This window comes from Pseudomonas sp. AL10, assembly GCF_029960685.1.
GTDB classification, from domain to species: Bacteria; Pseudomonadota; Gammaproteobacteria; order Pseudomonadales; family Pseudomonadaceae; genus Aquipseudomonas; species Aquipseudomonas lactis.
In genome coordinates, this window is record NZ_JASBQZ010000006.1 from 168,936 (window position 1) to 226,275 (window position 57,340).

The following is a 57,340-nucleotide window of genomic DNA, read 5'->3' on the forward strand; positions in this document are numbered from 1 at the left end:
CGGTGAAGCACCGTATCGGCATCAATGGTCGGGACAGTTATGCCCAGTTGTGTGATTTCGTCGGCACAGTGAAGGACGCCGGTTGCACCAGTTTTACCGTGCATGCGCGGATTGCGATTCTGGAGGGGTTGTCGCCCAAGGAGAACCGGGACATTCCGCCGTTGCGTTATGACGTGGCGGCGCAGTTGAAGCGGGACTTTCCAGAGTTAGAGATTAATCTCAACGGTGGGATCAAGACGTTGGAGCAGTGCCAGGAGCATTTGCAGACGTTTGATGGGGTGATGTTGGGGCGGGAGGCTTATCACAATCCGTATTTGCTGGCGGAGGTGGATCAGCAGCTGTTTGGCAGCACCGCGCCTGTGATCACCCGCGCTGAGGCGTTGGCGCAGTTGCGTCCGTATATAGCCGAGCACTTGGCGACAGGCGGCGCGATGCATCACATTACGCGCCATGTTCTGGGGCTGGGGACCGGTTTTCCGGGGGCGCGTAAGTTTCGGCAGTTGTTGTCGGTGGATATTCATAAGGCGAGTGATCCGTTGGCGTTGTTGGATCAGGCGGGGGCTTTGTTGGAGGGGCGGTGACGGGTTGGGTGTCAGTGGGGGTATTTGGGGCTGACAGGCTGCTTTCGCGAGCAAGCCCGCTCCCACAGTTTTGAGCGATGTGTGTCAGGTGAATATCATTGGCTGGGCTGGCGTCATCGCAGGCAAGCCAGCTCCCACAGTTTGACCGATGAGGGCTAGGTGAATCTCAGTGGCTGGGCTGGCGTCATGCAGGCAAGTTGGCTCCCACAGTTTGATCGGAGGGCATCGAGCAGTTGGGGGGAACCTGTCGGCGATTCTGGCCTCCTAGTTAGCACCACGGCCGGTAATTCAAACGGCTGTTTCCAGGTTATTGCCCTCGCAAACGACCTAACGCATTTGCGCCCTTGAGCGCCTGCCAGCGCTCGGGTAATGTCATCAGACCCACAGGACAGAGCACGCCCATGACTTCCAAGCTGGAACAACTCAAGCAATTCACCACCGTCGTAGCCGATACCGGCGATTTTTCCACGCTCGCCAAGCTCAAGCCGCAAGACGCGACCACCAACCCTTCCCTGCTGCTCAAGGCTGCGTCGATTCCTGGCTATGCCAAGCTGCTGGATGAGTGTGTGCAGGATTGCAACGGCGATGTGGGCCTGGCCAGTGACCGCTTTGCGGTGGCGGTGGGTCAAGAGATTCTCAAAGTAGTGCCGGGCCGTATTTCCACTGAGGTGGATGCGCGCCTGTCGTTCGACGAGGCCGCTATTCTCAAGCGTGCGCACCGTCTGATCGACCTGTACGACAAAGCCGGGGTCAGCCGCGACCGCGTGCTGATCAAGATCGCCTCCACCTGGGAAGGCATCCGCGCCGCCGAAAAGCTGGAAAAAGAAGGCATCCAGACCAACCTGACGCTGCTGTTCTCGTTTGCCCAGGCCGTGGCTTGTGCTGAAGCGGGTGTGTTTCTGATTTCGCCGTTTGTGGGCCGTATCTACGATTGGTACAAGAAGGCCAACGGCAACGACTACACCGGCTCTGAAGACCCGGGCGTGCAGTCGGTGACGCGCATCTACAACTACTACAAGGCTAACGGCTACAAGACCGTGGTGATGGGTGCGAGCTTCCGTAACCTCAGCCAGATCGAGGAACTGGCCGGTTGTGATCGCCTGACCATCAGCCCGGACCTGTTGGAGAAGCTGGCAGCCGATGAAGGCAAGCTGGAGCGCAAATTGGCGCCAGGCCATGCCGGTGAGGCCCGTGTGCATATGACTGAAGCGCAGTTCCGTTGGGAGTCCAACGAGGACGCGATGGCGACTGAGAAGCTGGCGGAGGGGATTCGTCAGTTTGCTCGGGACCAGGAGAAGCTGGAGGCGTTGTTGTCGGCCAAGCTGTAAGGGCAGATAGCAGCAGAAAGGGCGGCACCTGTGAGGGTGCCGCCCTTTTTTGCCTCGCTGTCACCGCCGTCCAGTGTGGGAGCTGGCTGCCTGCGATAGCGGTGGGCCAGCCAACACTTCATCGACTGACAGTGCGCAATCGCAGGCAAGCCAGCTCCCACATTGGACTGTGTGTGTTTGAGCAGGGAGGCCGTCAGTGCCGCTCTAGGGCGTTGACGAGGTCGTGGAAGGCTTCGCGGTTGGACTCGTTCAAGCCCATCAGGATCTTGTGCGCTTCCAGCACCTTGACCCGCACGACCTCCTCGGACTGGTCCTGGGACGGCAGGTCGGTAAGGCATTCCGGGCAGGGGATCGGGCGGTCAACGATGTTGAACACCTGGTCAAAGCCCATGGACTGCAACAGACGGGTGATGTCTTCGTGGGTGGTGACCACGGTCGGCAACAGGCCGACCTTCTGCCGCGACAGAATGGACAACTTGGCCAACAGGCCCAGGGTGGTGCTATCGATGCTGCGCGTTTCGGTCAGGTCGATCACGATCGCCGAGAAGTTCAGCGCTGTGAAGATCCGCTCGATCGTCGCATCCAGGGCCGAACACAAGGTCAGGCGCACTTCACCGACAAACTTCAGGACGAAGGTCCCGTCTTGCTCGGCGAATTGGATTCTTCCGGTACTCATCAAAGATTCCTGCTCAACACCAATAGGGCGATATCATCCGGCATCTCCCCTAGCGTGGCCAATCCAAAAACCTGCCGCAGGCCATCCAGGCTGCCGCCCGCCGACTTGACCTTTTGGGGCAAGGCGGCTTCTTTCTCTTTGAGTGTAGGCTCTGGAAGAAGGTCCAGGATGCCGTCGGACATCAGCGTCAGGCTGAAGGTCGGCGGCAGTTCCAGGATGTGGTCTTCGTAGGTGGCTTCGTTAAACAAGCCTACGGGCAGGCCACGCCCTTCCAGGTAACGCACACTGTCAGGAGTGTACAAAACAGGCATCGGCAGGTGACCGCCAATGCTGTAGGTCAAAAGACCGGTTTCTTCGTCGATCACGCCGCCGACCATCGTCACGTGCTTGCCCAGCTTGCAGCTGATCAGGCCCCGGTTGATGTGGCCCAGCACCTCGGAGGGGGTGAACTCCGGCAAGGTGCCATTGCGCTTGGACTCAAACAACAGCCGTGTGGTCATGAACTTCAACAACACGGTCACAAAAGCTGAAGACGCGCCATGGCCGGACACGTCGGCCAGGTAGAACGCCACGCGCCGCTCATCGACGCGGAAGTAGTCGACAAAATCACCCGACAGGTACAACGACGGGATGATCTGGTGGGCGAACTTGAATTCGTCGGTGGTCCAGGGGCTGACCGGCAGCATGTTCATCTGCACCTGGCGACCGGCGTTCTGGTCTTCCTGCAGCAGGTTCAGGCTGGCTTCGAGTTCGCGGTTGGCGGTCTCGAGCTTTTCACGGTAGCGCTGGTTTTCCAGGAGCAGGCGTGCACGGTCCAGGGCGCGGCGCACCGAGTGCTCCAGCACAGCCAGGTCTTCCAGGGGCTTGATCAGGTAATCGGCGGCGCCCAGGCGCAAGGCTTCAACGGCATCGTTCATGACACCGGCACCGGACACGACAATCACCGGCGTTTGCGGGGCAAGCTCGGTCACCTGGCGAATCAGCTCAAGGCCGCCCATCTGGGGCATGCGCAGGTCGCAGATCACAAGGTCGGGCTTGTCGCGCTCGAATACCTGGAGACCCTGTTGGCCATTACTGGCCTGCAGGACGCTGAAGCCACTGTCTTCCAAGTAGGCCGCGAGGCTCGCGCGCACTACTTCGTCGTCATCGATTATCAGCAGCGTGGCACTGGTTTTTTGCATGTGGGCAAACGGCGCCAGAATTAGGTTGGCGTAGGCGGCTCGGCAATGGCCGGGCTCACGTACTGGATTCGCTTTCTAGCCTCTCTGTCCTACAAAGCATTGGGATTTGGCCCATGCACAACGGTAAAGCAGAGGTGCCCTTCTAAGGCGCAGACGGTACTCCCATCCGTGAGGGGTTTCAAGCTCATGCCGATGGTCGCCGGGCGTCTTTACACCGCAAATCACCGGGAGTTATAAGAACCCTCACAACCACAACGCAAAGTAAGGATGGATGCTGTGAGCGAACACGAGCGCGACTACGCCGAAAAACGCGATTTCATCCGCATGCGAATAGATGCCGATGTGTCTTTGATCCATGCCGGGCAGGAGATCGCCGGTACCTGCGTGGACCTCTCCAGTTCCGGCATGCAAGTGCAGGCACCTCGCCAGTTCACGGTGGGTGACCTGCTGACCGTGCGCATTGATTCAGAACACGCTGCGCTCAGGGGTCTTGAAGCGGATACCGAGGTGGTGTGGACCAAGGCAGTAGGCGATGACCAGCATCTGGGCCTCAAGATTCTGAAAATGCGCTAACGCAACATCCAGCCCCTGCGCAAGGGTGACGCGGAGCGTCACAGGAGGCGTTCCCACGCGGAGCGTGGGGAACGATCAGTGCGCACAAAAAAGGCGACCCTATGAAGGTCGCCTTTTTCATTTCAAAACGTCACAGCTTAAAAGTCGTCAACGACCTTGCCGTCCTTGACCTTGAACTCGCGGTTCTGCAGGTAAGCGTTACGAATGAAGGTGTACTTGTCGCCACTGATCAGCTTCTCGCTGTCGAGCAGGCTGGCGCGCACGTCGACGACGTTGAGGCCGAAGGTGCTGTTACGCCAGCCGATGTCGTTCATGTAGCGGTACGGTTGGGTGTAGCTGTCGACGTATTTGGACGGCGCATCACGCAAGGTGCTTGGGCCCAGCAACGGGATCATCACGTATGGGCCGCTGCCCACGCCCCAGTAGCCGAGGGTCTGGCCGAAATCTTCATCGCTGCGCTGCAGCCCCATTTTGGTGCCGACGTCGATAAAGCCCAGTACGCCAAACGTGGTGTTGACCAACAGGCGGGCGGTGTCGACGCCTGCATTGTGCGGCTTGAGTTGCAGCACGTTGTTGGCCAGGTTGCCGACATCACCGATGTTGCGGAAGAAGTTGTGAACGCCGTCCTGCACAAATTGCGGGGTGACGAACTGATAGCCCTGGGCGAGGGGCTTGAGGGCGTAGGTGTCAACGGTGTCGTTGAAGGTGAAGATGGGGCGGTTGACGCTTTCCCATGGGTCATCTTCCGAGGCCGCTTGGGCAGCGAACGGTGCCAACAGGATGGTGGCACACACCGATAGCTGAGCGAAGTACTGGCTCCAGCGCATAGCTTTTGCTCCTTGAATGGTCTGTCATGGGCGCTATGCCCTGAATAAGGCCGTCAGTATATGACGGAAGTGCCGATTTAGGCAGCTACCTAGAATCGTCTTACGTAAAATGCACAAAATTCCTACAAATATCGACAGTGTCATCCCCTTGTCATGCCGCCCCGATAGCGTGGCAGCTATTTCAGGGACGTTCAGATGCCACACGCCGAGATTGCCGTCGCCGCAGCCCCCTCATTGACCGCCGTGTTATTTAGCCTGAGTGGCTGCCTGGTGGATTTTGGTTCCCTGGCGCGCACCGACTCACCGTGCGCGGATGCCGAGGCCACGCCGGGCGCATTGAAAATCCTGCGCAGCCTCAAAGAACAAGGCGTGCCCTGCGCCTGGCTGGACGAACTGCCTCCCGCCGTGACCACGCCACTGTGCGCCGGCCTGCCTGGCTGGCTCAAGGCCGCCTCACCCTCCTCCATTCGCTGGCCCGCGCCCCACGCCTGCTGGCAAGCCCTGATGGAGTTGAACATCGAACGCCTGGAAGGCTGCGTACTGGTCAGCGGCGAGCCGCGCCTGCTGCAATCGGGCCTGAATGCCGGTTTGTGGACCATCGGCCTGGCCTCCTGCGGTTCGCTCTGCGGCCTGTCGCCCCAGCAATGGCAGGCGCTGACCGAGCAGCAACGCGAACACAAGCGCGGCAAGGCCACGGTGGCGCTCTATGGCCTGGGTGTGCATTCGGTGATCGACCACCTCGGCGAACTCGGCACCTGCCTGGCCGACATCCGCCTGCGCCAGCTCAAGGGCGAGAAGCCCTGATCGAGATCATGCACAGTTGGCCGCAGTGGATTAATCTACAGGTCAGCCCGTAGACCTTTCACGGCGTGCCGCGGTCTATGCCAGTGCCTATCGATAAAAGGAAAGAACGTCATGCCTGATCGCAAAAAACTGGAAGAACAGGTCGAGATCCTGCGCGGGCAGTTGGAACAGGACCCACCGCTGCCAGTAGAGAAACGTGAAGCGCTGGAGGCGCTGATTGCCAAGTTCGAAATGCAACTTGAATTGGAACCGGCGACACAGACACCCAGTATTTCCGACGATGTGAATCAAGCGGCCATAGAGTTTGATGCTGAACATCCAGTCATTTCTGGGACCTTGCGCAATATTATGATCACCCTGGGCAATATCGGCATCTAACCCAATCCCAAGCCAAACACACAACCAAATGTGGGAGCTGGCTTGCCTGCGATAGCGGTGTATCAGTCACTTGATGAATGACTGAAAGATCGCAATCGCAGGCAAGCCAGCTCCCACAGTTTTTTGTATGAAGGTTTACTGGCGCGCCAGCCGCACGTTCAGGAACTGGGTGTTCTCAGTGCTGCGGTACGGGTTGATATCCAACCCACCCCGGCGCACATACCGCGCATACACCGTCAACTTCTCCGGCTTGAGCAAGCGCTGCAAGTCCAGGAAGATCCGCTCCACACACTGCTCATGAAAATCCGAGTGCTGGCGAAAGCTGACGATATATTCCAGCAGGCTGGCATGATCCAGCGCCGCACCGCGATATTCCACCACCACACTGCCCCAGTCAGGCTGGCTGGTCACCGGGCAGTTGGATTTGAGCAGGTGGCTGTGCACGCTCTCCTCCACCACGCGCGAATCATCGCAACGCAGCAGTTCCGGGCGCGGGTGTTCGTAGCTGCTGACGTTGATATCCAGGTCGTCAATGCACACGCCCGGGAGCGCCATCACGCCTTCGGCCTCAATATCGGCCAGGCTGCGAATGCGCACGCTCACGGGCTTGCCGGCAGCAGCGCTGAGGTCGGTGCGCAGGGTGGCTTCAAGGCTTTGCGTGTCGGCAAACGCGGTCTGGTTCAACGAGTTGAGGTACAGCTTGAACGACTTGGACTCGATGATGTTTGGCGAGTCGGCCGGAATGCTGAATTCACCGATGGCTACCACCGGCTTGCCCGAGGGCAACAGCCAGGACAGTTCGAAGCAGTTCCAGAAATCCACGCCCTTGTACGGCAGGGTCTCGGCGCTCAGGCCCAGCTCGGCCCACTTGGCGGCGCGTGGAATCGGGAACAACAACGAAGGCGTGTAAGTGCTGATGTATTCACTGGACTTGCCCAGCGGCGAATGTTCGGCTGCGGGATGCATGGCGGAAACCTGGCTAAATAAACCGCGCCAGTCTACCAGCCTTTGCCCCCGCCCTTAACAAACGCCTCACTCAACGGTCAGTTTGCCGACCATGCCTGCCTGGTAATGCCCAGGCAGGTTGCAGGCGAACTCAAGGCCCGTGGCCTGCTTGAACGTCCAGGTCAGCTCGGCCGTCTTGCCCGGCTCCACCAGCACACTGTTGGGATCGTCGTGCTTCATGCCGCCCATGTCGCCGTGGCCCATGGCGCTGTGATCCATCTTGCCCATGCCGGTGGCGGTGAGCATGCCACTGGCTTGCATCTGCAACATCTCTTTCTGGTGGGCGGCATGCATGGCCGCGTCACCCAGGTTGAACTCATGCAGCAACTGGCCTTTGTTGACTAGCACGAAGCGCACGGTTTCACCGGCCTTGACGTCCAGGGACTTGGGCTCAAAGGCAATGTCCCGCAGCGTGACTTCAACGGTGCGCGTGGCTTTATCCGCCGGGGCCGGCTGTCCGAACGCGTAGGTGTGAGTCGCATCCGCCAGTGCATTGAAACTCAACGCCAACAGGCAGCCCGCCAATAACTGGGGTGTACGCAACGCCATCTTTCACTCTCCAAAATAGGTATCCAGCTTGGGCAACACTTTAAGATGGCCTCGCTGCCAGTCAGCTGACTGCTAGATTACAACTTTGTCAGCTTGCGCCCATACCCCGGAGCCCAGGGTATAAAGGCCGGCGTCCACCTTGACCAAGAGCCCTACATGAAACTGCTGATCGTCGAAGACCAACCCAAAACCGGTCATTACCTGCGTCAGGGCCTGGCCGAAGCGGGCTTTACCACCGAACTGGTGGCCGACGGCACCAGTGGCCAGCACCTGGCGCTGACGGGCGACTATGACTTGTTGATCCTCGATGTGATGCTGCCCGGCCGCGATGGCTGGCAAATCCTGCAGGCGGTGCGCAGTGCCGGCCTGGACATGCCGGTGCTGTTCCTTACCGCCCGCGATGCCGTCGAAGACCGGGTACACGGCCTGGAGTTGGGCGCCGACGATTACCTGGTCAAACCCTTTGCCTTTTCCGAACTGCTGGCGCGGGTGCGCACCTTGTTGCGCCGTGGCAGCAGCACGCCGCAGGAGACCACGCTGCAACTGGCCGACCTGAGCCTGGACTTGATCCGCCGCCGCGTCGAGCGCAGCGGCCAGCGCATCGACCTCACCGCCAAGGAGTTCGCCCTGCTGGAGCTGCTGCTACGCCGCCAGGGCGAAGTGCTGCCCAAGACGCTGATCGCCTCCCAGGTGTGGGACATGAATTTCGACAGCGACACCAACATCATCGAAGTCGCCATTCGCCGCCTGCGCCTGAAAGTCGATGACAATTTCCCCAACAAACTGATCCACACCGTACGCGGCATGGGTTACGTGCTGGAGGAACGGTTCACGTGATCAAGCGCCTGTCCCTGACCAGCCGCCTGGCGCTGCTGTTTGCCGCCTGCACGGCGGTGGTCTCGTTGATCGCCGGGGTGTTGTTCAACCGGGCCAGCGAGGCGCACTTCATGGAGCTGGACCAGCAACAGCTCGAAAGCAAACTGGTGGCCCTGCGCAGCACCTTGCAGGGTGTCACCTCACGGGAAGACCTCGCCCAGCGCACCCCTCAACTGCGTGCCGAACTCGATCACCAGCCCGACCTCACCTTGCGCATCACCGGGGCGGGTCAACGTTGGCTGGACGGCGCGCCACACCTTCCCTTGCCCCAAGCACCCGGCCTGCACAGCCTGCAATACGCAGGCACCGACTACCGCGTCTTCATCGCGCCCTTGACGCCCAGCCAACTGGATTCGCCACAGCTGACCCTGATCCTCGACATCACTCACCACCAGCACTTTCTACAACGCATGCAACGCTTGATCTGGCTGACCGTGAGCCTCTCGGCCCTGGCCACCGCCCTGCTCGGCGCCTGGGCTGCACGCAGCGGGTTGCGGCCACTGCGGCGCATGGGTGAAGTGGCCGCCAGCGTCTCCGCCCACTCCCTCACACAACGCTTACCACAAGAGCAAATGCCGGTGGAACTCGCGGAACTGGCCCAGGCCGTCAACGCCATGCTGGCGCGCCTGGACGACGCCTTTCAGCGCCTGTCCGCCTTCAGCGCGGATATCGCCCACGAACTGCGCACACCGCTGTCCAACCTGCTGACCCAGACCCAAGTCATCCTCACCCAACCGCGCCCGCTGGAGGATTACCGCGAGGCGCTGCACAGCAACCTCGAAGAGCTGCAATGGATGGCGCAACTGGTCAACGACATGCTGTACCTGGCCAAAGCTGACCACGGCTTGCTGATGCCCAGCCGTGAAGCGCTGGATTTGGGCGATGAGGTCGACGCACTGTTGGAGTTCTTTACCCTGCTGGCGGAGGACGCACAGGTGAGGCTGGTGCGCGAAGGCAGCGCCCAGACGATGGGCGATCGCGGTATGTTGCGCCGGGCCTTGTCGAATCTGCTGGATAACGCGCTGCGGTTTACCCCACCAGGCGGTGAAGTGCGGGTGCGGCTCGAGAGTGGCGTGACACTGACGGTTGAGAACAGCGGGGAAGGTATTCCTGCGCCGTTATTGCCGCGGCTGTTTGACCGGTTCTACCGAGCCGACCCGTCGAGGCGTGCAGGTAGCAGTGAACATGCGGGCCTGGGGTTGGCGATTACCCAGTCGATTGTGCGAGCGCATGGCGGGAAGATTTATTGTGAGTCGCAGGCGGGCTGGACAAGGTTTGTGATCGAGTTGCCCAAGGGCGACTGCTGATCGTTCCCACGCTCCGCGTGGGAATGCAGTCCAGGACGCTCTGCGTCCTAACAGCGGACGCGGAGCGTCCGGTGAGGCATTCCCACGCAGAGCGTGGGAACGATCAGGTTACGAATACCTGAGCGCATGCGCCGGCTCAATCTTCGCCGCCCGATACGCCGGGTAAATCGTCGCCAAGAAGCTCAACACAAACCCCGCCGAGCAAATCAGCAACACATCCCCACCTTGCAGCTCCGACGGCAGGTTGCTGACAAAGTACACATCCGAACTGAAGATATGCTGCCCGCTCACCCGCTCCAGCCAGCCCACCAGTTCACTCACGTTCAGCGCCGCAATCACCCCCAGCACGCCGCCGATCAAGGTGCCGACCACGCCAATCACAGTACCCTGCACCATGAAGATCGCCATGATCTGCCGAGGCGTGGCGCCGATGGTGCGCAGGATGGCGATGTCCGCGCCCTTGTCGTTCACCACCATGATCAAGGTAGCGATGATGTTGAACGCGGCCACGGCGACGATCATCAGCAACAGCAGGCCGATCATGGTCTTTTCCATTTTCATCGCGCTGAACAGGCTGCCCTGGGTGTGGGTCCAGTCATCCGGCTTGTAAGCCGCGCCCAGACTGGCGGCGATATCTGCCGAGACTTTGGGCGCTGCGTACAGGTCCTTCACCGCCAGGCGCACGCTTTGCACCTGATTGGGCTGCCAATGCTGGATTTCAGCGGCGTCGGCCATGTGGATCAGGGCCATGGAGCCATCCAACTCGGCGCCGACTTTGAAGATACCCACCACATTCAGGCGCTGCATGCGCGGGGTGATGCCGCCCGGCGCGCTGCTGAGTTCCGGCACGATCAGGGTCAGCTTGTCGCCCACGCTCAGGCGAAAGCGGCGTGCGGTGATATCACCGACCACCACCCCGAACTCGCCGGGTTTGAGGTCGTCGAGTTTGCCGCGCACGATGTGCTGGGCCACGATCGACACCTTGCCTTCCTGGGCCGGGTCGACGCCGCTGATTTCGATCGGCTGCATCGCGCCCTTATAGGAAAACATGCCGTCCATCTGGGTGAAGGGCACGGCGGCGGTGACTTGCGGATTCTTCATCGCGGCGGCGGCCACTGGCTGCCAATCATCAATCGGCTTTACGCCGACGATGGTCGCGTGAGGCACCATGCCGAGGATGCGCGAGCTCATTTCACGCTGAAAGCCGTTCATCACCGAAAGCACTACGATCATCGCCAGTACGCCCAGGGCGAGGCCGATCATCGAGGTCATCGAGATAAACGAGACAAAACGGTTGCGGCGCTTGGCGCGGGTATAGCGCGTGCCGATAAAAATCGATAACGGTCTGAACATTCGCGGGCACCGTTGGAAAAATGAAAAAGCCCGGCCTCAAAAAACCGGGCTTGCAACAGGTCAGATAGCGACCAGATGACCTTCCTGCAAATGCAGTACGCGGTCCATCTGCCGGGCCATGCTCATGTCATGAGTGACCACCAGGAACGCGGTGCGCATCTGGGTGCTCAACTCCAGCATCAAGTCCTTGATGCCCTGGGCGGTGTGGGAGTCGAGGTTACCGGTCGGCTCGTCGAGCATCACCAGGCCGGGGTTGTTCACCAGGGCACGGGCAATCGCCACGCGCTGGCGCTCACCACCGGACAACTCTGCTGGCTTGTGCTCCAGGCGGTGGCCCAGGCCGACGCGTTCGAGCAAGGCCGTGGCACGCTGGCGCGCTTCAGGAATCGCAGTCTTGCCGATCAACAGCGGCATGCACACGTTTTCCAGGGCGGTGAATTCCGGCAGCAAGTGGTGGAACTGGTACACAAAGCCCAACGAGCGGTTGCGCAGTTGGCCACGGGCCTTTTCATTCAAGGCCGACAGTTCTTCACCGGCCAGCCAGACGCTGCCCTGGGAAGGCGTATCGAGGCCGCCCAACAGGTTGAGCAAGGTACTTTTGCCGGAGCCGGAACTGCCGACGATCGCCACGCGCTCGCCAGGGTGCAGCTCAAGCTGCAGGTTGGACAGCACCACTACCGATTCCGGGCCTTCCTCGTAGGATTTGCCCAGGTTGCGGCAGCTCAGAATTGCTTTTTCACTCATGCCCGATTCACTCATAACGTAATGCCTGTGCTGGCTGGGTACGTGCCGCGCGCCAGGCTGGATACAGGGTGGCAAGGAAGCTCAGGACCAACGCGGCGCCGCCCACCATCAGCACGTCCTGGGTTTGCACCTGGGACGGCAAGTAATCGATGAAGTAGACGTCGGCGTTGAGAAACTTGTGGCCGATCACTTTTTCAAGCAGGGCGATGGCGGCGCTGACGTTCAGCGCGGCCAGAATGCCCACCGCCGTGCCGATCAGGGTGCCGACCACGCCGATCACGGTGCCCTGCACCATGAAGATCGCCATGATCTGCCCCGGCGTAGCGCCCAGGGTGCGCAGGATGGCGATGTCGCCCTTCTTGTCGTTCACCACCATCACCAGCGTGGAGATGATGTTGAAGGCCGCCACGGCGACGATCAGCAGCAACAACAGGCCGATCATGGCTTTTTCCATGCGGATGGCCTGGTACAGGTTGCCGTGGGTGCGGGTCCAGTCGCGGGCGTAATACTCGGTCTCACCCAGGTGCTGGGCAATTTCCCAGGCGCCGCGCGGGGCGTCGAACAGGTCGTTGAATTTCAGGCGCAGGCCCTGCACCTGGTCGGGCTGCCAGCGGTGCAGGCGGGCCAGGTCGGTGAGGTTGGTCAGGCCGATGTAACCGTCGATCTCGCCAGCGCCGACGTGGAAGGTGCCCACCACGGTAAAGCGCTTCATGCGCGGGAACATACCGGCCGGGGTCACGGTGACTTCCGGGGCGACGAAGGTCAGCTTGTCGCCAACCCCCACGCCCAGCTTGGCCGCGGCCTTGTCACCGATGACGATGCCGAAGCTGCCCGGCGCCAGTGCGTCGAGCTTACCTTGCAGCATGAACTTGTCGATGATCGAGACGTTGTGCTCCTGGGCCGGGTCGATGCCATTGAGCAGGATCTTCTGCACTTTGCCGTCGTTGGTCAGCAACCCCTGCATCTGGGTAAACGGCGCGACCGCCACCACCTTGGGGTTCTGCTGGACCTTGGCGGCCAGGCTTTGCCAGTCATTGATCGGCGCATCGCCTTCAATGGTCGCGTGGGGCACCATGCCCAGCACGCGGGTGCGCATCTCATGATCGAAGCCGTTCATCACCGACAGCACCACGATCATCACGACCACGCCCAGGGCGAGACCGATCATCGAGGTCAAGGAAATGAACGACACAAAATGATTGCGACGCTTTGCACGGGTATAACGCGTGCCGATAAATACGAAGAGAGGTCTGAACATGTCGGGGCTTGTTCGGAGGAAAAGAAGACGTCCCGGTGGCGGGGTCTGGTCAGCAGCTTTACACTCAGACCATTACCGTTACCTGGGGTTCGCCATGTCGACATTAGATGAAGAAGAGCGCCGCGAATACTACCGTATCGACGACATGATCGCACTTCAAATCAAACCCCTGTCTGGCCCCGACGCGGCGAGCAAGGAAGTGTTGCTGGATGATTCGCCGCTGTTCAATCTGCTCAGCGAGCTGCACTTGAGCGAATTCGAAGCCCAGCACCTGCTGCGCCAGATCAACGAGAAAGACCGCAGCCTGGCGGCCTTCCTCAAAGTGCAGAACAAACGCCTGGACCTGCTCAGCCAGGTCATGGCTCGCGGTTTGCTGAACGAGGTAGGTGCGCCGCAACCGGTGATCCTCTCCGAAGGCGGCATCGACTTCCAGCACCCCACGCCGCTGGCCGCCGACACTCACCTAGCGGTCAAGCTGGTGCTGATGCCCCAGGCGCTCGGCCTGTTGCTACGCGCGCGGGTGACCCATTGCGACCCCAAGGGCGACGGCTTTGATGTGGGCACGGAATTCGAGTCCATGACCGATGCCCAACGCCAACTGCTGGCGCGCTATATCCTGCAGAAACAGGCCCAGGAACGCCGCCTGGCGCGAGAACAAAGCGAAGACCTCTGAATACGTATTCACGACGCCAGCCATCCTGGCGCAAAGGAGCAACTGTGACCCTGATTTACGGCCACCGCGGTGCCAAAGGCGAAGCACCGGAAAACACCCTGACCAGCTTTCAGGAATGCCTCAAGCACGGCGTACGCCGCTGCGAGCTGGACTTGCACCTGTCCATGGACGGCGAGTTGATGGTCATCCACGACCCGACCCTCAAGCGCACCACCGACCGGCGCGGCAAAGTCGTCGAGTATTCGGCGGCCGACCTGGTGAAAATGGACGCGCGCAAAGGCGGCCCAGGCTGGGTCAGCCCCTGCCCGATCCCGCGCCTGGAGGCGTTGTTCGAACAGTGCGACTTCGATCACTGGCAACTGGAAGTCAAAAGCGCCTCGCGTACCCGCGCCGCGACCACCGTGCTGGCGATTCGCGAAATGGCCGTGCGCTTTGGCTTGATGGACAAGGTCACGGTGACGTCAAGCTCGCGGGAAGTGCTCAAGGCCGCCGTGGAACTCACCCCAGACCTGTCACGCGGCCTGGTCGCCGAATACGCCTGGCTCGACCCGCTGAAGGTCGCGCAGAACTACGGCTGTGAGTACTTGGCATTGAACTGGACGCTGTGCACCCCCGAGCGGCTGGAAAAAGCCCAGCGCCAGGGCTTGCATGTGTCCGTGTGGACAGTCAACGAACCTGCGCTGATGCGCAGGCTCGCCGACTTCGGCGTAGATAGCCTGATTACAGACTTTCCCGGTTTGGCCACTGCCACCCTCGAGAATTACTGAAATCGGTCTCCCCGGCCGGCTCAGGCCACCGGCCGGAGCCGCTCAAAAAAGCCGGTTGAGGCCGTCGTAGGCCGCTACCCGATAGGCCTCGGCCATGGTCGGGTAGTTGAAGGTGGTGTTGACGAAATACTTGAGGGTATTTTGCTCACCCGGCTGATTCATGATCGCCTGGCCAATGTGCACGATCTCCGAGGCCTGGTAGCCGAAGCAATGCACGCCGAGCACTTCCAGGGTTTCGCGGTGGAACAGGATTTTCAGCATGCCTTGCGGCTCACCGGCGATCTGCGCACGCGCCATGCTCTTGAAGAACGCCTTGCCGACTTCGTAAGGCACCTTGGCCTTGGTCAGTTCGTGCTCGTTCTTGCCGATCGAGCTGATCTCGGGAATCGTGTAGATCCCGGTCGGCACGTCGTTTACGTAGCGCCAGCTGCCATTGTCGACAATGCTGCCAGCGGCCGAGCGGCCCTGGTCATGGGCGGCACTGGCCAGGCTTGGCCAGCCGATCACGTCACCGGCGCCGTAGATGTTCGGCACGCAGGTGCGGTAGTTCTCATCCACTTCGATCTGGCCACGGCTGTTGACCTTGACCCCGATGTTTTCCATGCCCAGCTTGTCGGTGTTGCCGGTACGGCCGTTGCACCACAGCAAGGCGTCGGCCTTGATCTTCTTGCCGGACTTGAGGTGCAGGATCACCCCGTTGTCCAGGCCTTCGACCCGCTCGTACTCTTCGTTATGGCGCACGGTGATGTTGTTGTTGCTGAAGTGGTAGCTCAACGCCTGGGAGATTTCCGAGTCGAGGAAGCTGAGCAACTGGTCACGGTTGTCCACCAGCTCCACCAGTACACCCAGGCCGCTGAAGATCGAGGCGTATTCACAACCGATCACGCCGGCGCCGTAGATGATCAGTTTGCGCGGGGTGTGGCCCAGGCTCAGGATGGTGTCGCTATCGTAGATACGCGGGTGGTGGAAATCGATGTCCGCCGGGCGATACGGGCGCGAACCGGTGGCGATGATGATGTGCTTGGCCACCAGCTTCTCGACCACGCCATTGGCGCAGACCACTTCGACGGTTTGCTCGTCGGCGAAACTGCCGGTGCCGAAGAACAGGTCGACGCGGTTACGGGCGTAGTAGCCGGTGCGCGAGGCGACTTGCTTGGAGATGACTTTTTCAGCGCTTTTCAATACGTCCGGGAACGAGAACCAGCGCGGCTCACCAATGGCCCGGAACATCGGGTTGGTGTTGAACTGCATGATCTGCCGTACCGAGTGACGCAACGCCTTGGACGGGATGGTACCCAGGTGGGTGCAGTTACCGCCGACCTGGCGACGGCTATCGACCATCGCCACCTTGCGCCCTGCTTTGGCAGCGTTCATCGCCGCACCTTCTCCAGCTGGGCCGGAACCCAGTACCACCACGTCGTAGTTGTAGACAGCCATGCGTACTCCTCAGAACAGGCCAGGCGTACGGTTGGACGCCGGGCTAAATCATGCCGCGGCCAGCGTGCATGAAGGACAATTTGGCTCAAGTGTGTGTGAACCGGGGCACAGTCTATAGAAGCCCGAGCGCCGCGAACATTAACCCTTGGTCGCGTCGTAGGCCAGTGTTGCCATACTACAGGACGCAAACCAGCGCCGAATTCAGGATGAGCCATTATGCGACAACTATTTTTCTGTTTGATGCTGATGGTGTCGCTCACGGCGCACGCCAACGATGCGCAGCGGCTCAAGCAGGCAAGCTTCCCCGCACAGGTCGAGGGGCTGGCCCTGAAAAACCAGGCGGTATTCAACTATCTGTGGGCGGATGTATATGCGGCGGCGCTGTATGCCCCGGCTGAACTGCCGGCAAAGCAGGCCTGGGACCAGCAGGAGGCTGTGCGCCTGGCGCTGTATTACTTTCGCGACATCGACCGCAATGATGTGATCAAGGCGGCCACCGTCACCCTGGAACGCCAGCAGGCCAATGCCGGGTTGAACTCGGAGATAGCCAAGCTGCACGCGCGCTTTCGGGATATTCGCAGCGGCGATCGCTATGCGCTGGATTTTTGTCCGGGGCGCGGGTTGAATCTGGAGATTAATGGGCAGGTGGTGTACAGCAGCCCGGACGCTGAATTAGCGAAGGCCTACCTGGGTATCTGGCTGGCGCCCAAAGGGCTGTCGGACAGTTTGCGCAACACGCTACTCAAGTGATGGAGGTGTTGACCCTTCCATCGTCATCGCGGGCAAGCCCGCTCCCACAGGTAAATGCATTTCAATTGTGGGAGCTGGCTTGCCTGCGATAAGGCCCTCCCAGACACCACAAAACCCACAGGCATAAAAAAGCCCCGAACCAGTCGGGGCTTTTTCATTCAGCGCAAAGGCTTAGCGCGGAAACGCAGGCGGGTTGACCCCAGCCATGTCTTCCATCACGCGAACCACCTGGCAGCTGTAGCCGAACTCGTTGTCGTACCACACGTACAGCACAACACGGTTGTCCTGGGTGATGGTCGCTTCGGCGTCCACCACACCAGCATGGCGCGAGCCCACGAAGTCGGTGGAGACCACTTCCTGGGAATTGACGAAGTCGATCTGCTTGTGCAGGTCGGAGTGCAGCGCCATGTAGCGCAGGTACTCGTTCATCTCTTCACGGGTGGCGGCTTTCTCAAGGTTCAGGTTGAGAATGGCCATCGACACGTTCGGCGTCGGTACACGGATGGCGTTACCGGTCAGCTTGCCAGCCAGCTCAGGCAGGGCCTTGGCAGCAGCGGTAGCAGCACCGGTCTCGGTGATCACCATGTTCAACGCGGCGCTACGGCCACGGCGATCGCCTTTGTGGAAGTTGTCGATCAGGTTCTGGTCGTTGGTGTACGAGTGAACGGTTTCAACGTGGCCGTTGATGATGCCGAACTTGTCGTTCACGGCCTTGAGCACCGGCACGATGGCGTTGGTGGTGCAGGACGCGGCGGACACAATCTTGTCGTCAGCGGTGATTTCAGCATGGTTGATGCCGTGCACGATGTTCTTGAGCTTGCCCTTGCCAGGCGCGGTCAGCACAACGCGGTCAACACCCGGGCACGCCAGGTGCTGGCCCAGGCCCTCGGCATCACGCCATACGCCGGTGTTGTCCACCAGCAGCGCGTCTTTGATGCCGTACTGGGTGTAATCCACCTCGGTCGGGCTCTTCGCGTAGATCACCTGGATCAGGTTACCGTTGGCGGTGATGGTGTTGTTTTCTTCGTCAATGGTGATGGTGCCATTGAACGAGCCGTGTACCGAGTCGCGACGCAGCAGGCTGGCGCGCTTGGTCAGGTCGTTCTCGGCGCCTTTGCGCACCACGATGGCACGCAGGCGCAGACCGTCGCCGCCACCGGTTTTCTCGATCAGGATGCGCGCCAGCAGGCGGCCGATACGGCCAAAGCCGTACAACACCACGTCGGTGCCTTTGCGGGCGGCAGCGTTTTGCTGGCCAACCACATCGGCCATTTCTTCACGCACGAACTGCTCGGCGGTGCGGCCAGCGCCTTCTTTGCGGAATTTGTACGCCAACTTGCCCAGGTCTACCGAAGCCGCGCCGAGCTTGAGCTCGCTCATGGCTTTGAGCAGTGGGAATGTTTCGTGGACGGAGAGTTCGCTGTCGTCGGCGGAGCGATGGCGCGCAAAGCGGTGGGCTTTGAGAATCGCGATGACAGACTGGTTGATCAGGCTGCGGCCATAGATCGAGCTCACCACATTGTTATTGCGGTACAGCTGACCGATAAGCGGAATCATCGCTTCAGCGAGTGCTTCACGGTCGATCCATTCACCAAGACACTGGTCGGGCTTCTGAGTCACGGGAACCTTCCACATGTAGGGGCAGAAAAAAGGGGCTACATTATGTCGCCCGACTGAGCGTTGAGCAATGCGCCAAGGGCAACAAAAAGCCCTTGCAAAAAAATACCACCGCGCTACAGCCCAGGAAACACGCGGGTTCCAGAAGGCCACTAGTTTGGCGAGCAGGCCGACTTGTCCGTAACCCTCCTAAACATTCGCGCATTTTGGCACTACATATTGAGTCAAAACCCGCCATTGTTTGTCTTAGCCACTACATTTCCTACAAACCGTAATAGGCACAGTCAGCAACTGACAGGCGGCACCTGGGGCCGTTACAATTACCGACTTTGTCGCAACGCTTGGAGCTCAACCTTCCGTGCCCGTTCTGCGTCTACCGCTACTCCCTGCCGCGGCAGGTAAACAGCACTGGGGCAACCTGCCCGGTGCCGCCCTGAGCCTGGCCATTGCCGAGGCTGCCAGCGCAGCCAAGCGCTTTACCCTGCTGCTCACCGCCGACAGCCAAAGTGCCGAACGGTTGGAGCAGGAGCTGAGCTTCTTCGCCCCGGATTTGCCGGTGCTGCATTTTCCCGACTGGGAAACCCTGCCTTACGATCTGTTCTCGCCGCACCAGGACATCATCTCCCAGCGTATCGCCAGCCTGTACCGCTTGCCGGAACTGGCCCATGGCGTGCTGGTGGTGCCGATCACCACTGCCCTGCATCGCCTGGCGCCGACCAAGTTCCTGCTCGGCAGCAGCCTGGTGCTGGACGTCGGCCAGAAGCTCGATGTGGAGCAGATGCGCACGCGCCTGGAAGCCAGCGGCTACCGCTGCGTCGACACCGTGTACGAACACGGTGAGTTCGCGGTGCGCGGCTCCTTGATCGACCTGTTCCCGATGGGCAGCAAGTTGCCGTACCGCATCGACCTGTTCGATGACGAGATCGAGACGCTGCGCACCTTCGATCCAGAGAACCAGCGCTCCATCGACAAGGTCGACTCGATCAAGCTGCTGCCGGCGCGGGAGTTCCCGCTGCAAAAAGACGCGGTCACGCGCTTCAAGGCGCGCTTTCGCGAACGCTTCGACGTGGATTTCCGTCGCTGCCCGATCTTCCAGGACTTGAGCAGCGGCATCACGCCTGCCGGTATCGAGTACTACCTGCCGTTGTTCTTCGACGAAACTTCCACCCTCTTCGACTACCTGCCCCAGGACACCCAGGTGTTCTCGCTGCCGGGTATCGAACAGGCGGCGGAAAACTTCTGGAACGACGTGCGCAACCGCTATGAAGAACGCCGCGTCGATCCGTCCCGGCCTTTATTGCCGCCCGCTGAACTTTTTCTGCCGGTGGAAGACTGCTTCGCGCGCCTGAAAAACTGGCCACGTGTGGTCGCCAGCCAGCAGGACGTGGACGCCGGTAGTGGCCGCGAGCGTTTCCCGGCGAGCGCGCTGCCCGATTTGGCGATCCAGGCCAAGGCCACGCAACCGCTGGAAGCGTTGTCCAACTTCCTCGGCGACTTCCCCGGCCGCGTACTGTTCACCGCCGAATCCGCCGGGCGCCGCGAAGTGCTGCTGGAGCTGTTGGAACGCCTGAAGCTGCGGCCAAAAACCGTCGACAGCTGGCCGGATTTTGTCGCCAGCAAAGAGCGCCTGGCGATCACCATCGCGCCGCTGGACGAAGGGCTGCGGCTGGATGACCCGGCGCTGGCCTTGATCGCCGAAAGCCCGCTGTTCGGCCAGCGCGTGATGCAGCGCCGACGCCGGGAAAAACGCGCCGACGCCAACAACGACGCAGTGATCAAAAACCTCACCGAGCTGCGCGAAGGCGCGCCGGTGGTGCATATCGACCATGGCGTGGGCCGCTACCTGGGCCTGCAGACCCTGGAGATCGACAACCAGGCCGCCGAATTCCTCACCCTGGAATACGCCGAGGGCGCCAAGCTCTACGTGCCGGTGGCCAACCTGCACCTGATCGCCCGCTACACCGGCAGCGACGACGCCTTGGCGCCGTTGCATCGCCTGGGCTCCGAGACCTGGCAGAAAGCCAAGCGCAAGGCCGCCGAACAGGTGCGCGACGTGGCCGCCGAACTGCTCGACATCTATGCCCGTCGCGCCGCCCGCGAAGGCTATGCGTTCGCCGACCCGAAAGCCGACTACGCCACTTTCAGCGCCGGTTTTGCCTTCGAAGAAACCCCCGACCAGCAAACCACCATCGAAGCGGTGCGCGCCGACATGCTCGCGCCCAAGCCGATGGACCGCCTGGTGTGTGGCGACGTGGGCTTTGGCAAGACTGAAGTGGCCATGCGTGCAGCCTTTATTGCAGTACACGGCGGTCGCCAGGTGGCGATCCTGGTCCCCACCACCCTGCTCGCCCAGCAGCACTACAACAGCTTCCGCGACCGCTTTGCCGACTGGCCGGTGACCGTGGAGGTAATGAGCCGCTTCAAGTCCGCCAAGGAAGTGAATGCCGCCGTCGCCGACTTGGCCGAGGGCAAGATCGACATCGTCATCGGTACTCACAAGCTGCTGTCGGACGATGTGAAGATCAAGAACCTGGGCCTGGTGATCATCGACGAAGAACACCGCTTTGGCGTGCGCCAGAAAGAACAGCTCAAGGCCCTGCGCAGTGAAGTCGACATCCTCACCCTCACCGCCACGCCAATTCCGCGCACGCTGAACATGGCGGTGTCGGGCATGCGCGACCTGTCGATCATCGCCACGCCACCGGCGCGTCGTTTGTCGGTGCGCACCTTCGTGATGGAGCAGAACAAGAGCACGGTCAAGGAAGCCCTGCTGCGCGAACTGCTGCGCGGCGGCCAGGTGTATTACCTGCACAACGATGTGAAAACCATCGAGAAATGCGCCGCCGACCTCGCCGAACTGGTGCCGGAGGCCCGCATCGCCATCGGCCATGGGCAAATGCGCGAGCGCGAACTCGAACAGGTAATGAGCGACTTCTATCACAAGCGTTTCAACGTGCTGATCGCCTCGACCATCATCGAGACCGGCATCGACGTGCCGAGTGCCAACACCATCATCATCGAGCGTGCCGACAAGTTCGGCCTGGCGCAGTTGCACCAACTGCGCGGCCGCGTCGGGCGTAGTCACCACCAGGCTTATGCGTACCTGCTGACACCACCGCGCCAGCAGATCACTTCCGATGCGGAAAAACGCCTGGAAGCGATCGCCAATACCCAGGACCTCGGCGCGGGCTTTGTACTGGCCACCAACGACCTGGAAATCCGGGGTGCCGGCGAGTTGCTCGGCGATGGCCAGAGTGGGCAGATCCAGGCGGTGGGTTTCACGCTGTATATGGAGATGCTCGAACGCGCGGTGAAAGCCATCCGCAAAGGCGAGCAACCGAACCTCGACCAACCCTTGGGCGGCGGCCCGGAGATCAACCTGCGCTTGCCGGCATTGATTCCCGAAGACTACCTGCCGGATGTGCATGCACGGTTGATCCTGTACAAGCGCATTGCCTCGGCGGCCGACGAAGAAGGCCTCAAGGACTTGCAGGTAGAGATGATCGACCGCTTCGGCCTGCTGCCGGAGCCGACCAAGAACCTGGTGCGCCTCACCCTGCTCAAGTTGCAGGCCGAGCAGTTGGGCATCAAGAAAGTCGACGCCGGGCCGCAAGGCGGGCGTATCGAGTTCGAAGCGCAGACGCCGGTCGACCCGTTGGTGCTGATCAAGCTGATCCAGGGCCAGCCCAACCGCTACAAGTTCGAAGGGGCTACGCTGTTCAAGTTCATGGTGCCGATGGAACGTGCCGAAGAACGCTTCAACACCTTGGAGGCGCTGTTTGAACGCCTCATTCCGAAATCCGTTTAAGGACGCCCCCATGCGCGTGTTCCGCATTTTGAGCCTGTTGTTGGTGGTACTCGCACCTTCGGCCTTTGCCGACAGCCTGTATCAGGTGGAAATGATCCTGGTGCGCCAGAATGCGGAACCGGTGATCAACAGCCGCGCCGCCCCGGAAAACTGGGATGCGGGCGCGCCGCGCCTGGGTGAGCGAATGAGCCCGCCGCGCCTGGGTAATATCGTCGACAAGCTGCGCGCCGACGCCAACTACACGGTGCTCGCCCACAAAGCCTGGGAACAGAACCTGGGCGAGCAACCGGTGAAGGTGGCGATCACCGATGGCCAGGAGCAATTCGGCCAGTTCCCTATCGAAGGCGTGTTGAGCCTGCAACTGGGGCGCTTTACCGATATCGACGCGGATTTCTGGATCAACCAGTTCGACGGCAACGGCAGCGTGATTAACAGCGAACACTTGAGCCAGAAAGACGTGCGCACCAAGAACAACCAGCTCAACTACCTGGACGGCGGCCACCTGGCGCTGCTGATCAAGATCACCTCGCTGACCGCCAAGCCACCCAGCGCACCACCGCCCGACCTTCAGGACTGATTGCGCGCCATGCCCCTGACGTCGTCGTTGACCAAACCCCTGGCCCCTTCGTGGGCCAACCGCTTCAAAGAGCAAAGCCTTGAGCGCGGGCGGCGCTACGCCCTGGAAAACCGCGTGCGCATCGTCGAGTGCGGCGACAGCACCATCACCGCCAGTTGCGAAGGCTCGGGCGGCAACGTTTACCGCCAGACCATCTCACTGCGCGAATCGGCCAAGGGCCTGCTGATCCTGGTGGACAGCCGCTGCACGTGCCCGGTGCATACCAACTGCAAACACATTGCGGCGGTGCTGCTCAAGGTCCAGGAAACCCTGGCCTACCCGGCAGCAGCCCAGGATGCGCAGCTGCTGGAAAAACTCCAGGCGGTGCTGGATAACCGCGTAGTCCTGCCCCAGGTGGTGATGGACGACGTGCAACCGGTGCCACGCCTGTGGCTGGCCAGCGTGGAGTTCAGCGCGTTCGAGCCGCGCAACGGCAAGATGCAGCGCTATATCCAGCACCGTGCGGCGTTGTCGTTCAACTACCTGGGCAACTATGTCAGCGGGCAAAAGAATGCCGACATCATTGTGCGCCAGGAGACCCAGAGCCTGCGGATCAAGCGCCATCCCGAGCAAGAACAAGCCTATCGCGAACACCTGCGCCTGCTTGGTTTCAAGATCGCCACGCGCCAGAGCAAGGCCCTGCCGGAAAGTGCCGGCGAGCTGTTCGAGATGGTCAATGACAGCGCCTGGCTGAACTTCACCCTCAATGTGTCGCCCACCTTACGCGCCGAAGGCTGGGAGCTGCAGATCGATGAAGACTTCGGCTTTGACCTCAGCCCCGTCGATGACTGGTATGCCACCGTCGATGAAGGGCCGGAACGCGATTGGTTCGACCTGGAGCTGGGCATCATCGTCAACGGCGAACGTTTGAGCCTGCTGCCGATCCTGCTGAACCTGATGCGCTCCCACACCGAGATTCTCAACCCCGAGAAACTCGCGCGGCGCCGCGATGAAGAGCTGATCCTGGTGAACATCCCTGGCCTGCCCAACGGCCACGGCCCGCTGCAAGTGGCGCTGCCCTACGGCCGCTTGAAGCCGGTGCTGGCGACCCTCGGCGAGTTTTACCTGCAAGAAGCCGGCACCACCGCGCTGCGCCTGGCCAAGGCCGACGCCATACGCCTCAACCCGCTGGAAGATCTGCCACTGCAATGGGAAGGCGGCGAGAAGATCCGCAACTTCGCCCAGCGCCTGCGCGATATCAAGGATTTCACCTGCGCGGCGCCTGAAGGCTTGAATGCGACCTTGCGCCCCTATCAGCTGGAAGGCTTGAGCTGGATGCAGTCACTGCGCCAACTGGAGGTGGGTGGGATACTCGCGGATGACATGGGCCTGGGTAAAACCCTGCAAACCCTGGCGCATATTCTTACCGAGAAAATCGCCGGGCGCCTTGATCGGCCGTGCATGGTCGTGATGCCTACCAGCCTGATCCCGAATTGGCTCGATGAGGCTGCGCACTTCACCCCGCAGCTGAGAGTGCAGGCACTTTATGGCGCGGGGCGTAAGAAACATTTCGCCAACCTGAATGACTACGACCTGCTGCTGACCACCTACGCCCTGCTGCCCAAGGACATCGAACAGCTCGCCGCCCTGCCCTTGCACGTCTTGATCCTGGATGAAGCGCAGTACATCAAGAACCCGTCCAGCAAGGCGGCCCAGGCCGCGCGCGAGCTGAATGCCCGCCAGCGCCTGTGCCTGAGCGGCACGCCCTTGGAAAACCACTTGGGCGAGCTGTGGTCGCTGTTCCACTTCCTGCTGCCGGGTTGGCTGGGCGACGTGAAGAGTTTCAACCGTGATTACCGCGTGCCGATTGAAAAACGCGCCAGCGAGGTGCGATTGCAGCACCTCAACGGCAGGATCAAACCCTTCCTGCTGCGCCGTACCAAGGAGCAAGTGGCAACCGAACTGCCGCCCAAGACCGAGATTATCCACTGGGTCGACCTCAACGAGGCCCAGCGCGACGTGTACGAAACCATGCGCCTGGCCATGGATAAAAAGGTCCGCGACGAAATCACCCGCAAAGGCGTGGCCCGCAGCCAGATCATCATCCTTGAAGCGCTGCTGAAACTGCGCCAGGTGTGCTGCGACCTGCGGCTGGTCAACGACGCTACCCTGCCCGCCCGTGGCAGCAGCTCGGGCAAGCTCGACAGCCTGATGGACATGCTCGACGAGCTGTTTGCCGAGGGCCGCCGGATCCTGCTGTTCTCACAGTTCACCTCGATGCTGAGCCTGATCGAGGCTGAGCTGAAAAAACGCGGGATTGCTTACGCTCTGTTGACCGGCCAGACCCGGGATCGACGTACACCGGTGAAAGACTTCCAGAGCGGCAAGCTGCAGATCTTTTTGATCAGCCTGAAAGCCGGTGGCGTAGGTTTGAACCTGACCGAAGCCGACACGGTTATCCACTATGACCCCTGGTGGAACCCGGCCACGGAAAACCAGGCCACCGACCGTGCGTACCGCATCGGGCAGGAAAAGCCGGTGTTTGTGTACAAGATGATTGCCCGAGGCACGGTGGAGGAGAAAATTCAGCACTTGCAGAAGGAGAAGTCCGATCTGGCGGCGGGCGTGCTGGATGGGCGGACGACTGGGGACTGGCAGTTGGGCAATGATGAGATTGAGGCGTTGTTTGCGCCGTTGCCCAACAAGCAAGAGAAGCGCTGACTGTTAGGCCGCCTTCGCGAGCAAGCCCGCTCCCACACTTGAATGTATTCACAAATCAAAATGTGGGAGCTGGCTTGCCTGCGATGGCCGCGCCGCGGTCTTCAGCCGATCAACTGCGCATCCCGCAACGCAGTAAGCGCTGTCAGCCAACGCGGGTCCTGCTTATAGTCCGTCGAGGCAACCGCCTGCCCACGCATACGTGCAATCCGCGCCGAGGGCGTGACCTTCATCCGCTGCGCTGCACTGAGCGCCAGCTCGGCTGCCGCACGGTCATTGCACACCAAGCCCATGTCACAACCGGCGGTCAGCGCTGCTTCGATACGACTGGCCGCATCGCCGACCACATGGGCGCCGGCCATGGACAGGTCATCGCTGAAGATCACCCCGTCGAACTGCAACTCACCGCGCAGGATGTCCTGCAACCAGCGACGCGAAAAACCAGCAGGCTGGGCATCGACCTGCGGGTAGATGACGTGCGCCGGCATCACGGCGGCCAATTGCTTGCTCAGACGTGCGAAAGGCACCAGATCGTTGGCGCGAATCTGTTCCAGGCTGCGCTCGTCGTTGGGAATGGCGACGTGGGAATCGGCCTCGGCCCAACCGTGGCCAGGGAAGTGCTTGCCGGTGGCGGCCATGCCGGCGCTGTTCATACCGCGGATAAAGGCACCGGCGAGCACGGCAGCGCGCTCGGGGTCGCCTTCAAAGGAGCGGGTGCCGACCACGGCGCTGCGTTGGTAGTCGAGGTCCAGCACTGGGGCAAAACTCAGGTCCAGGCCCACCGCAAGCACTTCGGTGGCCATGATCCAACCGCATTGTTCGGCCAGGTATTCGGCGTTGGGGTTATCCGCCAGCGCACGCATGGCCGGAAGACGCACGAAGCCTTGGCGCAGACGCTGCACGCGGCCGCCCTCCTGGTCCACGGCCAGCAGCAAATCCGGACGCACTGCGCGAATGGCTGCGCTCAACTCGCGAACCTGGCGCGGGTGCTCGATATTGCGCGCAAAAATGATCAGGCCGCCCACTTCCGGTTGGCGCAACAGGTGACGATCCTCGGCCGTGAGCCAGGTACCGGCGACGTCGACCATCAAAGAACCTTGCAGGGCAGCAGTCATAAACCTTCCTTAAATAACGCACACAACCCGTCGTCCTTGCCAGGCACGGCAAGGACGACAGGTTGCGAATAAATAGCTGAAATCGGCATGGCGGCTAGCTTAGCGGATGCAAGCGGCCACGCCCACCCGCAGCGATCAAACCTTGGCGGCGACCGGTACGGTTTTGCTGCGTGGGCGTAACTGGGCGGCGGCCATGGCCGGATCGCTGACGCCGGTTTCGGCGCGCATGCCAGCGGCGAGGAACGGCACCATCAAGCGCATGACTTGCTCGATGGAAGTGTTTACGCCGAAATCGGTCTCGGCAATTGCCCGCAACGCTTTGATACCAGACATGCTGAAGGCTGCGGCGCCGAGCATGAAATGCACGCGCCAGAACAGTTCGATAGGCGGAATACGCGGGGCCGCTTCGTTGACCAGCAGCATATAGCGGCGGAACACCTTGCCGTACATGTCTTCCAGGTAACGGCGCAAGTGGCCCTGGCTCTGGCTGAACGCCAGGCCCAACAGGCGCATGAAGATCGACAGGTCGTTGCCACTGCGAGGCTGCACAACCAACGCTTGCTCCACCAGGATTTCCAGCAGCTCTTCCAGGCTGGGCTTGTGATCGGCCTTGGCCTGGCGGCGTTCCAGCTCACGGTCGAGGCTTGCGCAGAACGGGCCCAGAAAGCGTGAGAATACCGCCTGGATCAGGGCCTTTTTCGAGCCGAAATGATAGTTCACAGCAGCCAGGTTGACCCCAGCCTTGCTGGTGATCAGCCGCAATGAAGTTTCAGCAAATCCTTTTTCCGCGAACAATTGCTCGGCAGCATCGAGAATGCGTTCAACGGTTTCCGACTGGGCCATGGCTACTCCGCCTGACAAACACTTGTTTGAAACATACGTTTCAGAGTGTGTCTTGTCAAGCCTGCAGGTCCGCTTTGCGGCTGGTCGGTCATCTGTTTCATCGCTATTTAATCACATCCTCGCAGCTCTGTAGGCAGCGCCGCATCTGCTGTGTAGGACGGCTGACGGATGACCGTCCAGCGGAGCCGCTAAAAAGGATGATTGCCAAGCGCAGTTCACTGTATATAATCCCAGTCACTGTATAAAAAGACAGAGCGATCAACATGCTAAAACTGACGCCACGCCAAGCTGAGATTCTGGCTTTTATCAAGCGCTGCCTTGATGACAATGGTTACCCGCCTACCCGTGCGGAGATTGCCCTGGAGCTGGGGTTCAAATCCCCGAACGCCGCCGAGGAACACCTCAAGGCCCTCGCTCGCAAAGGTGCGATCGAGATGACCCCAGGTGCTTCGCGGGGTATTCGTATCCCTGGCTTCGAAGCCAAGGCCGACGAGTCGACATTGCCGATCATCGGTCGCGTCGCCGCAGGTGCGCCGATCCTGGCGCAGCAGCACGTCGAGGAATCCTGCAACATCAACCCGACCTTCTTCCATCCCCGCGCCGACTACCTGTTGCGCGTTCACGGCATGAGCATGAAGGACGTGGGCATCTTTGACGGTGACCTGCTGGCGGTCCATACCACCCGCGAAGCTCGCAATGGCCAGATCGTCGTGGCCCGTATCGGCGACGAGGTCACGGTCAAACGCTTCAAACGCGAAGGCAGCAAGGTCTGGCTCCTGGCCGAAAACCCTGAGTTTGCCCCGATCGAAGTCAACCTGAAAGACCAGGACCTGGTGATCGAAGGCTTGAGTGTCGGCGTCATTCGCCGCTAAAGGAGGCATCATGCAGCTCGTGCACACCCCACAACACACACAACTGTCGCTGTTCGAGGCCTTCATGGCCCAACCCCTTGCGCCAATCCTCAAGGAAACGGTCGAAGCCCCCTGGGGCGGCGAACCTGAGGCGTTCAGTGAATTGTCGTTGCGCGGTGCGGCTGAGAGCTGCCTGAACCTGCTGGCACCTATCCTGCGCGAATTAAGCGAAGATCAGGACGCCCGCTGGCTGACACTGATCGCCCCGCCCGCCAGCCTCACCCAGGCCTGGCTGCGGGACGCCGGGCTCAACCGCGAGCGCATCCTGTTGCTGCAACCACGCGGCGCGCAAAGCGCCCAGCAGCTTACGTGCGAAGCCTTGCGTCTGGGCCGTAGCCATACGGTGGTGAGCTGGTTGAACCCTTTGAATGCAAGCGCCAAGCAGCAACTGATCAGCGCTGCGCGCATGGGTGATGCGCAGAGTTTAAATATTCGATTGGGGTAATGACGGGCGCGCCACAAACGCAGCCTTCACCAAGGACTCAGTGAAGAACGCGCGGCCCTTCTTCTTTCTCCGGCTCGCCTTCGGCAAGGCGACCTGCCATCTGTACGCCCACGCTCAACATGGCTTTAGCCACTTCGACGTGCTGGCCTTGCAGGAAGACTTTGGCGTCTTCGGAGAAATCCAGAATAACCAGAGAACCCTCGTCCTCCGCCCGGCGCAGTTCGATTCGGCCGTCAGGCAGTTCAACAATTTCCAGAAAGGACGTTGGCATAAAAGTCTGTTCTCCACGAAAGGCCTGGGATTATATCAGTCATCCACCCAGCCTCGCAGAGGATATGGACAGGTTTGTTGACGGCTTGATGAATGGTGCCCTGGGCAACACGCTAATCAATGTGGGAGCTGGCTTGCCTGGGATGGCGGAGTATCAGCAAATAATCAGCAAACGGACCCACCGCTATCGCAGCATAAGTATCTATACAACTTTGTAAGCCGTAGCAGCCAACGGTAACCACGATGCGAAGCGAGCAGCTCTTGATCTGCTCTTGATCTTGATCTCAGGCGCCCCGTTAAACCACGCTGGCCGAACGCAGGCTTGAATTCGTGGGTAACCCGGCAGGACGCCGGGTTAGCCGCCCCGCGCCATGGATGGCGCGTGGCGGCGGCCCACGGATTCAAGCCTGTGTTCGGGCACACCGAGCCTAGGCGAGGGGCCGAGTGGAGGGGCAAGAGCGCTTTGGTTACTTTCGCGCTTTTCGAAAGTGACCCGCCGTCAGGCGGAACCCTAAGTGGCCGTAACCGCAGGAATGGATATGTACTCGGTATAACAGGGTCGCCTGCCAGACCGCCTTCGCGAGCAAGCCCACACAGGTTGAACGCGGGGCATCAGGTCGATAGGTGTCGGCTGGCAGGCCGTCATCGCAGGCAAGCCAGCTCCCACAGTTTGATCGCGGGGCGTCAGGTCGATAGGTATCGGCTTTCAGACAAGCCCCCACATATGGATCCTAGAGCGTCAGGTACATAAGCGTCGGCTGTCCGGTCGTCACGGGAGCAAGCTCCCTCGCCACAGGTTCAGCGTCGCTCCGAAGCCAGCCCCCACATTTGCTTAGTGCAAACCCTTCAGCACTCGTTCAACCCTTCACGAAAACGCAGCGCCATCTTCTTCAGTTCCTGGCGCCAGCCTTCCAATTCCTCACGGCTCAAAGGCTTGGGCTCATCCTGCTCCAATGCCACGGCGACGATCAGCGGCTGGGTAACATCCCCCTTGGGCACATGGGGAATACGCGGCGGCTGAAACATATCCGCATGGGCCTTGAGCAGCCGCGCCACCCAACTGTCAGGGCTTTGGGCCATTTCCACCAACTCGGCCAACTCGGGGATCGCCATGGAATCCAACACTTCACGATTCATGATCATTTCCGCCCGAGGCGCGCCCGCTTGGGGCAAGCGGTAGAACCCGGCGATTTCATGGCACAGTCCCAGCAAGGCACCGTACAGGTGGAACAACGCCGCTTCGCGCCCCGCCTGTACCAGCGCGATGGCATTCATCTCTTTCCCTTCCTCGGCACGGCCAAGGGCCTCCAGGGATAAACCCGCGAAGTAAATTTTCTGATTGGTACGGGTATAGAGTTCGTTGGCCATGACGGCAATCTCCACAACGAATAGGCGTGATGCTGGCTGTGTAGGAGCGAGCTTGCTCGCGAAAAACCTCCAGGCACCGTAGGGTGCCAGGTTTCCGGCGTTTTCGTTAACGATCTTCGCGAGCAAGCTCGCTCCTACAGTAAGCAAAAGCCGTCTATACAGACGGCTTTTGGCGTTAACAGACTAGCGGATCAAGCGCCTTGGCGCTTGTCCTCGACCTTCCACTTGCCGCCGTCGTAGAACGCTTTCCAGCCAGTCGGCTTGCCGTCCACTTCGGTCTGCACGTACTGCTCCTTGGTCTTGCGGCTGTAGCGGATCACGGCTGGGCGACCATCCGGGTCCTTCTTCGGCGCTTCACACAGGAAGTGGTACTTCGGATCGATCTCGTCCTTGTGCGGCACGATCTCCATCACCAGCGGCGCACGGGTCTCGCGGTTTTTCGGGAACTGGCTCGCAGCCAGGAACAGCCCCGAAGCGCCGTCACGCAGGATGTAGGTGTCGTTGACCTTCTCGCACTTGAGCTCAGGCATCTTCACCGGGTCCATTTTCGGCGGCGCCGCATCCCCGCTTTTCAGCAGTTTGCGGGTGTTCTTGCAGGTCGGATTGGTGCAACCGAAGAACTTGCCGAAACGGCCAGTCTTGAGCTGCATCTCGCTGCCGCACTTGTCGCATTCCAGGCTCGGGCCTTCATAGCCCTTGATGCGGTAGGTGCCCTTTTCGATCTCGTAGCCGTTGCAATCGGGGTTGTTACCGCAGATGTGCAGCTTGTGCTTCTCGTCCAGCAGGTAAGCGTCCATCGCCGTGCTGCAGATCGGGCAGCGGTGCTTGCCGCGCAACACCAGCGACTCGGACTCACCCTCATCATCAGCCGCAATTTCATCGCCCGGCACCAGGTTGACGGTCGCCTTGCAGCGCTCTTTCGGCGGCAGGCTGTAGCCTGAGCAACCGAGGAACACGCCGGTGGAGGCGGTACGAATCTGCATCGGCCGACCGCAGGTGGTGCACGGGATATCCGTCATCACCGGCTGGTTGGCGCGCATCCCGTTCTCAGGGTTCTCGGCCACTTCGAGCTTTTTCTTGAAGTCGCCATAGAACTCGTCGAGCACGTTTTTCCAGTCGCGTTCGCCCTGGGCCACGTCATCGAGGTTCTCTTCCATGCCCGCGGTGAAACCGTAGTCCATCAGGTTGGAGAAGCTCTCCGACAGACGCTCGGTCACGATGTCACCCATCTTTTCCGAATAGAAACGACGGTTGTGCAACGCAACGTAGCCACGGTCCTGGATGGTGGAGATGATCGCCGCGTAGGTCGATGGACGACCTATACCGCGCTTCTCCATCTCTTTGACCAGGCTGGCTTCGGAATAACGCGCCGGCGGCTTGGTGAAGTGCTGGGACGGGTCGAGCTTGATCAGCTTCAACGTGTCGCCCTGGGCCATGTCCGGCAGCACGTCATCATCGCCAGGCTTGGCAATCTGCGGCATCACACGGGTATAGCCGTCGAACTTGAGGATACGGCCCTTGGCACGCAGCTCGAAATCGCCCGCGCCCACGCTGACGGTAGTAGACAGGTATTGCGCCGGCAGCATCTGGCACGCCAGGAATTGGCGCCAGATCAGCTCGTAGAGGCGCTCAGCGTCGCGCTCCATGCCGCTCAGCTTGGCAGGCGTGGTGTTGGCGTCAGAAGGACGAATCGCTTCGTGAGCCTCTTGTGCGCCTTCCTTGCTGCTGTAGACGTTCGGCTTCTCCGGCAGGTAGGTCTTGCCGAATTCGCTTTCAATATAGGTACGCGCCATCGCCACCGCGTCTTGCGACAGGTTGGTGGAGTCCGTACGCATATACGTGATATAGCCAGCCTCATACAGGCGCTGGGCCATCATCATGGTCTTCTTCACCCCGAAGCCCAGGCGGTTGCTCGCGGCTTGTTGCAGGGTGGAGGTGATGAACGGCGCCGACGGCTTGCTGCTGGTCGGTTTGTCCTCACGCTTGACGATGCTGTAGCTGGAGGCTTTGAGCTTCTCCAGCGCGGCCATGGCCTGGGCTTCGTTCAGCGGTTTGAAGGCCTCGCCTTTCTCACGGGCCACTTCAAAGCGCACATTGGCGCCCTTGGCAGTGCCGAGGTCGGCGTGGACTTCCCAGTACTCTTCAGGGATGAACGCACGGATCTCGCGCTCACGTTCCACCACCAGCTTGACCGCTACCGATTGCACACGGCCGGCGGACAGGCCACGGGCGATCTTCGCCCACAGCAATGGCGAGACCATGTAGCCGACGACGCGGTCGAGGAAGCGACGGGCCTGCTGGGCGTTGACACGGTCGATATCCAGCTCGCCCGGCTTGGAGAACGCTTCCTGGATGGCTTTCTTGGTGATTTCGTTGAACACCACGCGCTTGTAGCGGCTGTCATCACCGCCGATGGCTTCGCGCAGGTGCCAGGCAATGGCTTCCCCTTCGCGGTCCAAGTCCGTCGCGAGATAGATGGTGTCAGCATCTTTGGCGAGCCGGCGCAGCTCTTCGATGACCTTTTCCTTGCCCGGAAGGATTTCGTACTTGGCCTTCCAGCCATGGTCCGGGTCCACACCCATGCGCGAAACCAGTTGCTTGCGCGCTTTTTCTTTAGGCGTGAGTACCGGACCTTCGCCCGCGGCGGCCTTGCCGCGCTTGGCGGCAGGCTCCTTGCTGGCGCTAGCCGAACCGCTGGTGGGCAGGTCTCGGATATGGCCGATACTCGACTTCACCACGTACTCGTTGCCCAAGTACTTGTTGATGGTCTTGGCCTTAGCCGGGGATTCCACAATGACCAGCGATTTGCCCATGGATCGGAAAATTCCTGAATTCGAGAAGTGAAAGGCAGTTGGCGCCTGACGCGGCAACGCTATATATAGTGGCAACCGGATGAGGTCAAGCGCAGCATTCTGCGCGACCTGCCGTTATTGCCCTGTAAAAAGACTGGGTTCGGCCGTGACCAAAGCAAAGCGCGGGACCTGCTCGCCGTCAACTTCGACGGTCTCCAGGAACATGCTCAAAGGGCGCACCCAAAAGCCGTATTCGCCATACAGCGCTTGGTAAAACACCACTTCTTCTTCGGTTTCAGAGTGGCGCGCCACGCTGAAAACACGGTACTGCGGCCCCTTGTAATGCTGGTAGAGCCCTGGTTCGACTTTCATGCTCTGGCCCTCGTACAAAATTTGTTGAAAAAAAATATTTAAAAGTTCCAAAAAACAAAAACCGGGGCACTGGGCCCCGGCTTCCGTCAACCGAACGCTTAGACGCGTTCGAAGACGGTAGAGATGCCTTGGCCGAGACCAATGCACATGGTTGCAACCCCAAGGTTGCCGCCATTTTGCTTCATCACATTAAGCAAAGTGCCGGAGATACGCGCACCGGAGCAACCGAATGGGTGGCCCAGGGCAATCGCACCGCCGTGCAGGTTAACCTTCTCGTTCATCTTGTCGAGTACTTTCAAATCTTTCAGCACTGGCAGGGCCTGTGCGGCGAAAGCTTCGTTGAGCTCGAAGAAGTCGATATCGGAGATGGAAAGGCCTGCGCGCTTCAAGGCTTTTTGTGTGGCCGGTACTGGACCATAGCCCATGATCGCCGGATCCACACCCGCCACCGCCATCGAACGAATCACGGCCAGCGGCTGGATACCCAGGTCCTGGGCACGCTGCGCCGACATCACGATCATGCACGAAGCACCGTCAGTGATTTGCGAGGAAGTACCGGCTGTCACGGTGCCGCCCTTTGGATTGAAGGCTGGCTTGAGGGCCGCCAGGCTTTCCAGGGTGGTGTCCGGACGAATGGTTTCGTCGTAGTCGAACAGTTTCAGAAAACCGTTTTCGTCGTAGCCGTTCATCGGGATGATTTCATCCTTGAACTTGCCTTCCACAGTCGCCTTGTGAGCGAGCTGGTGGGAACGCAGGCCGAAGGCGTCCTGGGCTTCACGGGTGATGCCGTGCATCTTGCCGAGCATTTCCGCGGTCAGGCCCATCATGCCCGAGGCTTTCGCCGCGTAGAGGGACATGTGCGGGTTAGGATCGACGCCGTGCATCATGCTGACGTGGCCCATGTGCTCCACGCCGCCGACCACGAACACATCGCCGTTGCCAGTCATGATCGCTTGCGCAGCGGTGTGCAGCGCGCTCATCGAGGAGCCACACAGTCGGCTGACGGTCTGGCCAGCGGCAGTGTGCGGGATCTGGGTCATCAACGACGCCATGCGCGCGATGTTCCAGCCCTGCTCCAGGGTCTGGTTGACGCAGCCCCAGATCACGTCCTCGACCTCGTTCGGGTCGACCTTGGTGTTGCGCTCCAGCACTTTGCTGATCAGGTGCGCCGACATGTCTTCGGCGCGGGTGTTGCGGTGCATGCCGCCCTTGGAGCGGCCCATCGGCGTACGACCGAAGTCGACGATCACGACGTCTCTTGGATTCAAGCTCATAAATATTCTCGCTCTAGTCGTCTGGGCACTTAACCGAAGAAGCTCTGGCCATTCTTGGCCATTTCACGCAGCTTCGCGGTCGGGTGGTACAGCGGGCCCAGATCAGCGTACTGATCAGCCAGGGCAACGAACTGGGCCACACCGATGGAGTCGATGTAACGCAGCGCACCACCACGGAATGGAGGGAAACCAATACCGTACACCAGGCCCATATCGGCTTCGGCGGCGGTTTCAACGATGCCGTCTTCCAGGCAACGCACGGTTTCCAGGCACAGGGCAATCATCATCCAGTTGATGATGTCCTCGTCAGACACCTCACGCTGTTCGTAGATGACCGGAGCGAGTACTTCGTGCACCGATGGGTCGGCCACTTTCTTCTGCTTGCCCTTCTTGTCGGTCTCGTAGGCGTAGAAACCCTTGCCGTTCTTCTGGCCCAGGCGCTTGGCTTCGTAGAGTGCGTCGACAGCCGAACGACGGTCGTCTTTCATGCGGTCCGGGAAGCCTTCAGCCATGACGTCGCGACCGTGGTGGCCGGTGTCGATGCCGACCACGTCCATCAGGTACGCCGGGCCCATTGGCCAGCCGAATTTTTCCATGACCTTGTCGATACGCACAAAATCCACACCGGCGCTGACCAACTTGGCGAAACCGCCGAAGTACGGGAACAGCACGCGGTTGACCAAGAAGCCCGGGCAGTCATTGACCACGATCGGGTTCTTGCCCATTTTCTTGGCGTAGGCAACGGTGGTGGCCACGGCCAGCTCGCTGGACTTCTCGCCACGGATCACTTCTACCAGCGGCATCATGTGCACCGGGTTGAAGAAGTGCATGCCGACGAAGTTTTCCGGACGCTTGAGGGCCTTGGCCAGCAGCGAGATGGAAATGGTCGAAGTGTTGGAGGCCAGGATGGTGTCATCTTTGACCTGGGCTTCCACTTCAGCCAGCACGGCTTGCTTGACCTTCGGGTTTTCGACAACCGCTTCGACCACCAGGTCGACGTGGCCGAAATCGCCGTAGGACAGCGTAGGACGAATGCCGTTAAGCACTTCAGCCATTTTTGCAGCGGTCATGCGGCCTTTATCAACGCGGCCCACCAGCAGCTTGGCGGCTTCGGCCAGGCCCTGCTCGATCCCGTGTTCGTTGATGTCTTTCATCAGGATCGGCGTGCCTTTGGACGCCGACTGATAGGCGATACCGCCACCCATGATACCGGCGCCGAGTACGGCAGCCTGTTTCACGTCCTTGGCAATTTCGTCGTAGGCCTTGGCCTTTTTCTTCAGTTCCTGATCGTTCAGGAACAGGCCGATCAGGCTCTGGGCCGCCGAGGTTTTCGCCAGTTTGACGAAGCCTGCCGCTTCCACTTCCAGGGCTTTGTCGCGACCGAAGTTCGCGGCCTTCTGGATGGTCTTGATCGCTTCAACCGGCGCCGGGTAGTTCGGGCCGGCCTGGCCTGCCACGAAACCTTTGGCGGTTTCGAACGACATCATCTGTTCGATGGCGTTGAGCTTGAGTTTTTCCAGCTTCGGTTGACGCTTGGCTTTGTAGTCAAATTCGCCGCTGATGGCGCCCTTGATCAGGTTCAGCGCGGCTTCGGCCAGCTTGTCCGGAGCTACTACAGCGTCGACGGCACCGACTTTCAGTGCGTCTTCAGCCTTGTTTTCCTTGCCGGCGGCGATCCATTCGATCGCGTTGTCAGCACCGATCAGGCGCGGCAGGCGCACGGTACCGCCAAAGCCTGGGTAGATGCCCAGCTTGACTTCCGGCAGGCCGATCTTGGCCGTCGCGGACATGACGCGGAAATCTGCCGCCAGGCACATTTCCAGGCCGCCGCCCAACGCGATGCCATTGATGGCAGCAACAGTCGGCACGTTGAGGTCTTCGAAATCGCTGAAGATCTTGTTGGCTTCGAGGTTGCCAGCCACCAGCTCGGCATCGGGCAGCTTGAAGTTGTCGACGAATTCGGTGATGTCAGCGCCGACGATAAACACGTCCTTGCCGCTGGAGACGATCACGCCCTTGACCGAAGCATCTGCTTTGATGGTGTCTACGGCCTGACGCAGTTCGTTCAGGGTTAGACGGTTGAACTTGTTGACGGACTCACCCTTGAGGTCGAACTTGAGTTCGACGATGCCACTTTCAAGAGCCTTAACCGTGATGGCTTTACCTTCGTAAATCATCAACTGATCTCCACGATATGGAAGCTGAACAGTACACACTGGACGCTGGTCTCTGGTTTGACATTGACAGTTGAATCAATGCTCATGCCAATCCGCCAGGCACACCCGCCAGTGCGATAGTCGGGTTTTGTATGAGTCGTCTGACAGGCAAACGCTCAATTCATACGCCCGTTTGATTTGGGTACGCCACCTTCATCCAATTCCGAGCAATTGTCAATCGCTCCAAAGGCTAGTAAAAACGCGACTTTCCAGTCATTTCAGAACCCGGCCCACAGGCGGGCCACCCGTCAATATTCAAATATTCACAGGATCAATAATAGAAAAGATGTGGGAAAAGGCTGTACAGAAAGGAATACCCGGCTAGGCTAGCGGCAACCTACAGATTTACCGGCCTGCCTGGCCACCTCCAGCCCGATGATGATGTCGGGCTTTTTATTGCCCGGCTTTTCTGGCTTTTTATTGCTCGGCTTTTTTGTAGGAGCGAGCTTCCGCGCGAAAACCTGGAGAGCGCCGCGTATAGCCTGATTATCCGCGTTATCGTTGGCGATTTTCGCGAGCAAGCTCGCGCCTACAAGGTTTGGGTCAGGCCAGGGCCTTGAGCAGCGTATCGATGTCTTTGAGTACGCTTGCGTCGCCCTTCTCGCCCCAATACAAAGCAATCATCTGTTTGTCGGCCTCGACCTTGTAGACGTTCGCCGGCAGCGTTGCAAAATGCGGCAACAACTTCTCATCCACACAAGGCTCACGCCACTGATTGACCCACAGCCCCGGCTCCAGCTGCCAGTAACTCCAGGTCGCGGGCATGCTGCCACGCCGTGGTCGGCAGTACTGCGCGCAAGGGCTCGGCGGCTCCTGTTTGAGCCAGTGCGGCCACTCCTGAGGCGCCAACTGCATGGCCAACCCGATGCGGCGTGCCTCCATGCGCAGGGCCATGCGCCCGCTCTGCTGGCGCGAAGGACGCAGCCATACCAGGGGGCTCAAAACCACCGCAAGGATTGACACCACTATCCAGACCGTCATATGTGTACTCCCGAATTTCTAGATGAGCGGATTTGATCTGCGGCAACCCCATCCGCTTGAAAGCAGCCATACTGAATTTATTGCAGTCCCCTGGAGGAACGCCTCATGCCCTACAAACATATTCTGGTCGCTGTCGACCTGACCGAAGAGTGCGATCCAGTGATCAAGCGCGCACAGGAATCCGCGATTGCCAATGGCGCCAAACTGTCGCTGGTGCACATCGTCGAGCCCATGGCGATGGCCTTTGGTGGTGACGTGCCGATGGACCTTTCCCAGCTGCAGCAGCAACAATTCGACCAGGCCAAGGAGCGCCTGGACCGTTTGATTCTCAAATACCCGCACCTGAAAAAGGAAGACTGCCACCTGACATACGGCCAACCGCGCCAGGAAATTCACCACTTGGCCAAGGAACAGGGTTGTGACCTGATCGTAGTGGGTAGCCATGGGCGCCACGGCTTGGCCTTGCTGCTGGGCTCGACCGCCAATGATGTATTGCACGGCGCGCCGTGCGATGTACTGGCCGTCAAACTGGTAAAGAGTTCGTAAGACCGATGAAGGTCTAATGTGGGAGCTGGCTTGCCTGCGATAGCAGCCTGTCAGTTGATGCATCAGGTGGCTGATACACCGCTATCGCAGGCAAGCCAGCTCCCACAGTTGGATCGCATTTCATATTAAAAAGCCTGGCGCTCATAGGAATGAACGCCAGGCTTTTCAGTGCTGCAAGATCACTCAGGCATCCAACTCGGCCCAACGCTCAACCAACGCTTCCAGCTCCTGGTTCAACGTCTCCAAAGAGGCGATGACCTTGGCGGTCTCTGCCGCAGGGCGCAGGTAGAAACCAGCGTCAGCCATTTCCGCTTCGACCGCAGCAATCTGCTGTTCCTTGGCGTCGATATCACCCGGCAAGGCTTCCAGCTCGCGCTGCAACTTATAGCTCAGCTTTTTCTTGGCCGGCGCAGCGTCAGCCGCCGGTGCAGGCGCTTCGGCAGCGACCGGAGCCACCACCGCCGTGTTCAAGTCTGCTTTGCCCGACTTGCTCTCGGTTACGCCCAGCAGGCGCGGCGAGCCGCCCTGACGCAGCCAGTCCTGATAACCGCCCACGTATTCACGCACCTTGCCTTCACCTTCGAAGACCAGGGTGCTGGTGACCACGTTGTCGAGGAATTCCCGGTCGTGGCTGACCATCAGCACAGTGCCGTTAAAGGTCAGCAAGACCTCTTCCAGCAGTTCCAGGGTTTCCACGTCGAGGTCGTTGGTCGGTTCGTCGAGTACCAGCAAGTTGGCCGGCTTGCTGAACAGCTTAGCCAGCAGCAGGCGCGCGCGCTCACCACCCGACAGCGCCTTGACCGGCGTACGTGCACGCTGCGGGCTGAACAGGAAGTCGCCCAGGTAGCTGAGTACGTGGCGGCTCTGGCCGTCGATGTCGATAAAGTCGCGGCCTTCGGCGACGTTGTCGATCACGGTCTTTTCCAGGTCCAACTGGTGGCGCAACTGGTCAAAGTAGGCCACGTCGATGCGAGTGCCCTCTTCGACCTTGCCGCTGGTCGGTTGCAGGCCGCTGAGCATCAGCTTGAGCAACGTAGTCTTGCCGGTACCGTTGGCGCCCAGCAGGCCGATACGGTCGCCGCGCTGCAGGACCATGGAGAAGTCCTTGATCAGGAACGGGCCGTCCGGGTGATGGAAGCTGACGTTCTCCAGCACCATCACTTGCTTGCCCGACTTGTCGGCAGTATCGAGCTGGATATTGGCCTTGCCGGTGCGCTCGCGGCGCTCACTGCGCTCGACGCGCAAGGCTTTCAAGGCACGTACGCGGCCTTCGTTACGGGTGCGACGGGCCTTGATGCCCTGGCGGATCCAGACTTCTTCCTGGGCCAGCTTCTTGTCGAACAGCGCGTTGGCGGTTTCTTCGGCCGCCAGGGCGGCTTCCTTGTGCACCAGGAAGCTGGCGTAGTCGCCGTTCCAGTCGATCAGGCCGCCACGGTCCAGTTCGAGGATGCGCGTGGCCAGGCTCTGCAGGAAAGCACGGTCGTGCGTGATAAACAGCACGGCGCCTTGGAAGTCCTTGATGGCTTCTTCAAGCCAGGCGATGGCGCCAATGTCCAGGTGGTTGGTCGGTTCGTCGAGCAGCAGCAGGTCCGGCTCGGACACCAGGGCCTGGGCCAGCAGCACGCGACGACGCCAGCCGCCGGACAATTCGGCGAGGGTCTTGTCGGCCGGCAGTTGCAGGCGGCTCAGGGTGCTGTCCACCAGTTGCTGCAAGCGCCAGCCGTCACGGGCTTCGAGGTCTTGCTGGACGTGCATCAGCTTGTCGAGGTCTTCCTCGGTGACGCAGTTCTGCGCCAGGTGATGGTATTGCGCGAGCAACTCGCCAACGCCATCCAGGCCTTCGGCAACCACGTCGAACACTGTCCGTCCGTCGGCCACCGGCAATTCTTGCGGCAATTCGCCGATCTTGAGGCCCGGGGCACGCCACACAGAGCCGTCATCGGGCTTCTGGTCGCCTTTTACCAGCTTCATCATGCTGGACTTACCGGTGCCGTTGCGGCCGATGATGCACACCCGCTCACCACGGGCGATCTGCCAGGACACCTTGTCCAACAACGGCATGGCGCCGAAAGCAAGGGACACATCGCTGAATTTGAGCAGGGTCATACGCTTCTCCAAAAACTGGGCGCGCATTCTACCTGATGTGAGGGTGGGATGCGGTCGGCATTTTCTCTATTGACACGTTCTGTAGGACATTTCCGGCGAACTTGAACGAACCAGCCGGCAAAGCTTTCGCGGGCCGCTGGCAAAAGGCTAAGCTAGGGGCAATCAGTGTCGGCAGTGCCGGTGCTAGTCGTGATTTCTCTGCACGGACGTCTCATGCGCAGTCGCCTTTTCAACTTTTTATCTTGTCTGCTTCTTTCCGCCACTGCCGTTCAATCCGCCCAGGCGGTGGACCTCACCACTCAACGCCAGTATTACGATCAAGCCAAACGCGCCCTGGCCAAGGGCGACAGCGGCCCCTACATGCAATACAGCCAAGCCCTGGCCGATTACCCGCTCACGCCCTACCTGGCCTATGACGAGCTGACCGCGCGCCTGAAAACCGCGAGCAATGAGGAAATCGAACAATTCCTCGCCAAACACGGCGACCTGCCCCAGGCCAACTGGATGAAACTGCGTTGGCTGCGCTGGCTGGCCGAACGCGGCGATTGGCAGACCTTTGAAAAGTACTACGACACCAAGCTCAATTTCGTCGAGCTGGACTGCCTGCATGGCCAGTACCAGCTCAGCCACAACCTGAAAGCCGAAGGCTACAAGACTGCCGAAAAGCTGTGGATGACTGGCAAATCCCAGCCCGCCGCCTGTGACGTCACGTTTGGCCAATGGGCCGCTGCCGGCCAACTCACCGAGCAGAAGATCTGGGAGCGCGCCAAGCTCGCCGCCGAAGCGCGTAACTACGCGCTGGCCAATAGCCTGGTGAAAACCCTGCCCACCCTCGGCGCCCAAGGCCGCTTGATGGTGGATGTTGCGCAAAAGCCCGACATGCTCAGCGACCCGTCACGCTTCCAGCCGGCCACCGAGGCCATGGCTGACGCCGTGGGCCTGGGCCTGCGTCGCCTGGCGCGCCAGGATCCGGACAAAGCCATGTCGCTGCTCGACGGTTACGCCACCAGCATGCACTTCTCCCGTGACGAAAAAGTGTCGATTGCCCGCGAGATCGGCTTGACCCTGGCCAAGCGCTTCGACCCGCGCGCGCTGGAGGTCATGACCAAGTACGACCCCGAACTGCGCGACAATACGGTCTCCGAATGGCGCCTGCGCCTGTTGTTGCGCCTGGCGCGCTGGGAAGACGCCTACCAGTTGACCCGCAAGCTCCCACAAGACCTGGCCACCACCAACCGCTGGCGCTACTGGCAGGCGCGCAGCCTGGAGCTGGCCGAGCCGAAAAACCCGCAGGCTTTGGTGCTGTACAAAAACGTCGCCAAGGAGCGGGACTTCTACGGTTTCCTCGCGGCTGACCGCTCCAAATCGCCTTATCAGTTGAACAACAAGCCGCTGGTGATGAGCCAGGCTCTGGTCAACAAGGTCCGCAACACCCCAGGCGTGCGCAGGGCCCTGGAGTTCTACGCCCGCGGCCAGATCGTCGACGGTCGCCGTGAGTGGTACCACGTCAGCCGTCATTTCAACCGTGACGAGATGGTGGCCCAGGCCAAACTGGCCTACGACATGAAGTGGTACTTCCCGGCGATCCGCACCATCAGCCAGGCCCAGTACTGGGACGACCTGGACATCCGCTTCCCGATGGCCCACCGCGACACCCTGGTGCGCGAAGCCAAGGTACGCGGCCTGCACTCCAGTTGGATCTTTGCCATCACCCGCCAGGAAAGCGCGTTTATGGATGACGCCCGTTCCGGCGTTGGCGCCAGCGGCCTGATGCAACTGATGCCCGGCACCGCCAAGGAAACCGCACGCAAATTCAGTATCCCCCTGGCCTCCCCGGCCCAAGTGCTGGACCCGGATAAAAACATCCAGCTCGGCGCTGCCTACCTGAGCCAGGTGCACAGCCAGTTCAACGGCAACCGCGTGCTCGCCTCCGCTGCCTACAACGCCGGCCCCGGCCGCGTGCGCCAATGGCTGCGCGGCGCAGACCACCTGAGTTTCGACGTGTGGGTGGAAAGCATCCCCTTCGACGAAACCCGCCAGTATGTGCAGAACGTGCTGTCTTATTCGGTGATCTACGGGCAGAAGCTCAACTCACCGCAACCGTTGGTGGATTGGCATGAGCGGTACTTCGACGACCAGTAGGAGCGAGCTTGCTCGCGAAGAACGTCAACGCTAACGCGTGCTTCCTGGATAAACGCGGCGCCTGTGAGTTTTTCGCGAGCAAGCTCGCTCCTACAGAGGCGCCATTGCCCGCATCGAGAGATGCGGGCATTTTTTATTTCACCTGTTCATCTCCATCGTTGAACTGCAACGCCGCCAACCGCGCATACAACGGATTGCTCGCAATCAACTGCTGATGCGTGCCCACCGCCACCAGCTTGCCCTGGTCCATCACCGCAATGCGGTCGGCATTCTTCACCGTGGCCAAACGATGCGCGATGACCAGCGTGGTGCGCCCCTGCATGAGCTGCGGCAGGGCTTGTTGGATCAGGTGTTCGCTCTGAGCGTCGAGGGCGCTGGTGGCTTCGTCCAGTAGCAGGATCGGCGCGTCGACCAGCAAGGCGCGGGCGATGGCCAGGCGTTGGCGCTGGCCGCCAGAGAGGCCCTGGCCACTTTCGCCGAGGTGGGTTTGGTAGCCGTCGGGCATTTGCAGGATGAAGTCGTGGGCGTGGGCAATACGCGCGGCGGCTTCCACCTGGGCGGTGGTGGCGGACGGGTTGCCGTAGCGGATGTTGTCTTCGACGCTGCCGAAGAACAACGCCGGGCTCTGGGACACCAGGGCGAAATGGCGACGCAGGTCTAACGGGTCAAGCTCGGTCAACGGTTGACCTTCAAGCAGGATGCGGCCTTGCTGGGGGTCGTAGAAACGCAGCAGCAGGTCGAAGATCGTCGATTTGCCCGCGCCGGACGGCCCTACCAACGCCAGGGTTTCGCCCGGGTTGATGGTCAGGTTCAAGCCATCGATGGCGTAGCTGTCCGGCCGTGACGGGTAGGAAAAGCGCAGGTCTTGCAGTTCCATGCGGCCGCTGACCCGTTCCGGCAAACGTACACCGCCAGTGGCCGGCGCCTGGATGTCGTTGCCTGACTGCAACAGCTCACCGATCCGCTCCGCCGCCCCAGCGGCACGCTGCAACTCGCCGAGCACTTCGCTCAGGGTGCCAACGGCGCTGCCGACAATCAGGCTGTAGAACACGAACGCCGCCAGCTCACCGCCGGAAATACGCCCGCTGATCACGTCCATGCCGCCCACCCACAGCATCACGCCCACCGCACCGAGCACCAGCATGATCACCAGGGTGATCAGCCAGGAGCGCTGCAAGATGCGTTTACGTGCCGTGACAAAGGCGTCCTCGACGGTGACGGCAAAGCGCTGTTCGTCCTGCACCTGATGGTTATAGGCCTGCACGGTCTTGATCTGGCCCAAGGTCTCGGCGACATAGCTGCCAACGTCCGCGATACGGTCCTGGCTCAAACGCGACAGGCTGCGCACCCGACGTCCGAAAATCAGGATCGGCGCCAGCACCAGCGGCAACGCCACCACCACGATGCTGGTGAGTTTGGGGTTCGTGATAAACAGCAACACGATGCCGCCGATGACCATAAGGGCATTGCGCAGAAACAGCGACAGCGATGAGCCGATCACCGATTGCAGCAAGGTGGTGTCGGTGGTCAGCCGCGACTGGATTTCGGAGCTGCGGTTGTTCTCGTAGAAGCCTGGGTGCAGGTAGATCAGGTGGTTGAACACTTGCCGGCGAATATCGGCCACCACCCGCTCGCCAATCCACGACACCAGGTAAAACCGCGTGAAGGTGCCCACGGCCAGGCCGAGCACCAGCAGCATGAACAGGCCGATGGACTGGTTGAGCAAGTGCGGCGACTGAGTCATGAAGCCCTGGTCCACCAGCAGGCGTATGCCCTGCCCCATGGACAAGGTGATGCCAGCGGTGACGATCAGCGCCAGCAGTGCGCCAAGCGCCTGCCAGCGGTAGGGCGCGATAAAGCGGCTGGCCAGGCGAATCGCACGGCGTTGACGGATGGAGAACATGGGAGGTATCACCAATGAGGAATCTGTACCCTCCAACATTGGGGGAACTTGCGCGAATAACAATGAGTCAGGTTAATTATGCCCACCGATGCAGGCCGCTAGAGGCTATCGGTCTAAGCCTCATCTGGAAATATGTACCGGTTTCTGGTGGACTGGGTGTTCAAACCGATGAGCGTGTAAGGAGTTGTAACGGCGCGTTCATGCGGGGGAATTAAAGTAGGTACACAACCTGATGAGGAGACAGGCCATGACCTTGCAAAATAGCAGCGACGCCAAGATTGAAGTGATCCGCCAGCCGCAACAGCTGCCTTGCTCGTATATCGATGCCAAAGGCCAGGAAGTGCAGATTACCGAAGAAATGATCCAGCAAGCCTGCAGCGAACTGGAACAGCGACTGGTCAAGCCTGCCCAGCAAGGCTGAAGCGCCCACGCTCTTTCAAACCCGGCCCAGGTGGCCGGGTTTTTTATGCCCCCTGTAGGAGCGAGCTTGCTCGCGAAAAACCTGAGGGCGCCGCGTTAAATCAGAAACGCTGCGTTATCGTTGACGTTTTTCGCGAGCAAGCTCGCTCCTACAGTTATAGGTGTTCGGCGCCCAGAGCAGCCACGATCTGCGACAGCACCGCCGACTCCCCGTTGATGCGCACCTTCAAGCCATCGATCTCGCGACGTTCCGGGTAATGCTTGCGCAGCAGGTCAAAGGCCTGGCGCTGCTCCTGCACGGTACCTACCAGGCTGCGGCGGAAATCCGCATCGTCACGGCGTGGGTCGTACACACTGCGGCACAAGGTCGCCAGCGCCCAGGCCGGGTCAGTCGTAGCGTTAAGGTGCATCTCGGCCAGCCAGGGGGCCGGCAGCAAATCACTCAGCTGGATACTCGGCTCCTGGCCCAGGTGCGCACACAGCGCCTGGTAAATCTGCGCGGTGCCGCGCTGTTTGCCATCGAGGCTGTAGCCGGCGATATGGGGCGTGGCCAGCACGCACAGGTCTGCCAGCTCGACATCCACCTCGGGCTCGCCTTCCCACACGTCCAGCACCGCTTGCAGGTCTTCGCGCGCCAGCAACACCTCGCGCAGGGCGGCGTTATCCACCACCGCGCCCCGGCTGGCATTGATCAGCCAGGTGCCCGGCTTGAGCTGTTCCAGGCGCTGGCGATCAAACAGGTGCCAGGTCGAACCATTGCCGGACTTGATCAGCGGCGTATGCAAGCTGATCACGTCACAGTGCTCGATGATCTGCTGCAGGCTGACGTAATCACCGTCTTCGGTGACCTGGCGCGGTGGGTCGCACACCAACACATTCCAGCCCAGGCCCTTGAGCACCTTGACCAACCGCCCGCCGACTTCACCGGCACCGACGATACCGTAGGTGCGCTGCTTGAGGTCGGCGCCTTCGATTTCAGCCAGGGTCTGCAAGCTGCCGAGCACGTAGTCCACCACCCCACGCGCATTGCAGCCGGGCGCGCTGGACCACTGGATACCTGCTTGCTTGAAGTAGTCCAGGTCCAGGTGGTCGGTGCCGATGGTGCAAGTGCCGACAAAACGCACCTTACTGCCCTCGAGCAGGGCGCGGTTGACGTTGGTCACCGAGCGCACCAGCAGTACATCGGCCTGCTCGACCGTGGCGCGGTCGATGGAACGGCCGGGCACACGGCGAATCTCGCCAAACCCTTCGAAGAATGCATCGAGCAGCGGGATATTTTCGTCGGCAACAATCAGCATGGCAGGCTCCTTTGGCGGATTGGCAGTGTACAGAAGATCCTGTGTAGGAGCTGGCTTGCCTGCGATTGCATCGACCCGGTTTGCCTGATGCACCGAGGTGCCTGCATCGCAGGCAAGCCAGCTCCCACAGGGGTCAGCGCTGGCCTGGGCGCATTGCTTACAAATCCCTAACACAGGTTTTTTCCTGACCACTGCGTCAACGCGTAGAATCCGCCGTCCTTGCGACTGCCTTTTTATTGGACACCTGTACGTGAACACTGCCACCGCTACCCTCTCCCGCCCCGCCCGCATCAGCCGGGAAGTGCGTGGCCTGCTGACGCTGGCCTTGCCGATCATGATTGGCCAACTGGCAACCACCGCGATGAGCTTCGTCGATGCGGTGATGGCTGGGCGCGTGAGCCCGCAGGACCTGGCGGCGGTGGGCCTGGGTAATTCGATCTGGATCCCGGTGTACCTGTTGATGACCGGTACTCTGCTGGCCACCACACCGAAAGTTGCCGAGCGTTATGGCGCGGGCAAACTCACCGAGATCGGGCCTCTGGTGCGCCAATCGTTGTGGTTGGCCGTGGTGGTCGGTCTCTGCGGCGCGCTGCTGTTGCTGTGCGCCGAGCCGATCCTGCATGCCATGAAGGTCGAGCCCGACCTGATCGAGCCGTCCATGGGCTACCTGCACGGCATCGCCGCCGGTATGCCGGCGGTTGCGTTGTACTACGTGTTTCGCTGTTTCAGTGACGGCCTGGGCCGCACACGGCCGAGCATGGTCATGGGCTTGTGCGGGTTGGCGCTGAATATTCCGCTGAACTACATCTTCATCTACGGCCACTTTGGCGTACCGGCCATGGGCGGCGTGGGCTGTGGCTGGGCTACCGCCATTGCGATGTGGGTGATGATGATCGGCCTGGCCATCTGGACGCGCTGGGGCGCGGCCTATCAAAGCAGCGAATTGTTCAAGCGCTTCGACTGGCCGCAATGGACGGTGATCAAGCGCATATTGGGCATAGGCCTGCCGATTGGTGTGGCGATCTTCGCCGAGTCGAGCATTTTCGCGGTGATTGCCCTGTTGCTTGGCAGCCTGGGCGCTACCGTGGTGTCCGGCCATCAGATCGCCCTGAACGTCAGCTCCCTGGTGTTCATGATCCCCTATTCCCTGAGCATGGCCGTCACCGTGCGGGTCGGCCAGGCGTTGGGGCGCGGCGAACCCCGGGAAGCTCGCTTCGCCGCCGGCGTCGGCATGGGCACCGCCCTGGCGTACGCGTGTTTTTCCTGCAGCTTGATGCTGCTGTTTCGCGAGCAGATTGCAGCGATCTACACCCCTGACCCGGTGGTGATCCACTTGGCGTCGATGCTGATTGTGTTCTCGGCGTTGTTCCAGTTCTCCGACTCGATCCAGGTCACCGCCGCGGGCGCATTGCGCGGCTATCAGGACACCCGGGTGACCATGGTGCTGACCTTGTTCGCCTACTGGGGCGTGGGCCTGCCGGTAGGTTACGCCCTGGGCCTGACAAACTGGCTCGGCGAGCCCAGCGGCCCGAGCGGTTTATGGCAAGGGCTGATCGTGGGCTTGAGCTGTGCGGCGGGGATGTTGGTGGTGCGCCTGGCGCGCAGTGCACGCCGACGCATTCGGGCCGAAAAGGCGCAGGCTTAATCGGCTTTCTTGCGGATCCAGTACAGGTAGGTGCCAGCATCTTCCTGCTGATCCACCAGTTCATGGTCGAGAAACACGCAGAACTTGGGGATATCGCGACGGGTCGACGGGTCGGTCGCGATCACCTTAAGCAGGCCGCCCGCCGGCAGGTCGCGGATGTGCTGGTGCAGCATCATCACGGGTTCCGGGCAGTTGAGGCCGGTGGCGTCGAGGGTACCGTCAACAGGTTCAAGACTCATACTTCACTCCTAAAACTGGCACCGCTCAGCAATGTGGGAGCGGGCTTGCCCGCGATGACGGGGGCACATTCAACATAAATTTCGACTGTTATACCGCTTTCGCAGGCAAGCCAGCTCCCACATTTAATATCAGCGGCCTTTAGATTTCTTTATGTCTATCAGACGACGCAAGTGGCAGGTGACCTCTTCGCGGTCGTGGTAGAGCTGCTTGCAGCCAATCTCCACACGAATGCCGCGCGCCTTGAAGCCCTCTTCGATGCGCTCCAGCAAACGCTTCACTTCGGCGTAACGCTGCTTCATCGGCAACTTCAGGTTCACCACCGCCTCGCGGCAATGCCCTTCGCCAATCCAAGTTTCCAAGAGTGCCGCGTTGCGAGCGGGCTTCTCAACGATGTCGCAGACCATCCAGTCTACCGGCTGCTTGGGCACGAAGGTGAAGCCGTCGGCCATCAGATGCTGCACCAGGCCGGTATCCATCAGGCTTTCAGCCATGGGGCCGTTGTCGATGGCGGTCACCAGCATGCCACGGTTGACCAGTTGCCAGGTCCAGCCGCCTGGCGCTGCGCCGAGGTCGACGCCGGTCATGTCGCCGTGCAGGCGCTCGTCCCACTGGTCACGGGGGATAAAGTGGTGCCAGGCTTCCTCCAGCTTGAGGGTCGAACGGCTGGGCGCATCACGCGGGAACTTGAGGCGCGGAATGCCCATGGGCCACATCGCCGAGTTGTTCGACTCGGCCAGGCCCATGAACACTTCGCGGCCGCTCTTGAAGGTCAGCAGCAGGCGCGGCTTGCTCGGGTCGTCCACCAGCTTGCCGGCGTTAAGCAGGGCTTTGCGCAGGTGCACTTCGAATTTCTTGCAGAAGTTCGACAGCTCCTTGCCGTCGTTGGTGTCGACCATCTCCAGCCACAGGCTGCCGCACACGGGGAATTCGCGCAGGTGGGCGAGGATCACGCTGATGCGGTCGGTTTCCGGCAGGTCGATAAACACCCCGCGCGCCCACTGCCGGGGGAAGATCAGCTCGGCAAAGCGCTGGCCGTGCATCAGGCGCTGGGCGCCATCTTCTTCGGTGCAGACAAATTCGGCGCAGGCGCTGCCGGTCTTGGCCTTGGCGTAGCCGGACACGTTCAGGCGCGCGGCGTGCTCCGCGATCTCGGAACAGACTTCGCCTTCAAAACCCGGGCGGCAGTGCATAAAAAGGGTGTTCATTGAATCTCCTGGTGAATCAACTGGCCTTGCGCTATCGCAATACCTGTCATGAAAACGCGCGCATGATAGCCGAGTTCGGAACCTTGGACTCAGCGATAGAGTCCAGTTATTAGCCTGCTAATGAAAACAGCGCTAACGTGATAGCTCTGTTCGTCCCGTCAGGTCCGTAGCCGTGCGGACCATAAGGAGTCATGTAATGTCATCCCTTGATAGCCTGAGAACCCTTAAGACACTGCACATAGACAGCAAAACCTACCACTACTTCAGCCTGCCCGAAGCCGCCAAGAGCCTGGGTGACCTGGACAAGCTGCCGATGTCCCTCAAGGTGCTGCTGGAAAACCTGCTGCGCTGGGAAGACGCCAAGACCGTCACCGGCACCGACCTCAAGGCCATCGCCGCCTGGCTCAAGGCGCGCCAGTCGGACCGCGAGATCCAGTACCGCCCCGCTCGCGTGCTGATGCAAGACTTTACCGGCGTACCCGCCGTGGTCGACCTGGCCGCCATGCGCGCCGCCGTGGCCAAGGCCGGCGGTGACCCGCAGCGCATCAACCCGCTGTCACCGGTGGACCTGGTGATTGACCACTCGGTGATGGTCGACAAGTTCGGCAGCACCAGCGCCTTTGAACAGAACGTCGATATCGAAATGCAGCGCAACGGCGAACGCTACGCCTTCCTGCGCTGGGGCCAGAGCGCCTTCGACAACTTCAGCGTGGTGCCGCCGGGCACCGGCATCTGCCACCAGGTCAACCTCGAATACCTGGGCCGCACCGTGTGGACCAAAGAGGAAGACGGCCGCACCTACGCCTTCCCCGACACCCTGGTCGGCACCGACTCCCACACCACCATGATCAACGGCCTCGGCGTACTCGGCTGGGGCGTGGGCGGGATCGAAGCCGAAGCGGCCATGCTCGGCCAGCCGGTGTCGATGCTGATCCCGGAAGTGATCGGTTTCAAGCTCACCGGCAAGCTCAAGGAAGGCATCACCGCCACCGACCTGGTGCTGACCGTGACGCAAATGCTGCGCAAGAAAGGCGTGGTGGGCAAGTTCGTCGAGTTCTACGGCGACGGCCTGGCCGATTTGCCCCTGGCCGACCGCGCGACCATCGCCAACATGGCCCCGGAATACGGCGCGACCTGTGGTTTTTTCCCGGTGGATGAAGTGACCCTGGACTACCTGCGCCTGTCCGGCCGCCCGGCTGAGACGGTCAAACTGGTGGAAGCCTATACCAAGGCCCAGGGCCTGTGGCGCAATGCCGGCCAGGAGCCAATCTTCACCGACACCCTGGCTCTGGACATGGGCACTGTCGAGGCCAGCCTTGCCGGGCCCAAACGTCCCCAGGACCGTGTCGCCCTGCCGAATGTAGGCCAAGCGTTCAGCGATTTTCTCGACCTGCAATTCAAGCCCACCAGCAAAGAAGAAGGCCGCCTGGAAAGCGAAGGCGGAGGCGGCGTTGCCGTGGGCAATGCGGACCTGGTCGGCGAGGCGGATTATGAATACGAAGGCAACACCTATCGCCTGAAAAACGGCGCAGTGGTGATTGCCGCGATTACCTCCTGCACCAACACCTCCAACCCCAGCGTGATGATGGCCGCCGGGCTGGTGGCAAAGAAAGCCGTGGAAAAAGGCCTGACCCGCAAGCCCTGGGTGAAAAGCTCCCTGGCGCCGGGCTCCAAAGTGGTCACCGACTACTACAAGGCGGCGGGCCTCACCCAATACCTGGACAAGCTTGGCTTCGACCTGGTGGGCTACGGCTGCACCACCTGTATCGGCAACTCCGGGCCCCTGCCCGAGCCGATCGAAAAAGCCATCCAGAAGGCCGACCTCACCGTCGCGTCGGTGCTGTCCGGTAACCGTAACTTCGAAGGCCGCGTGCACCCTCTGGTGAAAACCAACTGGCTGGCCTCGCCGCCCCTGGTCGTCGCTTACGCGTTGGCCGGCACCGTGCGCATCGACATCAGCAGCGAGCCGCTGGGCAATGACCAGCAGGGTAATCCGGTGTACCTGAAGGACATCTGGCCCAGCAGCCAGGAAATCGCCGAGGCGGTGGCCCAAGTCAGCACCAGCATGTTCCACAAGGAATATGCCGAAGTGTTTGCCGGCGACGAGCAGTGGCAAGCCATTGAAGTGCCGCAGGCAGCCACCTACGTGTGGCAGCCGGATTCCACCTATATCCAGCACCCGCCGTTCTTCGACGACATCGCCGGCCCGCTGCCGGTGATCGCGGACGTCAAGGGCGCCAACGTGCTGGCCCTGCTGGGGGATTCGGTAACCACCGACCACATCTCCCCTGCCGGCAATATCAAGGCCGACAGCCCGGCCGGGCGCTACCTGCGCGAACAGGGCGTGGAGCCGCGTGACTTCAACTCCTACGGTTCACGCCGGGGTAACCATGAAGTGATGATGCGCGGCACCTTTGCCAATATCCGTATCCGCAATGAAATGCTCGGCGGCGAAGAAGGCGGTAACACGCTGTATATCCCCACTGGCGAGAAAATGGCGATCTACGATGCGGCCATGAAGTACCAGGCCTCCGGCACACCGCTGGTGGTGATCGCCGGCCAAGAATACGGCACCGGCTCCAGCCGCGACTGGGCGGCCAAGGGTACCAACCTGCTGGGCGTCAAGGCGGTGATCGCCGAGAGCTTCGAGCGCATCCACCGCTCCAACCTGGTGGGCATGGGCGTGTTGCCGTTGCAGTTCAAGCTGGATCAGAACCGCAAGACACTCAAGCTCACCGGCAAGGAGAAGATCGATATCCTCGGGCTGACCGCTGCCGAGATCGAGCCGCGAATGAACCTGACGTTGGTAGTCACTCGCGAGGATGGCAGCAGCGAGAAGGTTGAGGTGCTGTGCCGGATTGATACCTTGAATGAAGTGGAGTACTTCAAGGCGGGTGGGATTCTGCACTATGTGCTGCGCCAGTTGATCGCCTCTTAAGAGCAAAGCAGATCAAATGTGGGAGCTGGCTTGCCTGCGAAAGCGGTGGGTCAGTCAACCTTTTTATAGCTGATACTCCGCCATCGCAGGCAAGCCAGCTCCCACAGTTTTGATCACATTCCAGGCATAAAAAAGGCGCTGTATCTTTCGATACAGCGCCTTTTTATGGTGTGCGGTTTAGCCGAACAGCCACTTCCACAGCAGTACCAACACCACCACCGCCAGCACAGGCCGCGCAATGCGGTAGGCCTTGGGATGCTTGCGCTTCCACTGTTTGACCTGACCGCTGAACTTGTCGCTGAAGGTCTTGCTCCAGGCATAGGCCTGGTTGATGCCGCCCACGCGCTCGTCATCGAGGTTCTGCGGCGCTGTGGCACGGCCCAGTTGCTTGCTGACCCAGCGGTTGATGCGGGTCATCACGCGGTTGCTCAATGGGCGCTCAATGTCGCAGAACAGGATCACACGGGTCTGTTCGGTTTCGTTTTTCACCCAGTGCACGTAGGTTTCATCGAACATCACGTCTTCACCGTCGCGCCAGGCGTAGACCTGGCCGTCGACGAAGATACGGCAGTCGTCGGAGTTCGGCGTAGACAGCCCCAGGTGATAACGCAGGGAACCGGCAAACGGGTCGCGGTGCGGGTTGAGGTGACTGCCGCCCGGCAACAGCGCAAACATCGCGCCCTTGACGTTAGGGATGCTGCTCACCAACGCCACGGTCTTGGGGCACAGCGCCTCGGCCGAAGGCAGCGGTTTGTCGTACCACTTGAGGTAGAAACGCTTCCAGCCCTTCTTGAAGAACGAACCGAAACCGGCGTCGTTGTTCTTTTCGGCGGCGCGGATGTAGCCCTCGTCGAACAGGTGCATGGCCTCTTCGCGGATCACTTCCCAGTTGTCCTTGAGCACATCCAGTTCCGGGAACTTGCTGCGGTCCAGGTACGGCTTGGACGGCACCGCGGAAAACAGGTACATCAGGGCGTTATACGGGGCGAACAGCGCCGAATGGTTGACGAACTGGCGCAACATCGGCAAACGGGCCTTGCCACGCAGGTGCACATACAGCGTGCTGCCGATGAACAGCAGCAACACCGACAGTTTGGCGGCCAAAGAAAAGGTCATGCAGCAACTCCTGGAAATAAGCGCCTGGCCAGCAAATTTCCGTCAATGGGAAACCAGACGTAGCAGCCGGCCATGATAAACACTTGAACCATTATGCAGAAGGCCCAGGAAACCAGACTGACCTGTATCAACACCTGTAGGAGCGAGCTTGCTCGCGAAGAACGTCAACGATAACGCGGGTTTACTGATACAACGTGGCGTTCTCAGGTTTTTCGCGAGCGAGCTCGCTCCTACAGTCGATTCAGGCTTGGTTTTCCTGTTCGGTAAACAAATCGCTGAATAACATGCTCGACAGGTAGCGCTCACCGGAGTCCGGCAAGATCACCACGATAGTCTTGCCCTGCATTTCCGGCTTCTCGGCCAGGCGCACGGCCACGGCCATGGCGGCGCCACAGGAGATCCCGCACAAAATGCCTTCTTCCAGCATCAAGCGCCGGGCCATGGCCTTGGACTCTTCGTCGGTCGCCAGCTCCACGCGGTCGACCATCGACAGGTCGAGGTTTTTCGGCACGAAACCGGCGCCGATCCCCTGGATCTTGTGTGGGCTGGGCTTGATCTCTTCACCCGCCAAGGCCTGGGTGATCACCGGGGAAACCATGGGCTCCACGGCCACCGACAGAATCGGCTTGCCCGCCGTGTTCTTGATATAGCGTGATACCCCGGTGATCGTGCCGCCGGTACCCACGCCCGCCACCAGCACGTCCACGGCGCCATCGGTGTCGTTCCAGATTTCCGGGCCGGTGGTTTTCTCGTGGATGGCAGGGTTTGCCGGGTTGTCGAACTGGGCCGGCATAAAGTAGGTGGCCGGGTCGCTGGCGACGATCTCCGCGGCCTTGTCGATGGCACCCTTCATGCCCTTGGCCGGCTCGGTCAGCACCAGCTCGGCGCCCAGAGCCTTGAGCACTTTACGGCGCTCAAGGCTCATTGACGACGGCATGGTCAGCAGCAACTTGTAGCCACGGGCAGCGGCGACAAAGGCCAGGCCGATACCGGTGTTGCCCGAAGTGGGCTCGACGATGGTCATGCCCGGCTTGAGCTTGCCGCTGCTTTCTGCATCCCAGACCATGCTTGCGCCAATGCGGCATTTCACCGAATAACTCGGGTTGCGCCCTTCGATCTTGGCCAGGATCGTCACGCCACGCGGTGCGATGCGGTTGATCTGAACCAGAGGCGTGTTACCGATGGAGTGCGCGTTGTCTGCAAAGATACGGCTCATGGCGGTTCCTATTGTCGAGGCGTTGGGAAAGGCCCCAAGGGTATGCCGCGTACTCCCAAGCGTCCAGACGGAGGAACGTTGCGTTCATCAGAACAGTCAATCTCCTACAAGCAAGGAGAACTGCCCTATGAAACGTCGCTACAGTTGGCCGTTAGGGACCATCGCCGCTCTGGTGCTGGTCTTGATTGCCATCCACCTTGCGCTGCCCTACCTGGTGCGCAACTACCTGAACGACAAACTCGCCAACATGGGCGATTACCGTGGCGAGATTGCCGATGTGGACCTGGCGCTATGGCGCGGCGCCTACCGGATCAATGGCCTGCAAATCGTCAAGGTGGACGGCAAGGTCCCGGTGCCGTTCGTCAAGGCACCGCTGATCGAGTTCGCGGTGAGCTGGCATTCGCTGTGGTACGACCATGCCGTCGTGGCCGAGGGGCATTTTGTGCGCCCGCAGATCAACTTTGTCGATGGCGGTGCCAACAAGCAGGCGTCCCAGACCGGTAAAGGCACCGACTGGCAGGAGCAACTGCGCAAACTGTTACCGATCACCCTCAACGAAGTGCGCATCGAAGACGGTGAGATCGCCTTCCATAACTTCAGCTCCAAGCCCCAGGTGAATATCAACGCCACCGGGGTCAACGCCAGCTTCTATAACTTGACCAATGTGGTGGATGTCAAAGGCAAGCGCGACGCCCGCTTCGAAGGCAAGGCACTCCTGCAAGGCCAGGCGCCTCTGGAGGCCAACGCCACCTTTGATCCGCTGAGCGATTTCGAAGAGTTCGAGTTCCGCTTCCGCGCCCGCGACCTGCAACTCAAGCGCATGAATGACTTCGCATCGGCCTATGGCAAGTTCGACTTCAAGGCCGGCACGGGCGATGTGGTGATCGAAGCCCAGGCGGAAAATGGCCGGCTCACCGGCTACATCAAGCCGCTGCTGCGCGATGTGGAGGTGTTCGACTGGCAACAAGACGTTGAAAACCAGGACAAGAATATCTTCCGCTCGATCTGGGAAGCCGTGGTGGGCGCCAGCGAAACCGTGCTGAAAAACCAGCGTAAAAACCAGTTCGCCACCCGTGTAGAGCTGAGCGGTAGCGTGCATCAGCAAAATGTCAGTGCGTTTTCGGCGGTGATCGCGATTCTGCGCAATGGGTTTATCCAGGCGTTCAATGCCCGTTACGAACAGCCCAAGCCCAGCGCTGATTAACCCTGTAGGAGCTGGCTTGCCTGCGATGGCGGTGGGTCAGTTAACTAATCTGTCGCTGATACACCGCTATCGCAGGCAAGCCAGCTCCCACACGTCCTGCATGGGCCAGGGCTGATGTGACCCGCCATTCAGAGACTGAATGCCCCGTCTGCGTTCACAGTCGCCGGGGCTGCGCGGTATAGTCAGGCCATTGATGAATTCGAGGAATGACCGATGAAGTTCGAAGGCACCCAGGCCTATGTGGCTACCGATGACCTGAAACTGGCCGTCAACGCCGCCATCACCCTGGAGCGGCCGCTGCTGGTCAAGGGCGAACCGGGCACCGGCAAGACCATGCTTGCCGAGCAACTGGCCGAATCCTTCGGTGCCAAGTTGATTACCTGGCACATCAAGTCCACCACCAAGGCGCATCAGGGCCTGTACGAGTACGACGCGGTCAGCCGCCTGCGTGACTCACAACTGGGCGTGGACAAGGTGCACGATGTGCGCAACTACCTGAAGAAGGGCAAGCTGTGGGAAGCCTTCGAGTCCGAAGAGCGGGTGATCCTGCTGATCGATGAAATCGACAAGGCCGACATCGAGTTCCCCAACGACCTGCTGCAAGAACTCGACAAGATGGAGTTCTACGTCTACGAAATCGACGAGACCATCAAGGCCAAGAAACGCCCGATCATCATCATTACCTCCAACAACGAAAAAGAGCTGCCGGACGCGTTCCTGCGCCGCTGCTTCTTCCACTACATCGCCTTCCCCGACCGCACCACCCTGCAAAAGATCGTGGATGTGCACTACCCGGACATCAAGAAAGACCTGGTCAGCGAAGCGCTGGATGTGTTCTTCGATGTGCGCAAGGTGCCGGGCCTGAAGAAAAAACCTTCCACCTCCGAGCTGGTCGACTGGCTCAAGCTGCTGATGGCCGACAATATTGGCGAAGCGGTGCTGCGCGAGCGCGACCCGACCAAGGCCATCCCGCCCCTGGCCGGCGCTTTGGTTAAGAACGAGCAAGAC

The 57,340-nt window shown here is 60.6% G+C and carries 49 protein-coding genes and 2 pseudogenes (2 of these 51 only partly in view); 23 read left to right on the plus strand and 28 right to left on the minus strand.

What is annotated here, in order from left to right; genetic code table 11:
* Both dusA and tal read left to right on the plus strand, forming a co-directional pair.
* Positions 1-581 carry the 3' portion of a tRNA dihydrouridine(20/20a) synthase DusA gene (dusA, locus tag QK296_RS09445; protein WP_282390852.1) on the plus strand. It extends 406 nt beyond the left edge of the window, so only the last 581 of its 987 coding nucleotides appear in the window; its start codon lies beyond the left edge, outside the window; the stop codon is at positions 579-581.
* A 401-nt stretch (positions 582-982) separates the two neighbouring features.
* A complete protein-coding gene (tal, locus tag QK296_RS09450) occupies positions 983-1,909 on the plus strand; it encodes a transaldolase (RefSeq protein WP_034135107.1) in 927 nt (308 codons plus the stop codon).
* A 193-nt stretch (positions 1,910-2,102) separates the two neighbouring features.
* Here the strand turns inward: tal and rssC are convergent, their stop codons facing one another.
* A complete protein-coding gene (rssC, locus tag QK296_RS09455; protein WP_003172602.1) occupies positions 2,103-2,585 on the minus strand; it encodes an anti-sigma factor antagonist RssC in 483 nt (160 codons plus the stop codon).
* Positions 2,585-3,766 (minus strand): two-component system response regulator RssB, encoded by a 1,182-nt coding sequence (gene rssB / locus QK296_RS09460; RefSeq protein ID WP_098952385.1) that lies wholly within the window; start codon positions 3,764-3,766, stop codon positions 2,585-2,587. The genes rssC and rssB overlap by 1 nt, the downstream gene beginning before the upstream one ends.
* Positions 3,767-4,042: 276 nt before the next feature.
* On the opposite strand from rssB, the gene QK296_RS09465 reads away from it, so the two are divergent.
* Positions 4,043-4,339, plus strand: coding sequence for a PilZ domain-containing protein (locus tag QK296_RS09465; RefSeq protein ID WP_003189689.1), 297 nt, complete (start codon positions 4,043-4,045; stop codon positions 4,337-4,339).
* A 137-nt stretch (positions 4,340-4,476) separates the two neighbouring features.
* Here the strand turns inward: QK296_RS09465 and QK296_RS09470 are convergent, their stop codons facing one another.
* Entirely contained in the window at positions 4,477-5,166 is a 690-nt protein-coding gene (locus tag QK296_RS09470) for a VacJ family lipoprotein (RefSeq protein ID WP_032892828.1), read from the minus strand.
* A 195-nt stretch (positions 5,167-5,361) separates the two neighbouring features.
* Between QK296_RS09470 and QK296_RS09475 the strand changes: the two genes are divergently transcribed.
* Both QK296_RS09475 and QK296_RS09480 read left to right on the plus strand, forming a co-directional pair.
* Positions 5,362-5,970 (plus strand): HAD family phosphatase, encoded by a 609-nt coding sequence (locus tag QK296_RS09475; protein WP_282390853.1) that lies wholly within the window; start codon positions 5,362-5,364, stop codon positions 5,968-5,970.
* A gap of 111 nt (positions 5,971-6,081) precedes the next feature.
* Positions 6,082-6,348: a DUF4404 family protein gene (locus QK296_RS09480; protein ID WP_057013347.1), complete on the plus strand. Its 267-nt coding sequence runs from the start codon at positions 6,082-6,084 to the stop codon at positions 6,346-6,348.
* Positions 6,349-6,483: 135 nt separating this feature from the next.
* Here the strand turns inward: QK296_RS09480 and queF are convergent, their stop codons facing one another.
* Positions 6,484-7,314: an NADPH-dependent 7-cyano-7-deazaguanine reductase QueF gene (gene queF, locus QK296_RS09485; protein ID WP_003189684.1), complete on the minus strand. Its 831-nt coding sequence runs from the start codon at positions 7,312-7,314 to the stop codon at positions 6,484-6,486.
* Positions 7,315-7,380: 66 nt separating this feature from the next.
* Positions 7,381-7,902 carry a cupredoxin family protein gene (locus tag QK296_RS09490; protein ID WP_003189683.1) on the minus strand — a complete coding sequence of 174 codons (522 nt, stop codon included), beginning with the start codon at positions 7,900-7,902 and terminating at the stop codon, positions 7,381-7,383.
* Between the two features lie 156 nt (positions 7,903-8,058).
* Between QK296_RS09490 and QK296_RS09495 the strand changes: the two genes are divergently transcribed.
* Positions 8,059-8,739, plus strand: coding sequence for a heavy metal response regulator transcription factor (locus tag QK296_RS09495; protein ID WP_282390854.1), 681 nt, complete (start codon positions 8,059-8,061; stop codon positions 8,737-8,739).
* A complete protein-coding gene (locus QK296_RS09500; protein WP_034135105.1) occupies positions 8,736-10,085 on the plus strand; it encodes a heavy metal sensor histidine kinase in 1,350 nt (449 codons plus the stop codon). Before QK296_RS09495 ends, QK296_RS09500 begins: the two co-directional genes overlap by 4 nt.
* 108 nt (positions 10,086-10,193) lie before the next feature.
* Here QK296_RS09500 and QK296_RS09505 read toward each other — a convergent pair whose 3' ends face one another.
* The 3 genes from QK296_RS09505 to QK296_RS09515 are packed head-to-tail and all read right to left on the minus strand — an operon-like array spanning position 10,194 to position 13,440.
* Complete coding sequence (locus tag QK296_RS09505) at positions 10,194-11,438, minus strand: lipoprotein-releasing ABC transporter permease subunit (protein WP_032892838.1); 1,245 nt, start codon at positions 11,436-11,438, stop codon at positions 10,194-10,196.
* A gap of 60 nt (positions 11,439-11,498) precedes the next feature.
* Positions 11,499-12,182 carry a lipoprotein-releasing ABC transporter ATP-binding protein LolD gene (lolD, locus tag QK296_RS09510; protein ID WP_019818240.1) on the minus strand — a complete coding sequence of 228 codons (684 nt, stop codon included), beginning with the start codon at positions 12,180-12,182 and terminating at the stop codon, positions 11,499-11,501.
* Between the two features lie 7 nt (positions 12,183-12,189).
* Positions 12,190-13,440 (minus strand): lipoprotein-releasing ABC transporter permease subunit, encoded by a 1,251-nt coding sequence (locus QK296_RS09515; protein WP_003189676.1) that lies wholly within the window; start codon positions 13,438-13,440, stop codon positions 12,190-12,192.
* A 94-nt stretch (positions 13,441-13,534) separates the two neighbouring features.
* Between QK296_RS09515 and QK296_RS09520 the strand changes: the two genes are divergently transcribed.
* Both QK296_RS09520 and QK296_RS09525 read left to right on the plus strand, forming a co-directional pair.
* Complete coding sequence (locus QK296_RS09520) at positions 13,535-14,113, plus strand: PilZ domain-containing protein (RefSeq protein ID WP_003189673.1); 579 nt, start codon at positions 13,535-13,537, stop codon at positions 14,111-14,113.
* A 44-nt stretch (positions 14,114-14,157) separates the two neighbouring features.
* Positions 14,158-14,880, plus strand: coding sequence for a glycerophosphodiester phosphodiesterase family protein (locus tag QK296_RS09525; RefSeq protein ID WP_003189671.1), 723 nt, complete (start codon positions 14,158-14,160; stop codon positions 14,878-14,880).
* Between the two features lie 42 nt (positions 14,881-14,922).
* Here QK296_RS09525 and sthA read toward each other — a convergent pair whose 3' ends face one another.
* Positions 14,923-16,317 (minus strand): Si-specific NAD(P)(+) transhydrogenase, encoded by a 1,395-nt coding sequence (sthA, locus tag QK296_RS09530; RefSeq protein ID WP_003189670.1) that lies wholly within the window; start codon positions 16,315-16,317, stop codon positions 14,923-14,925.
* Positions 16,318-16,533: 216 nt separating this feature from the next.
* Here sthA and QK296_RS09535 point away from each other — a divergent pair, with 216 nt between their 5' ends.
* On the plus strand, positions 16,534-17,067 hold the full coding sequence (locus tag QK296_RS09535; protein WP_057710854.1) for a chalcone isomerase family protein: 534 nt from the start codon (positions 16,534-16,536) through the stop codon (positions 17,065-17,067).
* A gap of 171 nt (positions 17,068-17,238) precedes the next feature.
* On the opposite strand, the gene QK296_RS09540 is transcribed toward QK296_RS09535, so the two are convergent.
* Complete coding sequence (locus QK296_RS09540) at positions 17,239-18,702, minus strand: glyceraldehyde-3-phosphate dehydrogenase (RefSeq protein WP_034135102.1); 1,464 nt, start codon at positions 18,700-18,702, stop codon at positions 17,239-17,241.
* Between the two features lie 340 nt (positions 18,703-19,042).
* On the opposite strand from QK296_RS09540, the gene mfd reads away from it, so the two are divergent.
* From mfd to QK296_RS09555, 3 genes are read left to right on the plus strand one after another with little or no spacing between them, the layout of a single operon-like run.
* The gene (mfd, locus tag QK296_RS09545) at positions 19,043-22,492 is read left to right on the plus strand and encodes a transcription-repair coupling factor (RefSeq protein WP_212613958.1); all 3,450 of its coding nucleotides are present in this window, start codon (positions 19,043-19,045) and stop codon (positions 22,490-22,492) included.
* A gap of 10 nt (positions 22,493-22,502) precedes the next feature.
* A complete protein-coding gene (locus tag QK296_RS09550; protein ID WP_034135101.1) occupies positions 22,503-23,069 on the plus strand; it encodes a CsiV family protein in 567 nt (188 codons plus the stop codon).
* A 9-nt stretch (positions 23,070-23,078) separates the two neighbouring features.
* Entirely contained in the window at positions 23,079-25,769 is a 2,691-nt protein-coding gene (locus tag QK296_RS09555) for a DEAD/DEAH box helicase (RefSeq protein WP_003189664.1), read from the plus strand.
* 101 nt (positions 25,770-25,870) lie between these two features.
* On the opposite strand, the gene nagZ is transcribed toward QK296_RS09555, so the two are convergent.
* A complete protein-coding gene (nagZ, locus tag QK296_RS09560; RefSeq protein WP_032877216.1) occupies positions 25,871-26,881 on the minus strand; it encodes a beta-N-acetylhexosaminidase in 1,011 nt (336 codons plus the stop codon).
* A gap of 135 nt (positions 26,882-27,016) precedes the next feature.
* Complete coding sequence (locus QK296_RS09565; protein WP_003189661.1) at positions 27,017-27,724, minus strand: TetR/AcrR family transcriptional regulator; 708 nt, start codon at positions 27,722-27,724, stop codon at positions 27,017-27,019.
* Positions 27,725-27,987: 263 nt separating this feature from the next.
* Between QK296_RS09565 and lexA the strand changes: the two genes are divergently transcribed.
* Positions 27,988-28,596, plus strand: a complete 609-nt coding sequence (gene lexA / locus QK296_RS09570; protein ID WP_003172575.1) for a transcriptional repressor LexA — start codon at positions 27,988-27,990, stop codon at positions 28,594-28,596.
* 10 nt (positions 28,597-28,606) lie between these two features.
* Positions 28,607-29,080 carry an SOS-induced cell division inhibitor SulA gene (sulA, locus tag QK296_RS09575; protein ID WP_034135099.1) on the plus strand — a complete coding sequence of 158 codons (474 nt, stop codon included), beginning with the start codon at positions 28,607-28,609 and terminating at the stop codon, positions 29,078-29,080.
* Positions 29,081-29,117: 37 nt separating this feature from the next.
* Here the strand turns inward: sulA and QK296_RS09580 are convergent, their stop codons facing one another.
* The 9 genes and pseudogenes from QK296_RS09580 to QK296_RS09615 all read right to left on the minus strand — a co-directional run bounded on the left by QK296_RS09580 (position 29,118) and on the right by QK296_RS09615 (position 38,353).
* On the minus strand, positions 29,118-29,351 hold the full coding sequence (locus QK296_RS09580) for a hypothetical protein (RefSeq protein ID WP_003189656.1): 234 nt from the start codon (positions 29,349-29,351) through the stop codon (positions 29,118-29,120).
* A gap of 845 nt (positions 29,352-30,196) precedes the next feature.
* Positions 30,197-30,718, minus strand: coding sequence for a DUF6586 family protein (locus QK296_RS09585; protein ID WP_003189653.1), 522 nt, complete (start codon positions 30,716-30,718; stop codon positions 30,197-30,199).
* Between the two features lie 39 nt (positions 30,719-30,757).
* Positions 30,758-30,880, minus strand: a pseudogene (locus QK296_RS29050) (outer membrane lipoprotein carrier protein LolA); the annotation flags it as partial.
* Between the two features lie 29 nt (positions 30,881-30,909).
* Entirely contained in the window at positions 30,910-33,531 is a 2,622-nt protein-coding gene (gene topA / locus QK296_RS09590) for a type I DNA topoisomerase (protein ID WP_282390855.1), read from the minus strand.
* Positions 33,532-33,645: 114 nt separating this feature from the next.
* Entirely contained in the window at positions 33,646-33,882 is a 237-nt protein-coding gene (locus QK296_RS09595; protein ID WP_003189651.1) for a DUF1653 domain-containing protein, read from the minus strand.
* A 98-nt stretch (positions 33,883-33,980) separates the two neighbouring features.
* A complete protein-coding gene (gene fadA / locus QK296_RS09600) occupies positions 33,981-35,156 on the minus strand; it encodes an acetyl-CoA C-acyltransferase FadA (protein WP_003189650.1) in 1,176 nt (391 codons plus the stop codon).
* A gap of 29 nt (positions 35,157-35,185) precedes the next feature.
* Positions 35,186-37,333: a fatty acid oxidation complex subunit alpha FadB gene (gene fadB, locus QK296_RS09605; RefSeq protein ID WP_003189649.1), complete on the minus strand. Its 2,148-nt coding sequence runs from the start codon at positions 37,331-37,333 to the stop codon at positions 35,186-35,188.
* A gap of 365 nt (positions 37,334-37,698) precedes the next feature.
* Positions 37,699-37,893, minus strand: coding sequence for a hypothetical protein (locus QK296_RS09610; RefSeq protein WP_057710849.1), 195 nt, complete (start codon positions 37,891-37,893; stop codon positions 37,699-37,701).
* Between the two features lie 22 nt (positions 37,894-37,915).
* Positions 37,916-38,353, minus strand: coding sequence for a hypothetical protein (locus tag QK296_RS09615; RefSeq protein ID WP_032900468.1), 438 nt, complete (start codon positions 38,351-38,353; stop codon positions 37,916-37,918).
* 105 nt (positions 38,354-38,458) lie between these two features.
* Here QK296_RS09615 and QK296_RS09620 point away from each other — a divergent pair, with 105 nt between their 5' ends.
* On the plus strand, positions 38,459-38,899 hold the full coding sequence (locus tag QK296_RS09620) for a universal stress protein (protein WP_003189647.1): 441 nt from the start codon (positions 38,459-38,461) through the stop codon (positions 38,897-38,899).
* Between the two features lie 183 nt (positions 38,900-39,082).
* On the opposite strand, the gene QK296_RS09625 is transcribed toward QK296_RS09620, so the two are convergent.
* Complete coding sequence (locus QK296_RS09625) at positions 39,083-41,005, minus strand: ATP-binding cassette domain-containing protein (protein WP_003189646.1); 1,923 nt, start codon at positions 41,003-41,005, stop codon at positions 39,083-39,085.
* Positions 41,006-41,218: 213 nt separating this feature from the next.
* Here QK296_RS09625 and QK296_RS09630 point away from each other — a divergent pair, with 213 nt between their 5' ends.
* Positions 41,219-43,147, plus strand: coding sequence for a transglycosylase SLT domain-containing protein (locus tag QK296_RS09630; protein ID WP_282390857.1), 1,929 nt, complete (start codon positions 41,219-41,221; stop codon positions 43,145-43,147).
* 133 nt (positions 43,148-43,280) lie between these two features.
* Here the strand turns inward: QK296_RS09630 and QK296_RS09635 are convergent, their stop codons facing one another.
* The gene (locus tag QK296_RS09635; protein WP_282390863.1) at positions 43,281-45,059 is read right to left on the minus strand and encodes an ABC transporter ATP-binding protein/permease; all 1,779 of its coding nucleotides are present in this window, start codon (positions 45,057-45,059) and stop codon (positions 43,281-43,283) included.
* Between the two features lie 238 nt (positions 45,060-45,297).
* Here QK296_RS09635 and QK296_RS09640 point away from each other — a divergent pair, with 238 nt between their 5' ends.
* Entirely contained in the window at positions 45,298-45,471 is a 174-nt protein-coding gene (locus QK296_RS09640; protein WP_003189642.1) for a PA1571 family protein, read from the plus strand.
* 154 nt (positions 45,472-45,625) lie between these two features.
* Here the strand turns inward: QK296_RS09640 and pdxB are convergent, their stop codons facing one another.
* Positions 45,626-46,768, minus strand: coding sequence for a 4-phosphoerythronate dehydrogenase PdxB (gene pdxB, locus QK296_RS09645; protein WP_003189640.1), 1,143 nt, complete (start codon positions 46,766-46,768; stop codon positions 45,626-45,628).
* Between the two features lie 250 nt (positions 46,769-47,018).
* Between pdxB and QK296_RS09650 the strand changes: the two genes are divergently transcribed.
* The gene (locus QK296_RS09650) at positions 47,019-48,413 is read left to right on the plus strand and encodes an MATE family efflux transporter (RefSeq protein ID WP_003189639.1); all 1,395 of its coding nucleotides are present in this window, start codon (positions 47,019-47,021) and stop codon (positions 48,411-48,413) included.
* Here the strand turns inward: QK296_RS09650 and tusA are convergent.
* Complete coding sequence (tusA, locus tag QK296_RS09655) at positions 48,410-48,652, minus strand: sulfurtransferase TusA (protein WP_003189637.1); 243 nt, start codon at positions 48,650-48,652, stop codon at positions 48,410-48,412. The two genes, QK296_RS09650 and tusA, sit on opposite strands and share 4 nt — an antisense overlap.
* A 129-nt stretch (positions 48,653-48,781) precedes the next feature.
* Positions 48,782-49,858: a 23S rRNA (cytidine(2498)-2'-O)-methyltransferase RlmM gene (gene rlmM / locus QK296_RS09660; protein WP_003189635.1), complete on the minus strand. Its 1,077-nt coding sequence runs from the start codon at positions 49,856-49,858 to the stop codon at positions 48,782-48,784.
* 196 nt (positions 49,859-50,054) lie between these two features.
* Here rlmM and acnA point away from each other — a divergent pair, with 196 nt between their 5' ends.
* Positions 50,055-52,796, plus strand: coding sequence for an aconitate hydratase AcnA (gene acnA, locus QK296_RS09665; protein ID WP_003189634.1), 2,742 nt, complete (start codon positions 50,055-50,057; stop codon positions 52,794-52,796).
* Positions 52,797-52,973: 177 nt separating this feature from the next.
* On the opposite strand, the gene QK296_RS09670 is transcribed toward acnA, so the two are convergent.
* Positions 52,974-53,912 carry an aspartyl/asparaginyl beta-hydroxylase domain-containing protein gene (locus QK296_RS09670; RefSeq protein WP_005786126.1) on the minus strand — a complete coding sequence of 313 codons (939 nt, stop codon included), beginning with the start codon at positions 53,910-53,912 and terminating at the stop codon, positions 52,974-52,976.
* Between the two features lie 148 nt (positions 53,913-54,060).
* Between QK296_RS09670 and QK296_RS09675 the strand changes: the two are divergent.
* Positions 54,061-54,150 (plus strand): annotated as a pseudogene (locus QK296_RS09675) (outer membrane lipoprotein carrier protein LolA); the annotation flags it as partial.
* 3 nt (positions 54,151-54,153) lie between these two features.
* On the opposite strand, the gene cysK reads toward QK296_RS09675, so the two are convergent.
* Entirely contained in the window at positions 54,154-55,128 is a 975-nt protein-coding gene (gene cysK, locus QK296_RS09680; protein ID WP_003189630.1) for a cysteine synthase A, read from the minus strand.
* A 127-nt stretch (positions 55,129-55,255) separates the two neighbouring features.
* Here cysK and QK296_RS09685 point away from each other — a divergent pair, with 127 nt between their 5' ends.
* Both QK296_RS09685 and QK296_RS09690 read left to right on the plus strand, forming a co-directional pair.
* The gene (locus tag QK296_RS09685; RefSeq protein WP_003189629.1) at positions 55,256-56,332 is read left to right on the plus strand and encodes a DUF748 domain-containing protein; all 1,077 of its coding nucleotides are present in this window, start codon (positions 55,256-55,258) and stop codon (positions 56,330-56,332) included.
* 213 nt (positions 56,333-56,545) lie between these two features.
* Positions 56,546-57,340: the 5' portion of a MoxR family ATPase gene (locus QK296_RS09690; protein WP_003210690.1), read on the plus strand. 51 nt of this gene lie beyond the right edge of the window; the window shows 795 of its 846 coding nt (coding positions 1-795); its start codon is at positions 56,546-56,548; its stop codon lies off the right edge, out of view.

Coding starts and splice junctions, on each gene's coding strand:
- lolD (WP_019818240.1), bottom strand. CDS start 12,182: ATGAGTGAAAAAGCAATTCTGAGCTGCCGCAACCTGGGCAAATCCTAC.
- rlmM (WP_003189635.1), bottom strand. CDS start 49,858: ATGAACACCCTTTTTATGCACTGCCGCCCGGGTTTTGAAGGCGAAGTC.
- QK296_RS09555 (WP_003189664.1), top strand. CDS start 23,079: ATGCCCCTGACGTCGTCGTTGACCAAACCCCTGGCCCCTTCGTGGGCC.
- QK296_RS09540 (WP_034135102.1), bottom strand. CDS start 18,702: ATGTGGAAGGTTCCCGTGACTCAGAAGCCCGACCAGTGTCTTGGTGAA.
- nagZ (WP_032877216.1), bottom strand. CDS start 26,881: ATGACTGCTGCCCTGCAAGGTTCTTTGATGGTCGACGTCGCCGGTACC.
- QK296_RS09585 (WP_003189653.1), bottom strand. CDS start 30,718: ATGGCCAACGAACTCTATACCCGTACCAATCAGAAAATTTACTTCGCG.
- QK296_RS09685 (WP_003189629.1), top strand. CDS start 55,256: ATGAAACGTCGCTACAGTTGGCCGTTAGGGACCATCGCCGCTCTGGTG.
- QK296_RS09640 (WP_003189642.1), top strand. CDS start 45,298: ATGACCTTGCAAAATAGCAGCGACGCCAAGATTGAAGTGATCCGCCAG.
- QK296_RS09520 (WP_003189673.1), top strand. CDS start 13,535: ATGTCGACATTAGATGAAGAAGAGCGCCGCGAATACTACCGTATCGAC.
- QK296_RS09475 (WP_282390853.1), top strand. CDS start 5,362: ATGCCACACGCCGAGATTGCCGTCGCCGCAGCCCCCTCATTGACCGCC.
- tal (WP_034135107.1), top strand. CDS start 983: ATGACTTCCAAGCTGGAACAACTCAAGCAATTCACCACCGTCGTAGCC.
- QK296_RS09565 (WP_003189661.1), bottom strand. CDS start 27,724: ATGGCCCAGTCGGAAACCGTTGAACGCATTCTCGATGCTGCCGAGCAA.
- sulA (WP_034135099.1), top strand. CDS start 28,607: ATGCAGCTCGTGCACACCCCACAACACACACAACTGTCGCTGTTCGAG.
- lexA (WP_003172575.1), top strand. CDS start 27,988: ATGCTAAAACTGACGCCACGCCAAGCTGAGATTCTGGCTTTTATCAAG.
- tusA (WP_003189637.1), bottom strand. CDS start 48,652: ATGAGTCTTGAACCTGTTGACGGTACCCTCGACGCCACCGGCCTCAAC.
- QK296_RS09490 (WP_003189683.1), bottom strand. CDS start 7,902: ATGGCGTTGCGTACACCCCAGTTATTGGCGGGCTGCCTGTTGGCGTTG.
- QK296_RS09670 (WP_005786126.1), bottom strand. CDS start 53,912: ATGACCTTTTCTTTGGCCGCCAAACTGTCGGTGTTGCTGCTGTTCATC.
- sthA (WP_003189670.1), bottom strand. CDS start 16,317: ATGGCTGTCTACAACTACGACGTGGTGGTACTGGGTTCCGGCCCAGCT.
- QK296_RS09535 (WP_057710854.1), top strand. CDS start 16,534: ATGCGACAACTATTTTTCTGTTTGATGCTGATGGTGTCGCTCACGGCG.
- queF (WP_003189684.1), bottom strand. CDS start 7,314: ATGCATCCCGCAGCCGAACATTCGCCGCTGGGCAAGTCCAGTGAATAC.
- topA (WP_282390855.1), bottom strand. CDS start 33,531: ATGGGCAAATCGCTGGTCATTGTGGAATCCCCGGCTAAGGCCAAGACC.
- acnA (WP_003189634.1), top strand. CDS start 50,055: ATGTCATCCCTTGATAGCCTGAGAACCCTTAAGACACTGCACATAGAC.
- QK296_RS09470 (WP_032892828.1), bottom strand. CDS start 5,166: ATGCGCTGGAGCCAGTACTTCGCTCAGCTATCGGTGTGTGCCACCATC.
- QK296_RS09625 (WP_003189646.1), bottom strand. CDS start 41,005: ATGACCCTGCTCAAATTCAGCGATGTGTCCCTTGCTTTCGGCGCCATG.
- QK296_RS09515 (WP_003189676.1), bottom strand. CDS start 13,440: ATGTTCAGACCTCTCTTCGTATTTATCGGCACGCGTTATACCCGTGCA.
- cysK (WP_003189630.1), bottom strand. CDS start 55,128: ATGAGCCGTATCTTTGCAGACAACGCGCACTCCATCGGTAACACGCCT.
- QK296_RS09480 (WP_057013347.1), top strand. CDS start 6,082: ATGCCTGATCGCAAAAAACTGGAAGAACAGGTCGAGATCCTGCGCGGG.
- QK296_RS09505 (WP_032892838.1), bottom strand. CDS start 11,438: ATGTTCAGACCGTTATCGATTTTTATCGGCACGCGCTATACCCGCGCC.
- rssB (WP_098952385.1), bottom strand. CDS start 3,766: ATGCAAAAAACCAGTGCCACGCTGCTGATAATCGATGACGACGAAGTA.
- QK296_RS09620 (WP_003189647.1), top strand. CDS start 38,459: ATGCCCTACAAACATATTCTGGTCGCTGTCGACCTGACCGAAGAGTGC.
- QK296_RS09550 (WP_034135101.1), top strand. CDS start 22,503: ATGCGCGTGTTCCGCATTTTGAGCCTGTTGTTGGTGGTACTCGCACCT.
- fadB (WP_003189649.1), bottom strand. CDS start 37,333: ATGATTTACGAAGGTAAAGCCATCACGGTTAAGGCTCTTGAAAGTGGC.
- QK296_RS09615 (WP_032900468.1), bottom strand. CDS start 38,353: ATGACGGTCTGGATAGTGGTGTCAATCCTTGCGGTGGTTTTGAGCCCC.
- QK296_RS09495 (WP_282390854.1), top strand. CDS start 8,059: ATGAAACTGCTGATCGTCGAAGACCAACCCAAAACCGGTCATTACCTG.
- QK296_RS09595 (WP_003189651.1), bottom strand. CDS start 33,882: ATGAAAGTCGAACCAGGGCTCTACCAGCATTACAAGGGGCCGCAGTAC.
- fadA (WP_003189650.1), bottom strand. CDS start 35,156: ATGAGCTTGAATCCAAGAGACGTCGTGATCGTCGACTTCGGTCGTACG.
- rssC (WP_003172602.1), bottom strand. CDS start 2,585: ATGAGTACCGGAAGAATCCAATTCGCCGAGCAAGACGGGACCTTCGTC.
- pdxB (WP_003189640.1), bottom strand. CDS start 46,768: ATGCTGATTGTTGCCGACGAAAATATCCCGCTGCTCGATGCATTCTTC.
- QK296_RS09580 (WP_003189656.1), bottom strand. CDS start 29,351: ATGCCAACGTCCTTTCTGGAAATTGTTGAACTGCCTGACGGCCGAATC.
- QK296_RS09630 (WP_282390857.1), top strand. CDS start 41,219: ATGCGCAGTCGCCTTTTCAACTTTTTATCTTGTCTGCTTCTTTCCGCC.